Raw genomic sequence first — 56,228 nt, 5'->3', positions numbered from 1 at the left:
TCGTTCTTACGGTATACTAGCAAATAGTCGTTTAATTCAATCTGCAGAAGCGGCAACTTGCTTATCGGATGTACGACTTGGTATTGATCTAGGATATATAAAAGGTATATCGAGAAATATTTTGACTGAGCTAATGGTTCTTACGCAACCAGGTATTTTACAACAATACGCAGGAGGACCTTTAGGACCAGAAGAAAGAGATTATCGAAGAGCAACCTTAATCCGTGAGCGATTACGTATTGAAAAAAACTAAGCGCAAGTAGGAGGCGATTTCTATGATGTTTGGAAGATTTACAGAAAGAGCACAGAAAGTATTAGCTTTATCTCAAGAGGAAGCAATTCGCATTGGGCATAATAATATTGGAACAGAACATATTTTACTTGGGCTTGTACGCGAAGGTGAAGGAATTGCAGCAAAAGCGTTAATTGCTCTTGGATTGAGCCCGGAGAAAGTGCAAAAAGAGGTAGAAGCGTTAATTGGACGTGGAACAGAAGCTTCTCAAACTGTACATTATACACCTCGTGCTAAAAAAGTTATTGAATTGTCTATGGATGAAGCGCGTAAGCTAGGACATTCTTACGTTGGAACAGAACATATTTTACTTGGCTTAATCCGTGAAGGTGAAGGTGTAGCGGCACGTGTTTTAAATAATTTAGGCGTCAGCCTTAACAAAGCAAGACAACAAGTGTTACAACTTCTTGGAAGTAACGAAGCAAGTTCAGGTCACCAAGGTGGTTCATCGACAAATGCAAATACACCGACACTAGACAGTTTAGCGCGCGACTTAACAGTTGTTGCACGTGAGAATCGTTTGGATCCTGTTATTGGACGTAGTAAAGAAATTCAACGTGTAATTGAAGTGTTAAGCCGTAGAACAAAAAACAATCCAGTGTTAATTGGAGAGCCTGGTGTAGGTAAAACAGCAATTGCTGAAGGGTTAGCACAGCAAATCGTAAATAATGAAGTTCCTGAAACGTTAAGAGATAAGCGTGTTATGACACTAGATATGGGAACAGTGGTAGCTGGGACGAAATATCGTGGTGAGTTTGAAGATCGTTTAAAGAAAGTAATGGATGAAATACGTCAAGCAGGGAATATTATTCTATTTATTGATGAACTTCATACATTAATCGGTGCAGGTGGAGCAGAAGGTGCAATCGATGCATCAAATATTTTAAAACCATCTTTAGCACGCGGAGAATTACAATGTATTGGTGCGACAACTTTAGATGAGTATCGTAAATATATTGAAAAGGATGCAGCTTTAGAGAGACGTTTCCAGCCAATTCATGTTGATGAGCCGAGTCTAGAAGAATCAACTCAAATCTTGAAAGGTTTACGCGATCGTTATGAGGCCCATCACCGTGTGTCTATTACAGATGATGCAATTGATGCAGCTGTGAAACTTTCCGATCGTTATATTACGGATCGTTTCTTACCAGATAAAGCAATTGATTTAATTGATGAAGCTGCTTCAAAGGTTCGCTTACGTTCTTATACAACACCACCAAACTTAAAAGAGCTTGAAGTGAATCTTGAGGAAATTCGAAAAGAAAAAGATGCGGCTGTACAAAGTCAAGAGTTTGAAAAGGCTGCTTCCTTACGTGATATGGAACAACGCTTACGTGAGAAATTGGAAGATACAAAGCGTCAGTGGAAAGAACAACAAGGAAAAGAAAATTCAGAGGTTACGGTAGAAGATATTGCAAATGTCGTTTCTACATGGACACGTATCCCTGTTTCTAAACTTGCACAAACAGAGACTGATAAATTATTAAACTTAGAATCCATTCTTCATGATCGTGTCATCGGCCAGGATGAAGCGGTAGTGGCTGTAGCGAAAGCTGTTCGTCGTGCAAGAGCAGGACTGAAAGATCCGAAACGTCCAATTGGTTCATTTATTTTCTTAGGACCAACAGGTGTAGGTAAAACAGAATTAGCAAGAGCATTGGCAGAATCTATGTTCGGTGATGAGGATGCAATGATTCGCATTGATATGTCTGAGTATATGGAGAAACATTCAACTTCTCGCTTAGTTGGTTCTCCTCCAGGATATGTTGGGTATGAAGAAGGCGGACAATTAACAGAGAAGGTTCGTCGTAAGCCGTATTCAGTTGTCCTATTAGATGAAGTAGAGAAGGCGCATCCTGATGTATTTAATATTTTACTACAGGTATTGGAAGATGGTCGTTTAACTGATTCTAAAGGACGTACAGTTGACTTCCGTAATACGATTGTTATTATGACGTCTAACGTTGGTGCTGAGGCGTTAAAACGTAACAAACATCTTGGATTTAACGTACAAGATGAAAGCCGTGATTATTCGGATATGAAAGGTAAAGTAATGGATGAGCTGAAAAAGGCATTTCGTCCAGAATTCTTAAACCGTATTGATGAAATTATCGTATTCCATATGCTTGAGAAAAAACATATTCAAGAAATTGTGACTCTTATGGTAAATCAGTTAGTGAATCGCTTAAAAGAACAAGAAATTGAATTGCAATTAACAGAAGGGGCGATTGCAGCTATTGCTGATAAGGGGTTTGATCGTGAATATGGTGCTCGTCCACTACGTAGAGCAATTCAGAAGCATGTAGAAGATAGACTATCGGAAGAACTTTTAAAAGGTGCTATTGAGAAAGGACAAAAAGTTATCTTTGATGTAGAAGGGGAAACATTTGTCATTCATAGTGCTGAAAAGGTAAAATAAGTATAGACAAACTAAGAGGGCTACGAGATAGCCCTCTTTCTTGTACGAGAAGGTCAAATGTTTATAGATGAAAGCGAAGTGAAATATAAAAAGATATGGCTAAAAAGAAAACAAAATTCACATGTCAAGAGTGTGGTTATCAATCACCAAAATATATGGGTAAATGTCCAGGGTGTGGTCAATGGAATTCGCTTGTTGAAGAGATGGAACCCGTTGTATCATCCAGACGCCTAAATTATGCAAATGCAATTCAAACAGAAGTAACAAAACCAAGACGTCTTACAGAAGTAGAAACAAAGTCTGAGGCACGTATTGAAACAAAATTTCAGGAGTTTAACCGTGTACTAGGTGGCGGAATTGTAGATGGATCTTTAGTACTTATTGGTGGGGACCCTGGGATTGGAAAATCAACGTTATTATTACAGATTTCCTCGCAATTAGCAGATGCTTCATATGATGTATTGTATATATCAGGTGAGGAGTCAGCAAAGCAGATTAAACTTCGTGCAGATCGTTTACATGTAAATGGTAGTAATCTATTTGTTGTATCAGAGACAGATTTACAGCGTATTGCAGCACATATTGAAGAGATGAATCCTGCTTTTGTTGTTATTGATTCTATTCAAACGATACATTTACCTGAGGTGACATCAGCTCCTGGTAGCGTGGCGCAAGTACGTGAATGTACAGCAGAATTAATGAAACTTGCAAAAACAAAGGGAATCCCAATTTTCATCGTAGGACATGTGACAAAAGAAGGTGCAATTGCGGGGCCGCGTATGTTAGAACATATGGTCGATGCAGTTCTTTACTTTGAAGGAGATCGACACCATACATATCGTATTTTACGAGCTGTAAAGAATCGTTTTGGTTCTACGAATGAAATGGGTATCTTTGAAATGAAAGAACTTGGCCTTGCAGAAGTCTTAAATCCTTCTGAAATTTTCCTTGAGGAAAGACCAGTTGGAGTTGCAGGTTCAACAGTAGTTGCCTCAATGGAAGGAACAAGACCAGTTTTAGTAGAAATACAGGCATTAATTTCCCCTACTAGTTTTGGAAATCCTCGAAGAATGGCGACAGGAATTGATCATAATCGTGTCTCGCTTATTATGGCGGTACTAGAGAAAAGAACAGGTTTACTATTACAAAATCAAGATGCGTATTTAAAAGTAGCTGGTGGTTTGAAATTAGATGAACCGGCAATTGATTTAGCTGTTGCCTTAAGTATAGCTTCAAGTTTTAGAGATAAATCTACGGCACCAACTGATGCGGTAATAGGAGAAGTTGGATTAACTGGAGAAATAAGAAGAGTATCAAGAATCGAACAACGTGTACAAGAAGCAGCTAAATTAGGATTTCAACGTGCTATCATTCCTAGAAAAAATTTAGGGGGGTGGACAATTCCAGAGGGGATTGAGGTTGTAGGTGTTTCTAATTTAGGAGAAGCGCTTCGTTTGACATTAGGAGGCTAGGCTATGGAAGAAAATAAGCAACGTGTCAAAAGTATAATTAATATTTTACAGCTCGTGGCCCCGGGAACACCACTGCGCGAAGGGATAGATAATGTACTTCGTGCACAAACAGGGGGACTAATTGTTCTTGGGTATAATGAGCAGATTAAAAGCATTGTTGATGGTGGTTTTCATATTAATTGCGCATTCTCTCCTGCTAGTTTATATGAATTAGCAAAAATGGATGGAGCACTTATTTTAAATGAAACTGGAAGTAAAATTTTAATTGCAAACGCACAGTTAGTTCCGGATTCATCTATTGATTCTATTGAAACAGGTATGCGTCACCGAACAGCAGAGCGTGTAGCAAAGCAGACGGGCAGCCTTGTTGTGGCCATTTCACAAAGACGTAATGTAATTACGCTATATCAAGGGAACTTACGTTATACACTAAAAGATATAGGTGTCATTTTAACGAAGGCAAATCAAGCAATTCAAACGCTAGAAAAATATAAGGCTGTATGGAATGACGGCATTACGAATTTGGGTATTCTAGAATTTGAAGAGGTCGTTACAATGTCCGAGGTGGTTCACGTTTTACATAGTGTTGAAATGGTGCTGCGTATAAAAAATGAAATATTGAGCTATATTCATGAGCTAGGAACAGAAGGTAGGTTAATTCGTTTACAGCTTACAGAATTACTAGCTGATTTAGAGGCAGAGGCAGCATTGTTAATTAAAGATTATCACCAGGAGAAAACACAAGACCATCATCAAATCTTGAAAAAGTTACAAGATCTTGCAAATACACAACTTTTAGAGGATAGTGATTTAGTTAAATTACTTGGGTATCCAGGACAAACAAGTTTAGAAGAAAGTGTGACACCTAGAGGGTACCGAATCACAAGCAAGATTTCTCGTGTTCCGCCACTTATTATCGAGAATTTAATTAATCGATTTAAAACATTGCAAGGTGTTTGCCGAGCAACTATTAATGAATTGGATGATGTGGAAGGAATTGGAGAAGTGAGAGCGAAGAAAATACGAGAAGGTCTAAAAAGAATTCAAGAGCATCTCTATATGAGTAGACACAATTAAGAATATTACATTGATTCTATAATATAACGACACTAGAACATTTTTGGTATATGATATGATATATTGGTAAATAAAACTATTTACAAAAAAACACGTCCGCTTTTGCATTCGGCGTTTTGATTAGCGAAACAATGGTTAATAATGAGTAGGAGGTGGTTGGATGTTAAAACGGATTGTACAGCTCTTCTTTTTAGTGATCGGGGGAGCGTTAGGGATTTACTTAATCCCAAAAATTATTAATGTATTAGATATCGGTGCGGTTCCTTTGTTGGAAGGATCGTATGTTCGTGCAATTATTGGTGCAATTATTTTATTTTTAACAACATTTTGGCTTGTAGATTATATTGTTCAACTTATTAAGCATATTGAAGAGGCTCTTGTAAAGGCGCCTGTAGCAGATGTTTTATTTGGTACATTAGGATTAATCTCTGGTCTTATTGTTGCATATTTAATTTTGATACCAATTCGTGAATTTACAATTCCAGTTATTAGTACGGTGTTGCAAGTGTTCTTCACCCTTTTACTTGGATATTTAGGATTCCAAGTAGGGTTTAAAAAGAGGAATGAATTGCTAGGATTATTTACATTACCCCAACGCGGAGGTAAGAAGAAAAACAATAGTGAGAATGAAGAGGTAGAGGTCGAAGCAGAAAAATCTACGACTCATTGGAAAATTCTTGATACGAGTGTAATTATTGACGGACGTATTGCAGATATTTGCCAAACAAAGTTTTTAGAAGGAACAATTGTCATTCCGCAATTCGTATTAGAAGAGCTTCAGCATATTGCCGATTCTTCAGATGCTTTAAAGCGTAATCGTGGCCGCAGAGGGCTAGACATTTTAAATCGTATTCAAAAGGAGATGCCAATTCCGGTAGAAATTTATGAAGGCGATTTCGATGATATCCAAGAAGTAGATAGCAAGCTTGTAAAGTTGGCAAAAATCACTGGTGGAACTGTAGTAACAAACGATTTCAATTTAAACAAAGTTTCTGAATTACAAGGGGTTACGGTGTTAAACATTAATGATTTAGCTAATGCGATTAAACCAGTCGTACTCCCTGGTGAAGAATTAAGTGTTTATGTTGTGAAAGATGGTAAAGAACAGAATCAAGGTGTTGCATACTTAGATGATGGTACGATGATTGTAGTAGAAGATGGTAGAGAGTATGTGGGTTCACAACTTGATGTACTTGTTACTAGCGTATTACAAACATCGGCTGGTCGTATGATTTTCGCAAAACGTAAATTGCTAGAAAAAGCATTATAAGTAGAGGATTATTAATATGTATACATTAATTATTCCGGCAGCGGGCCAAGGGAAACGAATGGGTGCTGGTAAAAATAAGTTATTTTTACTTATAGATGAAGTACCAATTATTGTGCACACATTGCGTGCTTTTGAAAAAGATAAAGCGTGCAAAAGTATTATTATGGCAATTAACGAAGAAGAACGCCCGTATTTTGAAGAGTTGATGCAGAAGTACCAGATTGAAAAGCACGTACAATTTATTCAGGGTGGAGCCGAAAGACAAGATAGCGTATATAACGCACTTCAGTATGCGAGTGGTGTCGAATATGTTCTTGTTCATGACGGGGCGCGCCCGTTCGTAACGAATAAAGTGATTCGCGATGTATTAACTGCAGCAGAAAAATATGGAGCTTCCATTTGTGCAGTGCCAGTAAAAGATACTGTTAAGAAAGTAGAGCAGGGTGTTGTTGTAGAAACGGTAGAGCGATCTCAACTTAACGCTGTACAAACACCACAAGGATTCTCTGTTTCTCTTTTGCTAGAAGCTCATAGAAGCGCAAAGCAAAGTTGTTTTCTTGGCACAGATGATGCAAGTCTCGTAGAACGCGTTGGGAAGCAAGTTGGTGTAGTGGAGGGGAGTTACTATAATATTAAAGTGACGACTCCGGAAGATCTACTAATTGCTGAAAGTTTCCTACGTGTTCAGAAGAAATAACGTTGATGATGTGTTAATAAAGAAAAGCTCGGCAACAGCCGGGCTTTTCTTTATAAGGATAGCGATATAATATAGAGTCATAAAGCTCAGTAGTTTAGCTTAAGGAGGAAGTAAGGATGTTTCGAATTGGACAAGGTTTTGATGTACATGAATTTGCGGAAGGGCGTCCGTTGATTATCGGTGGAATTACAATTCCACACGAGAAAGGATTAATTGGTCATTCAGATGCAGATGTATTGTTACATACGATTGCTGATGCATGTTTAGGTGCGATTGCAGCAGGAGATATCGGAAAGCATTTTCCTGATACAGACCCAGCTTTTAAAGATGCAGATTCAGCTGTATTGTTACAAAAAGTTTGGGAATTTGTGCGTGAACAAGGTTACGAGTTAGGAAATTTAGATTGTACAATTATTGCTCAAAAACCAAAAATGGCACCACATATTGAGAGCATGCGTAAGCGCATTAGTGAACTGTTAGAAACGTCTATCAATAACATTAATGTAAAGGCAACAACAACAGAAAAATTAGGATTTACAGGTAGAGAAGAAGGGATTGCTTCTCAAGCGGTTGTTTTATTACAGAAAAAATAATGGTTTTTAATTCGTAAGATGGATAATCACATTTTTTTGGTGTACAATTATAGAATGTGTTGACATTAAGAATGGAAGGTGTACCAATTATGGAAAAGCAAGTGAGAGTGCGCTACGCGCCAAGTCCAACAGGACACTTACATATCGGAAATGCGCGTACGGCATTATTTAATTATTTATTTGCTCGTCATTTAGATGGCAAATTTATTATTCGTATTGAAGATACTGATGTAAAACGTAACGTGGCTGGTGGAGAAGAAAGCCAATTAAAATACTTGAAATGGCTCGGTATGGACTGGGATGAAGGTGTTGATGTTGGTGGTGAATTTGGACCATATCGCCAAACAGAGCGTTTAGATATTTATAAAAAATTATATGAAGATTTATTAGAGCGTGGTCTAGCTTATAAATGTTATATGACAGAAGAAGAGCTAGAAGCAGAGCGTGAAGGACAAATCGCTCGCGGTGAAACACCTCGTTACGCAGGTAACCACCGTGAATTAACTGAAGAACAAGTGAAAGAATTTGAAGCTGAGGGACGTATTCCAAGTATTCGTTTCCGTGTACCAGCTGATCGTGACTACACATTCAAAGATATTGTAAAAGATGAAGTTGCGTTCCATTCAAATGATTTCGGTGATTTTGTTATTGTGAAAAAAGATGGAATTCCAACTTATAACTTTGCAGTAGCAGTAGATGATCATCTAATGGAAATTACACATGTACTTCGTGGTGATGATCATATTTCAAATACACCGAAACAAATGATGATTTATGAAGCTTTCGGCTGGGATATTCCACAATTCGGTCATATGACTCTAATTGTTAATGAAAGTCGTAAAAAGTTAAGTAAGCGTGATGAATCTATTATTCAATTTATTGAGCAATATAAAGAGCTTGGGTATCTTCCAGAAGCAATCTTTAACTTTATTGCACTACTAGGTTGGTCTCCGGTAGGAGAAGAAGAAATCTTCTCTAAAGATGAGTTTATCAAAATGTTCGATGCAGCTCGTTTATCAAAATCACCTGCATTATTTGATTCTCAAAAACTAAAATGGATGAACAACCAGTATATGAAAAAGCAAGATTTAGATACGGTTGTAGAGTTAAGCTTACCGCATTTAGTGAAAGCTGGACGTGTGGGAGAAACTTTAAGCGAACAAGACCAAGCTTGGATTCGTGATGTAATTGCTTTATACCATGAACAAATGAGTTTTGGAGCTGAAATTGTAGAGCTTTCTGAAATGTTCTTTAAAGATCATGTTGATTATGAAGAAGAAGGACAAGAAGTATTAAATGGTGAACAAGTACCTGAAGTACTTCGTGCATTTGCTGGTCAAATAGAAGCTCTAGAAGCAATGGAGCCAGCAGCAATTAAGGCAGCGATTAAAGCAGTTCAAAAGGAAACAGGACATAAAGGTAAAAATTTATTTATGCCAATCCGTGTTGCAACTACAGGACAAACGCATGGTCCAGAGCTTCCGAATGCTATTGCACTTCTTGGAAAAGAAAAAGTTTTAAATCGTCTTCAAAAAGTAATTGGTTAACATTTTCTAGGTTTAGAAATATAATAAGTATACCTACAACCTAATAAGGAAAAGCGACGAGAAGGAGAAGTAGAAAATCAGGCTTTTTACAGAGAGAACCACCTTTAGGCTGGGAGTGGTTTATAAGCGGATTTTTGAAATGCCCCTTCGAGTCTTCTGCTGAACAGCGAATTGCTTCGTGGGATGTCTTAGGCCGCAAAGTAAGCAGAAGCGGTGTACACCGTTATCATGGATGAGTTTGAGGCTTTTTTAAGCCTAAACAGAGTGGAACCGCGCTTAAAAGGCGTCTCTGTCAATATGACAGAGACGCCTTTTTTTTTATACCGTGTAAATAGGTATGAATATAGAATTTATCTCCTTATATAAAGAATTAGGGGAGAAGTGATGAGTTAGGGGAGTTAGTTCGTTCGACAAAAAAGCAGCCCATAAAGGGGAGGGAACACCGATGTTTAAGAGGCTTCGGGAAGATATTGAAGTCGTTTTTGAACAGGATCCAGCGGCAAGAGGTTATTTCGAAGTCATTTTAACTTACTCTGGATTACATGCAGTTTGGGCCCATCGAATTGCACATGCTTTTTATAAAAGAAATTTTTTCTTTCTTGCACGTTTTGTTTCACAAGTGAGCCGCTTTTTTACTGGCATTGAGATCCATCCAGGAGCAACTATTGGTCGACGCTTTTTTATAGATCATGGAATGGGAGTTGTAATTGGAGAAACTTGTGAAATTGGTGATAATGTAACGATTTATCAAGGGGTTACATTAGGTGGTACAGGAAAAGAAAAAGGGAAGAGGCACCCAACAATTCAGGATAATGTATTAATTGCGACGGGTGCTAAAGTTCTTGGGTCTATTACTGTGGGAGAGAATTCTAAAATCGGAGCAGGGTCTGTCGTATTAAAAGAAGTTCCTGCACATTCTACAGTTGTAGGTATACCTGGCCGTGTCGTTATTCAAAATGGAGTAAAGATTGGTCAAGAATTAAATCACTCTGACCTTCCAGATCCGATTTTTGATAAATTAAAGGCTATGGAAGTAGAACTTGATAAATTGAAGAAACAATTGGAATTAAAGGTAGAAAGGAAGGATAAAAATGACTATTCACATTTATAATACGTTAACACGTCAAAAAGAAGAGTTTGTTCCATTAGAAGAAAATAAGGTAAAGATGTATGTATGCGGACCTACAGTTTATAACTACATTCATATTGGGAATGCAAGACCTCCTATGGTATTCGATACAGTGCGTCGTTATTTAGAATACAAAGGATACGATGTGCAATATGTATCTAACTTTACGGACGTAGATGATAAATTAATTAAAGCGGCAAATGAATTAGGTGAAGATGTACCAACGATTGCTGATCGTTTTGTTGAAGCGTACTTTGAAGATGTAACAGCACTAGGTTGCAAACACGCAACAGTTCATCCTCGTGTAACAGAAAATATGGATATCATTATTGAATTTATTCAAGAACTTGTGAATAAAGGGTATGCATATGAATCAGAGGGTGATGTGTACTTTAAGACGAAGGAATTCGAAGGTTACGGTAAATTATCACATCAACCAATCGCAGATTTACGTCACGGTGCTCGTATTGAGGTAGGGGAAAAGAAACAAGACCCTCTTGATTTTGCTTTATGGAAAGCTGCGAAAGAAGGAGAAATCTTCTGGGAAAGCCCTTGGGGGCAAGGACGTCCAGGATGGCATATTGAATGCTCAGCAATGGCGCGTAAGTACTTAGGGGATACAATTGACATTCATGCTGGTGGGCAAGACTTGGCGTTCCCGCATCATGAAAATGAAATTGCGCAGTCAGAGGCATTGACTGGAAAAACGTTTGCACGTTACTGGATGCATAATGGATATATTAATATTAACAATGAGAAGATGTCTAAATCGCTGGGTAACTTTATTTTAGTTCACGATATTATTAAGCAATACGACCCGCAGTTAATTAGATTCTTTATGTTATCAGTACACTATCGTCACCCGATTAACTTTAGTGAAGAGTTATTACAAAGTACGAATAATGGACTGGAAAGAATTAAAACAGCTTATGGAAACTTAAAGCATCGTATGGAGAGTAGTACGGATTTAACGGACCATAATGAGAAATGGTTAGCTGAAATAGAGAAATTCCAGACTGCATTTGAAGAGGCAATGAATGATGACTTTAACACTGCAAATGCAATTACCGAATTATACAACGTAGCAAATCATGCAAATCAATATTTACTTGAAGAGCATACATCTAAAGTTGTGATTGAAGCATACGTAAAACAACTGGAAACGTTATTTGATATTTTAGGATTAGAATTATCAAAAGAAGAATTACTGGATGAAGAAATTGAAGAGCTTATCCAAAAGCGCATTGAAGCTCGTAAAAATCGCGATTTCGCATTGTCTGATCAAATTCGTGACGATTTAAAAGAACGTAATATTATTTTAGAAGATACCGCTCAAGGTACAAGATGGAAAAGAGGATAAGGATGATTGATGCAAAGCAATTAAACAGCTTGGCGTTAGCGTATATGGGTGATGCGGTATATGAACAATATATCCGCTATCACCTCCTTCAAAAAGGAAAAGTTCGCCCTAATCAATTACATCGCTTAGGGACGAGCTTTGTTTCAGCAAAAGCACAGGCGAAAGTTGTTTATCATTTATTAGAGACGGCATTTTTGACAGAGGAAGAAGAGGTGGTATTAAGAAGAGGGCGTAATGCAAATTCAGGTACAGTTCCGAAAAATACGGATGTACAAACATATCGACATAGTACAGCCTTTGAAGCACTAATTGGTTATCATCATTTATTAAATAATCGTGAAAGATTAGACGAAATTGTATATAAGGCAATTGCAGTTTTAGAAGAAAAGGAAGGGGGCACATCATCATGACTAGTGAATATATTATCGGACGTAACCCTGTAATTGAAGCGTTAAGATCAGGGAGAGATATTAATAAAATTTGGATCGCAGAAGGTGCTGCCAAAGGACAAGTACAAATTGTACTAGCGTTAGCGAAAGAAAATAAGATTATTTTACAACATGCACCAAAGAAAAAGTTAGATCAATTAGTTGAGGGTAATCATCAAGGTGTAATTGCTCAAGTAGCTGCATATCAGTATGCAGAGTTAGAAGATTTATTCAAAGTGGCAGAAAAACGTAATGAAGATCCGTTCTTCTTGATTTTAGATGAGATTGAAGATCCGCATAACCTAGGTTCTATTATGCGTACTGCTGATGCAACAGGAGCTCATGGAATTATTATTCCGAAGAGAAGAGCTGTGGGACTTACCGCATCAGTTGCGAAAGCATCAACAGGAGCGATTGAATACATTCCTGTTGCGCGCGTAACAAACTTATCTCGTACAATTGATGAATTAAAAGAGCGTGGACTTTGGATTGCTGGTACAGATGCCAAAGGGAAAACGGATTACCGTAATTTAGATGGTACAATGCCGATTGGATTAGTAATTGGTAGTGAAGGAAAAGGTATGAGTCGTATTATTGGTGAAAAGTGTGATTTCTTAATCACTCTACCGATGGTTGGTAAAGTTACATCCTTAAATGCTTCAGTAGCCGCAAGTTTGTTAATGTATGAGGTATATCGTAAACGTCACGAAATTGGTAAATAAAAAATGAACGATATTTTAATCGTTGACGGCTACAACATTATCGGAGCTTGGGGAGATTTGAAGAAACTGCGGGATGTAGATTTACAATCATCAAGAGATGCGCTTATTGATAAGATGGCGGATTATCAAGGTTATACAGGCACAAAAGTGATGATAGTCTTTGATGCCTATACAGTCCATGGTATTGAAAAAAAGATGAAACAATCTCGTGTAGAAGTAATATTCACACGAAAGAATCAAACTGCAGACGAAAAGATAGAGCAACTTGCGATAGAGCTTAGAAATATAAATACACAAATATATGTTGCGACTTCTGATTATACAGAACAATGGGTTATATTTGCGCAAGGTGCCCTTCGAAAATCTGCGCGTGAATTAGAGTTGGAAGTACAAGCAATGGAACAACAAGTAAGAAGGCGTACAAAAGACGCGAAAGAACAGCAGCCCGCCATGCGAAAGATATTTAGTAAGGATATTACAGAAAAATTAGAAAAATTAAGAAGAGGAGAGCGTTGAAGCATTGACGCTCTTTATCTTTTTACTGTATAATATTGCTAAATAAATAGCGGTCGGAGGGATCAAGGTGGAAGCAGGCTTCGTAAGTATAGGCGACGTTACATTTCGTGATTTAGAGGATGAGGCAATCGTTGAGTTAGTTCGAAAAGGTAATACTGACGCTCTAGAATATTTAATTCACAAGTATAAGAACTTTGTTCGTGCGAAATCAAGATCTTACTTTTTAGTGGGTGCCGATCGAGAAGACATTGTTCAAGAAGGTATGATAGGGTTGTTTAAAGCAATTCGTGATTATAAAGAGGACAAGCTGTCTTCATTCAAAGCATTTGCTGAACTATGTATCACTCGACAAATTATTACCGCTATTAAAACGGCAACAAGACAAAAACATATTCCTTTAAATTCGTATGTGTCTTTAGATAAGCCGATTTACGATGAGGAATCTGATCGAACGTTATTGGATGTTATTTCTGAAGCGAAGGTGACTGATCCTGAAGAGATGATCATTAGCCAGGAAGAATATACAGACATAGAATCAAAAATATCTGAATTATTAAGCGATTTAGAAAGAAAAGTGCTTTCTTTATATTTAGATGGTCGTTCTTATCAAGAGATTTCAGAACAGTTAAACAGGCATGTGAAATCTATTGATAACGCTTTACAAAGAGTAAAGAGGAAATTGGAACGATATATGGAAATGAGAGAAAGTACAACTTTAAATTCATAAGAAGTAACAAGTGCTGCAGGTGTAAAATAAATCACCTGTTTTCTTTTGTAGAGAGTACAAAATGCATGTCATTGACATTGTCTTTTATTGTATGATACATTTTTAGGGACATAATGTTACAAGGTTGGTGTAACTAATGAGGAAAAAAGTTGTACTCTCATGTGAAGAGTGTAAAAATCGAAACTACTCTACTATGAAAGATACGAGCTCAATAGAGCGACTTGAAATAAAAAAGTTTTGTAAAACATGCAATCAGCATACAGTTCACAAGGAAACAAAATAAATAATTGAAATAATACACTGGAGGTCCCGCAGATGCGTTTAACGAACTTTTTCGGCGATGTAGGTCGCGAAATGAAAAAAGTAAGTTGGCCTAAAAAAGATGAATTACTCCGCTCAACAGCGACTGTTGTTGCTACAGTTGTGTTCTTTGCGATTTTCTTCGCAGTAGTTGATATGGGCATTTCTTCTTTAATTCGGTTAATTCTTGGTTAATTCTTGAATAAGAAGCACTTATCCATGATATAATGTTATTTATAAGAACTGTGTAAAAGCCCGGTGAACGGGTTTTTTCATTTGCGCAAAAAAATGTACGTCAGGGAGGGAAGGACGCTCGTCCTAAATGAATGGAAAAAAGTTGGTATGTTGTCCATACTTATTCTGGATATGAAAATAAAGTAAAAGCAAACCTAGAGAAACGTGTAGAATCAATGGGTATGCAAGATAAAATTTTCCGTGTTGTTGTCCCGGAAGAAGTAGAAGTAGAAATGAAAAACGGAAAAGAAAAATTAATGAAAAGAAAAGTGTTCCCAGGTTATGTATTAGTAGAATTAATCATGACTGATGACTCTTGGTATGTTGTACGTAACACGCCGGGTGTAACTGGGTTCGTTGGTTCTTCTGGTTCTGGATCTAAACCATCACCTCTATTAGAAGAGGAAGTTGTTACCATTATGAAACATATGGGAATGGACAACGAAGTGGTTGATTTCGACTTTGAACTTCATGAGACAGTACGTGTAAATGAGGGGCCATTCGCAGATTATACAGGTGCTATTGAAGAAATTGATGTGGAGAAGAAAAAGGTTAGCGTGCTTGTGGATATGTTTGGTCGCGAGACTCCAGTTGAACTTGACTTCCATCAAATTGAAAAATTATAAAATGAAACTTGAAATGAATTGTAAAAAGTGATAATATCTTTTAAGTCAGTACGTCTTCGTTATCGGAGACGTTTTTTGAAAGATTTTATCCTTACAGATAAAATATGACGTGGGAGGGCAAATCACTGTCCAATTGACCACATCACGGACTTAAGGAGGTGTGTCTCGTGGCTAAAAAGGTAATTAAAATGGTAAAGCTTCAAATTCCTGCAGGTAAAGCTAACCCAGCTCCACCAGTTGGTCCAGCATTAGGACAAGCAGGTGTTAACATCATGGGCTTCTGTAAAGAGTTTAACGCTCGTACAGCAGATCAAGCTGGTCTTATCATCCCTGTTGAAATTACGGTATTTGAGGACCGTTCATTCACTTTCATTACTAAAACTCCTCCTGCTGCTGTTCTTCTTAAGAAAGTAGCTGGTATTGAGTCTGGTTCTGGTGAACCAAACCGTAATAAAGTGGCAACTGTTAAGCGTGATAAAGTACGCGAAATCGCTGAAACTAAAATGCCTGACCTAAACGCTGCTAGCGTAGAAGCTGCAATGCGTATGGTTGAAGGTACTGCACGCAGTATGGGCATCGTTATCGAAGACTAATTCGATTTGTTTTTAAAAAAGGTTGCGGGTCTGGAATTCCAATTCGCAACCTTTATTATCGTAAATGATTATCGTTTTTAAATAAATGGATGGCGCTCATCCTCAGGTTATACCTGAAAACAGGCGTAAACGTGGGAGGTTATTCCGCTAAAACCACATTCGAGGAGGAAATAAAAATGGCTAAAAGAGGTAAAAAGTACGTAGAAGCTGCAAAGCTTGTTGATCGTGCAGCTGCTTACTCTGCAACAGAAGCAGTAGAATTAGTAAAGAAAACAAACACAGCTAAATTTGATGCAACTGTAGAAGCTGCATTCCGTTTAGGTGTTGACCCTAAGAAAGCTGACCAACAAATCCGTGGTGCAGTTGTTCTTCCACACGGTACTGGTAAAGTACAACGTGTATTAGTATTTGCTAAAGGTGAAAAAGCTAAAGAAGCTGAAGCTGCTGGAGCTGACTTCGTAGGCGATACTGATTACATCGGTAAAATCCAACAAGGTTGGTTCGATTTCGATGTAGTAGTAGCAACTCCTGACATGATGGGTGAAGTTGGTAAACTTGGTCGCGTATTAGGACCTAAAGGTTTAATGCCAAACCCTAAAACTGGAACAGTTACTTTCGATGTAACTAAAGCTGTTAACGAAATCAAAGCTGGTAAAGTTGAATACCGCGTTGATAAAGCTGGTAACATCCACGTTCCAATCGGTAAAGTATCTTTCGAAGATGCTAAATTAGTAGAAAACTTCAAAACAATTGCTGACACTTTACAAAAAGTTAAGCCAGCTGCTGCAAAAGGTACTTACATGAAGAACGTAACAGTTGCTTCTACAATGGGACCTGGCGTACGTGTAGACGTTTCTACATTAGCGTAAATTTTGGAAGTTGACTTCATAAAGAAGTTTTAATATAATCATTTATGTTGTGAATTTAATTAGTGTACCGTAGACAGTAGGTGTCAATAGACTTAATTTCCTACCTAGGTGTTAATATACGAAGCGGAATCTTTTTTCTGTGACTATATGCCTCCATGTCTACAAGTTGGGCATGGAGGTTTTTAGTGCACTTTCGGTACATCTTCTATATAATCTACAGGAGGTGTAATAACATGAGCAAAGTAATCGAAACTAAACAACAAGTTGTAACTGAAATCGCGGACAAACTTCGCGCTAGTAAATCTACAATCGTTGTTGACTACCGTGGTTTAACAGTTTCTGAAGCAACAGAATTACGTAAGCAATTACGTGAAGCTGGCGTTGAGTTCAAAGTTTACAAAAACTCTCTAACTCGTCGTGCTGCAGAATCTGCTGAAATGGCTGAGTTAAATGAATTCTTAACAGGACCAAACGCAATCGCGTTCAGTAACGAGGATGTAGTTGCTCCTGCGAAAGTATTAAACGACTTCGCTAAAGATCATGAAGCTTTAGAAATTAAAGCGGGCGTAATCGAAGGTAAACTTGTAACACTTGATGAGGTTAAAGCAATCGCTACTCTTCCATCACGTGAAGGCTTACTTTCTATGCTTCTTAGCGTTCTTCAAGCTCCAATCCGTAACCTTGCACTTGCTACTAAAGCAGTTGCAGACCAAAAGGAAGAGCAAGGCGCTTAATTTTTTAAAAGATAATTACGTATTATCGATAAAACAATACAAACCTATTTAAGGGAGGATATTTACAATGACTAAAGAACAAATCATTGAAGCAGTTAAATCTATGACTGTATTAGAACTTAACGACTTAGTAAAAGCTATCGAGGAAGAATTCGGCGTAACTGCTGCTGCTCCTGTAGCTGTTGCTGGTGGCGCTGGAGAAGCTGCTGCTGAGAAAACTGAATTTGATGTGGAACTAACTAGCGCTGGTGCACAAAAAATCAAAGTTATCAAAGTTGTTCGTGAAATCACTGGTCTTGGCTTAAAAGAAGCTAAAGAATTAGTTGACAACACTCCAAAAGTAATCAAAGAAGCTGCTGCTAAAGAAGAAGCTGAAGAAATCAAAGCTAAACTTGAAGAAGTTGGCGCTGCTGTAGAAGTTAAGTAATTAACTTTTGATGCTTTAAAAAAAGCTCGCTCTCATGCGAGCTTTTTTTTTAACTGTAAAGAAAAGAGGTGGCCATATGGCAGACCATTATTTTTCTAACGACCCTTCTAGTAAAAGTGATCGTAAGCGATGGGAGTTTGCCCTTCGTGGATCTCGATTCACTTTCTTATCTGACCATGGGGTGTTCTCGAAAAACGAAGTGGACTTTGGTTCCCGTCTTTTAATTGAAGCGTTTCAAATGCCAGATATTAAAGGTGATATATTAGACGTAGGTTGCGGATACGGTCCTATTGGTTTGTCGTTAGCGAAAGAGTTTCAAGGTCGTGAAGTTCACATGGTGGATGTGAACGAGAGGGCACTTGGGCTTGCGAAAGAAAACGCCGCTAATAACAAAATCGAGAATATACGTATTTTTCAAAGTAGCGTCTATGAAAATGTAGATGGTAAGTATGCTGCTATTCTATCTAACCCTCCAATTCGTGCGGGTAAAGATATCGTACATGAGATTTTAGAAAAAGCTGTGGAGTATTTAGTTCCAGATGGAGAGCTTTGGATTGTTATTCAAAAGAAACAAGGTGCACCGTCTGCGCTAAAAAAACTAGAAGAAGTATTTTCTGAAGTTGAGGTTGTAGAAAAGAAAAAAGGATATTATATCATAAAATCAAAAAAACGTTGACGGTTATTTTTGGCTATGTTAACATTATACAATGCCAATATATGATTTTCTGCGTTGAGAAAGATGTATATTTTTGTTTCTCTTGGAAAAGATAGTAAAATCAGCAGATTATGAAACAGAATGATGGTTTTCTTATAGAAGCCATTTTTCTTTTTTGAGCAGGTAGAAAGACTCAACGTATTTATCTTTAAGAGAAAGAGACTACGCTAATAGCAGTAGTTGTATTTATTTGTGATTTTGCACAAATTTTTTTGTGCATTTATAATACTCATGATTTGAGGGGTGAAGCAGTTGACAGGTCAACTAGTTCAATACGGACGCCACCGCCAACGAAGAAGTTATGCCCGTATTAGTGAAGTATTAGAGTTACCAAATCTTATCGAAATTCAAACCTCTTCTTATCAGTGGTTTCTTGATGAGGGTTTGCGAGAAATGTTCCAAGACATTTCTCCGATTGAAGACTTTACGGGAAATCTATCGCTTGAATTTATCGACTACAGCTTAGGTGAACCTAAATACTCTGTAGACGAATGCAAAGAGCGTGATGTGACGTATGCAGCACCACTTCGTGTAAAAGTGCGTCTAATCAACAAGGAAACTGGTGAAGTAAAAGAACAAGATGTGTTCATGGGAGATTTCCCACTCATGACAGAGACTGGAACATTCGTAATTAACGGTGCAGAACGTGTTATCGTTTCCCAGTTAGTTCGCTCTCCAAGCGTATACTATAGTGGCAAAGTGGATAAAAACGGAAAACGTGGTTTTACTGCTACTGTAATTCCAAACCGCGGAGCTTGGTTAGAGTATGAGACAGATGCTAAGGATGTTGTATATGTGCGTATTGACCGTACGCGTAAACTTCCTGTAACTGTTTTGTTACGCGCATTAGGGTTTGGCTCTGATCAAGAAATCACCGAGCTTTTAGGTGATAACGAATACTTAAGCAACACATTAGAAAAAGACAACACAGATAGCACAGAAAAAGCATTGCTTGAAATTTATGAGCGTCTACGTCCTGGTGAACCACCAACAGTAGAAAATGCTAAGAGCTTACTTGTGTCTCGTTTCTTCGATCCAAAGCGCTACGATTTAGCAAATGTAGGTCGCTATAAGATCAACAAGAAGTTACACATTAAAAACAGATTGTTTAATCAACGTTTAGCTGAAACATTAGTGGATCCAGAAACTGGTGAAATTTTAGCGGCAGAAGGAACAATCTTAGATCGTCGTACACTTGATCGCATTTTACCTTACTTAGAGAAAAACATTGGATTCAAAACAGCGAAACCAATGGGTGGAGTGGTAGAAGGCGATGTTGAGCTGCAATCTATTAAGATTTATGCTCCTGAGTCGGAAGGCGAACGCGTAATTAATGTAATTGGTAATGCAAACATTACTCGTGATGTGAAACACATCACACCAGGTGATATCCTTGCTTCTATCAGTTACTTCTTCAACCTACTATACAAAGTAGGGGATACAGATGATATTGACCATTTAGGAAACCGTCGTCTGCGTTCTGTTGGAGAACTATTACAAAATCAATTCCGTATCGGTCTTTCTCGTATGGAACGTGTTGTTCGTGAGAGAATGTCGATCCAAGATACAAATGCGATTACACCACAGGCACTAATTAATATTCGTCCTGTTATTGCATCTATTAAAGAGTTCTTCGGAAGTTCTCAGTTATCTCAGTTTATGGACCAAACAAACCCATTAGCAGAGTTAACTCACAAACGAAGACTATCTGCATTAGGACCTGGTGGTTTAACGCGTGAGCGCGCAGGCTTTGAAGTGCGTGACGTTCATTACTCTCACTACGGTCGTATGTGTCCGATTGAAACACCAGAGGGACCAAACATCGGTTTGATTAACTCATTATCTTCGTTCGCGAAAGTAAATGAGTTTGGTTTCATTGAAACACCATACCGTCGTGTTGACCCAGAAACTGGTCTTGTAACAGGGCATGTTGATTACTTAACAGCAGATGAAGAAGATAATTATGTTGTAGCCCAAGCGAATATGAAATTATCTGACGAAGGTGAATTCCTAAGTGAAGATATCGTAGCTCGTTTCCGTGGTGAAAACATTGTCACAAATAGAGAACGCATCGACTACATGGATGTATCTCCAAAACAAGTAGTGTCGGCAGCGACAGCTTGTATTCCGTTCTTAGAAAACGATGACTCTAACCGCGCACTTATGGGAGCGAACATGCAACGTCAGGCGGTTCCGTTAATGAATCCGGAATCTCCGATTGTAGGTACAGGTATGGAGTACGTATCAGCAAAAGACTCAGGTGCTGCAGTAATCTGTAAACATCCTGGTGTTGTTGAGCGCGTAGAAGCACGTGAAGTTTGGGTACGTCGCTATGTAGAAGTTGACGGTCAAACAGTAAAAGGCGACTTAGATCGCTACAAAATGCAAAAATTCATTCGTTCTAACCAAGGAACTTGTTACAACCAACGTCCAATCGTAAGTGTTGGAAATGAAGTTGTAAAAGGTGAAATCCTTGCGGATGGTCCTTCTATGGAATTAGGTGAACTAGCACTTGGACGTAACGTGCTTGTTGGCTTCATGACTTGGGACGGTTATAACTACGAGGATGCGATCATCATGAGTGAGCGCCTTGTAAAAGATGATGTGTACACTTCTATTCATATTGAAGAATATGAATCAGAAGCTCGTGATACGAAGCTTGGACCAGAAGAAATTACACGTGACATTCCAAACGTTGGGGAAGACGCATTACGTAACCTTGACGAGCGCGGTATCATTCGCGTTGGTGCTGAAGTAAAAGATGGAGATTTACTTGTTGGTAAAGTAACACCTAAAGGTGTAACAGAATTAACAGCTGAAGAACGTCTATTACATGCTATCTTTGGAGAAAAAGCGCGTGAAGTACGTGATACATCACTACGTGTACCACACGGTGGTGGCGGTATTATCTTAGACGTAAAAGTATTCAACCGTGAAGATGGCGATGAATTGCCACCAGGCGTGAATCAACTTGTACGTGCATATATCGTTCAAAAACGTAAAATTTCTGAAGGTGACAAGATGGCCGGACGTCACGGTAACAAAGGTGTTATTTCTCGTATTTTACCAGAAGAAGATATGCCTTACTTACCAGACGGTACGCCAATCGATATCATGTTAAACCCATTAGGGGTACCATCTCGTATGAATATCGGTCAGGTATTAGAGCTTCATCTTGGTATGGCAGCAAGATACCTTGGCATTCACATTGCAACACCAGTATTCGATGGTGCTCGTGAGGAAGATGTTTGGGGCACAATTGAAGAAGCTGGTATGGCAAATGACGCGAAAACAATCCTGTATGACGGACGTACTGGTGAACCATTCGATAACCGCGTATCTGTTGGTGTCATGTATATGATCAAACTTGCGCACATGGTTGACGATAAACTTCATGCTCGTTCTACTGGACCATACTCACTTGTAACGCAGCAACCTCTTGGAGGTAAAGCTCAGTTCGGTGGACAGCGTTTCGGTGAGATGGAGGTTTGGGCACTTGAAGCTTACGGTGCTGCTTATACTCTTCAAGAAATCTTAACAGTGAAGTCTGATGATGTTGTTGGACGTGTTAAGACTTATGAAGCAATTGTTAAAGGCGAAAATGTTCCAGAACCAGGCGTTCCTGAATCATTCAAAGTATTGATTAAAGAGCTGCAAAGTTTAGGTATGGACGTTAAAATGATGTCTAGCGACGATACAGAAATTGAAATGCGTGATACAGAAGATGACGATGATCATCAATCAGCAGATAAATTGAATGTCGAAGTTGAGACAACTAAGGAATAATTGGGATAACCTGTAGACTAAAAGGGAGGTAGGCCCCTTGATAGATGTAAATAACTTTGAATATATGAAGATTGGACTTGCTTCACCTGACAAGATTCGTTCTTGGTCATACGGTGAAGTTAAGAAACCAGAAACTATTAACTATCGTACGTTAAAGCCTGAAAAAGATGGCTTGTTCTGTGAGCGTATTTTCGGACCACAAAAGGACTGGGAATGTCATTGCGGAAAATACAAACGTGTACGTTATAAAGGTGTAGTTTGTGATCGATGTGGCGTTGAAGTAACGCGTGCAAAAGTACGTCGTGAACGTATGGGTCATATCGAATTAGCTGCTCCTGTATCTCATATTTGGTATTTCAAAGGTATCCCGAGCCGCATGGGACTTGTCTTAGACATGTCCCCTCGCGCGCTTGAAGAAGTAATTTATTTCGCTTCTTATGTTGTAACAGAAAGTGGAGATACACCACTTGATAAGAAGCAATTACTTTCTGAAAAAGAATACCGTGCATATCGTGATCGATATGGTAGCACATTCCAAGCTGCTATGGGTGCAGAAGCAATTAAAAAGCTACTACAAGACATCGATTTAGATAAAGAAGTAGACTTCTTAAAAGAAGAATTAAAAACAGCACAAGGACAACGCCGTACTCGTGCTATTAAACGTCTAGAAGTATTAGAAGCATTCCGTAACTCTGGAAATGAACCGTCTTGGATGATCTTAGATGTTCTACCAGTAATTCCACCAGAACTACGCCCAATGGTACAGTTAGACGGTGGACGTTTTGCTACTTCTGACTTAAACGACTTATACCGTCGTGTAATTAACCGTAACAATCGTTTAAAACGTCTATTGGACTTAGGTGCACCAAGCATCATCGTTCAAAACGAAAAACGTATGTTACAAGAAGCTGTAGACGCATTAATCGATAATGGTCGTCGTGGCCGTCCAGTTACTGGACCAGGTAACCGTCCATTAAAATCACTATCTCACATGCTTAAAGGTAAACAAGGACGTTTCCGTCAAAACTTATTAGGTAAACGTGTTGACTACTCTGGTCGTTCTGTAATCGTTGTAGGACCGAACTTAAAGATGTATCAATGTGGATTACCAAAAGAAATGGCGCTTGAACTGTTCAAACCTTTCGTAATGAAAGAGTTAGTTGAAAAAGGATTAGCACATAACATTAAGAGTGCGAAACGTAAAATCGAGCGTGTACAACCTGAAGTTTGGGACGTTTTAGAGTCTGTGATTAAAGAACATCCAGTACTTCTAAACCGCGCACCAACACTTCACCGTCTTGGTATCCAGGCGTTTGAACCTACATTAGTAGAAGGTCGCGCAATCCGTCTTCACCCACTTGTATGTACTGCATACAACGCGGACTTTGACGGTGACCAAATGGCCGTTCACGTACCTTTATCATCAGAAGCTCAAGCTGAAGCTCGTCTTCTTATGTTAGCGGCACAAAACATCTTGAACCCGAAAGACGGTAAACCAGTTGTTACTCCATCTCAGGATATGGTATTAGGTAACTATTACTTAACACTTGAGCGTGAAGGTGCAATCGGTGAAGGTATGGTCTTCAAAGATGCAAACGAAGCATTGCTTGCATATCAAAATGGATATGTTCATCTTCATACACGTGTTGCAGTAGCTGCAAGTGCAGTAAACAACGCAACATTTACTGAAGAGCAAAAGAGTATGCTTCTATTAACAACAGTTGGTAAATTAATATTTAACGAAATCTTACCAGAGTCGTTCCCTTATATTAATGAACCAACAAATTCAAACCTTGAAAAAGAAACACCAGCGAAATATTTCGTTGAAAAAGGTGCGAACATTAAAGAAATTATTGCTAGTCGCGAAGAAGTGGCGCCATTTAGCAAGAAAATCCTTGGTAACATCATTGCGGAAGTATTCAAACGTTTCCAAATTACAGAAACGTCTCGCATGCTTGACCGTATGAAAAACTTAGGATTCAAGTACTCTACAAAAGCTGGTATTACAGTTGGGGTATCTGACATTCTTGTATTAGGCGAAAAAGATGAAATTCTCCACGAAGCACAAGCAAAAGTAGATAATGTAATTAAACAATTCCGTCGCGGTTTAATCACGGAAGAAGAACGTTACGATCGCGTTATCTCTATTTGGAGTAATGCAAAAGATGTTATCCAAGGAAAACTGATGAAATCCTTGAATAAACGCAACCCAATCTTCATGATGAGTGACTCAGGTGCCCGTGGTAACGCATCTAACTTTACTCAGCTTGCTGGTATGCGTGGTCTTATGGCCAATCCATCTGGTCGTATCATCGAACTTCCAATCAAATCGAGTTTCCGTGAAGGTTTAACAGTACTTGAGTACTTCATCTCTACGCACGGTGCGCGTAAAGGTCTTGCTGATACAGCACTTAAAACTGCCGATTCTGGTTACTTAACACGTCGTCTTGTTGACGTTGCACAAGATGTAATCGTTCGTGAAGATGATTGTGGAACAGATCGCGGTTTATTAATCGGTGCGATTAAAGAGGGTAATGAAGTTATCGAGTCATTATATGATCGTCTTGTTGGACGTTTTGCAAGAAAAACTGTAAAACATCCTGAAACAGGTGAAGTATTAGTTGCTGAAAATCAATTAATTACTGAAGATATCGCTCATATCGTTGAAAATTCGGGTGTTGAAACTGTAAACATTCGTTCAGCGTTTACGTGTAACACTCGCCACGGTGTATGTAAGAAGTGTTACGGTCGTAACTTAGCAACTGGAACAGACGTAGAAGTAGGAGAAGCGGTAGGTATTATCGCAGCTCAATCTATCGGTGAGCCAGGTACACAGTTAACGATGCGTACATTCCATACAGGTGGGGTTGCCGGAGATGATATCACTCAAGGTTTACCTCGTATCCAAGAGATCTTCGAAGCTCGTAATCCGAAAGGTCAGGCAGTTATCAGTGAAATCGACGGTGTTATCGCAGCGATCAACGACGTTAAAGATCGCCAAGAAGTAGTTGTACAGGGTGAAGTTGAAGCTCGTACGTATGCTATTCCTTACGGTGCTCGTCTGAAAGTAACTCCAGGACAGCCAATTAGCCACGGTAAAGAGTTAACAGAAGGTTCTATTGATCCGAAAGAATTACTAAAAGTAACGGACATTACGGCGGTTCAAGAATACTTATTACGTGAAGTTCAAAAAGTATACCGTATGCAAGGGGTAGAAATTGGTGACAAACACGTAGAAGTAATGGTACGTCAAATGTTACGTAAAGTTCGTGTAAGTGATGCAGGTGAAACAGATGTATTACCAGGAACATTACTAGATATCCATCAGTTCACTGATGCGAATGCTAAGGTCTTACTGCAAGGTAAGCAACCAGCAACAGCTAGACCTGTTCTACTTGGTATTACAAAAGCTTCACTTGAAACAGATTCATTCTTATCTGCAGCATCGTTCCAAGAAACAACTCGTGTCTTAACTGATGCAGCAATTAAGGGTAAACGCGATGAACTTCTAGGATTAAAAGAAAATGTTATTATCGGTAAACTTGTTCCTGCTGGAACAGGTATGAATCGTTATCGCAAAGTGGATCTTGTAAAAACAACACAAGATGACATGAATGTAGAAAACGATGAGGTTTATGTGGAACAGTAAAATTTTCCGGCATAAATTTTGTATAAAAACAATTAATCTTAGTTGACATTGTATGAGTCAAAATGTTACTATAATCAAGGTTGCTCCTGAACGATGCTTTGGAGGATATTTATATGTCTTATCAAAAAGTATCAACTGCTGAAAATGTAGTCGTTGGTCATAAACGCACATTGGAGGCAATCAAAAATGGTACAGTTAAAGAAGTTGTCATCGCAGAGGATGCTGACATGCGGTTAACCCATGCTATCATTCGTGTTGCAATGCAATATAACGTGCCCATAACAAAAGTTGAATCAGTTCGTAAGCTTGGTAAAGCTTCGGGGATTCAAGTGGGAGCTTCAGCAATAGGAATAATAAGTTAAAACTGTTTTTGTGAGGAGAGAGCATTTGCTCTTCCTTGCAAAAACTTTGTTTTCAACTAATAATGAACCACCTGGATATGTGGTCATACAAACATGCGAAGGGAGGATAATCAAATGCCTACTATTAACCAATTAGTGAGAAATGGTCGTACTGATAAAGTATGGAAATCTAAATCACCTGCGTTAAACAAAGGTTTTAACTCTTTAAAGAAAAAATCAACTGATATCTCTGCACCTCAAAAACGTGGTGTATGTACTCGTGTTGGTACAATGACTCCAAAGAAACCTAACTCAGCGTTACGTAAATACGCTCGTGTACGTTTAACAAACGGTATCGAGGTTACAGCTTACATCCCAGGTATCGGTCATAACCTACAAGAGCATAGCGTAGTATTAATTCGCGGTGGTCGTGTAAAGGATTTACCGGGGGTACGTTACCACATCGTTCGTGGTGCGCTTGACACAGCTGGTGTTGACAAACGTATGCAAGGACGTTCTAAATATGGTACTAAGAGACCAAAACCTGCTAAAAAATAATAACTTTAAAATGAAAGGAGGAACTCAATATGCCTCGTAAAGGACCTGTTGCGAAACGTGACGTGTTACCAGATCCAATGTACAATTCGAAGCTAGTAACACGCCTTATCAACAAAATGATGGTTGACGGTAAAAAAGGTAAATCTCAAACAATTCTTTATAATGCGTTCGATATCGTAAACGAACGTACTGGTAAAGAGCCAATGGAAGTATTCGAGCAAGCTCTTAAGAACATCATGCCTGTTCTTGAAGTACGCGCTCGTCGTGTTGGTGGTGCTAACTACCAAGTTCCAGTTGAGGTTCGTCCAGAACGCCGTACAACTTTAGGTCTTCGTTGGTTAGTAAACTACGCTCGTCTTCGTGGTGAAAAAACTATGGAAGAGCGTCTTGCTAACGAAATCTTAGATGCAGCTAACAACGCTGGTGCATCTGTTAAGAAACGTGAAGACACTCATAAAATGGCAGAAGCTAACAAAGCATTTGCTCATTACCGTTGGTAGGATTCAACGTAAAATAAATGTAAGCATAAACCGCTTTATTTGTCGCTTATGGAAGTGTGGAGAGGGAGAATGCCTCTCCCTTTCATCGGGCGCTCGTTTTACATAATGAGAGTACTGGACATACTGACATGTGTAACAATATAAAGTGGCTTTTTTGCTACTTAAAATAAAAAAATCCAATCCATATATGGAAGGAGCAAGACACCAAATGGCAAGAGAGTTCTCTTTAGAAAACACTCGTAATATTGGTATCATGGCTCACATCGATGCTGGTAAAACAACAGCAACTGAGCGTATTCTGTACTACACAGGACGTATTCATAAAATCGGTGAAACTCACGAAGGTGCATCTCAGATGGACTGGATGGAGCAAGAGCAAGAGCGTGGTATCACAATTACTTCTGCTGCAACTACAGCACAATGGAAAGGTCATCGTGTAAACATCATTGATACTCCAGGACACGTAGATTTCACAGTAGAAGTAGAACGTTCTTTACGCGTACTTGATGGCGCTGTAGCAGTACTTGATGCGCAATCTGGTGTAGAACCACAAACAGAAACTGTTTGGCGTCAGGCTACTACTTACGGCGTACCTCGTATCGTATTCGTTAACAAAATGGATAAGATCGGTGCAGATTTCTTATACTCTGTAGGAACAATCCACGATCGTTTACAAGCAAACGCACATCCAATTCAGTTACCAATCGGTGCTGAAGATGAGTTCAATGGTATCATTGACCTTGTTGAAGAGTGTGCTTACATGTACGGTAACGATTTAGGAACAGACATTCAACGTGTTGAAATTCCTGAAGAGCACAAAGAATTAGCTGAAGAATACCGTGGAAAACTTATTGAAGCGGTAGCTGAGCTTGATGAAGAAATGATGATGAAGTACCTAGAAGGTGAAGAAATCACTGTAGAAGAGCTTAAAGCTGGTATCCGTAAGGCTACAACTTCTGTAGAATTCTTCCCAGTAATCTGTGGTTCTGCATTCAAAAACAAAGGTGTTCAAATTCTGTTAGACGCAGTTATCGACTACCTTCCATCTCCACTAGATGTACCTGCTATTAAAGGTACTCTACCGGATACAGATGAAGAAGTAGAACGTAAGTCTAGCGATGAAGAACCATTCGCAGCTTTAGCATTCAAAATCATGACTGACCCTTATGTTGGTAAGTTAACGTTCTTCCGTGTGTACTCTGGTGTGTTAAACTCTGGATCATACGTGAAAAACTCAACTAAAGGTAAGCGTGAGCGTGTAGGTCGTATCCTACAAATGCACGCTAACAGCCGTGAAGAGATTTCAACAGTTTACGCTGGTGATATCGCTGCTGCTGTAGGTTTAAAAGATACTACTACTGGTGATACTCTTTGTGACGAGAAGAGCCTTGTTATCCTTGAGTCTATGGAATTCCCAGAGCCAGTTATCTCTGTAGCTATCGAACCAAAATCTAAAGCTGACCAAGATAAAATGGGTACAGCATTATCTAAGCTTTCTGAAGAAGATCCAACATTCCGTGCTCACACTGACCAAGAAACTGGCCAAACTATCATCGCTGGTATGGGTGAACTTCACCTTGATATCATCGTTGACCGTATGCGTCGTGAATTCAAAGTGGAAGCAAACGTTGGTGCTCCTCAGGTAGCATACCGTGAGACTTTCCGCGCTGCTGCGAAAGTTGAAGGTAAGTTCGCTCGTCAATCTGGTGGTCGTGGACAATTCGGTCACGTTTGGATTGAGTTTGAACCTAACGAAGAAGGTAAAGGATTCGAATTCGAAAACAAGATCGTCGGTGGTGTAGTTCCTCGTGAATACATCCCAGCTGTTGGAGCAGGTCTTGAAGATGCACTTAAAAATGGTGTACTAGCTGGTTATCCACTAGTTGACATTAAAGCTGCATTAGTTGACGGATCTTACCATGATGTCGATTCATCTGAGATGGCGTTCAAAATCGCTGCATCTATGGCACTTAAAGCTGCGGTTTCTAAATGTAGCCCAGTAATTCTTGAGCCAATGATGAAAGTTGAAGTTGTAATTCCTGAAGAGTACATGGGTGACATTATGGGTGACGTAACATCTCGTCGTGGACGTGTAGAAGGTATGGAAGCTCGCGGTAACGCACAAGTTGTTCGCGCTATGGTTCCACTTTCTGAAATGTTCGGTTATGCAACGTCATTACGTTCTAACACTCAAGGACGCGGAACATTCTCTATGGTGTTTGACCACTATGAAGAAGTACCAAAGTCTGTTTCTGAAGAAATTATCAAAAAAAATAAAGGTGAATAATTGATTTTTATCGATTGTTCAAGTATAACTACTTATGTAAGCTTAGAAAGTGGGACGTAAGTTTCACTTTCTAGTCTAAATATAAAATAACCTATATAAACTAAGGAGGAATTTAGAATGGCTAAAGCTAAATTCGAACGTTCTAAACCCCATGTTAACATCGGTACAATCGGCCACGTTGACCATGGTAAAACTACATTAACTGCTGCGATCACTACAGTTCTTGCAAAAGCTGGTGGTGCTGAAGCACGCGGATACGATCAAATCGATGCTGCTCCAGAAGAAAGAGAGCGCGGTATCACAATCTCAACTGCACACGTTGAGTACGAAACTGAAACTCGTCACTATGCACACGTTGACTGCCCAGGTCACGCTGACTATGTTAAAAACATGATCACTGGTGCTGCTCAAATGGACGGCGGTATCTTAGTAGTATCTGCTGCTGATGGCCCAATGCCTCAAACACGTGAGCACATCCTTCTTTCTCGTCAAGTAGGTGTTCCTTACATCGTTGTATTCTTAAACAAATGCGACATGGTAGATGACGAAGAATTATTAGAATTAGTAGAAATGGAAGTTCGCGACCTATTATCTGAATACGGATTCCCAGGCGACGACATTCCTGTAATCAAAGGTTCTGCTCTTAAAGCTCTTCAAGGAGAAGCTGATTGGGAAGCAAAAATCATTGAATTAATGGCTGAAGTTGATGCTTACATCCCAACTCCAGAACGTGAAACTGACAAACCATTCTTAATGCCTGTAGAGGACGTATTCTCTATCACAGGTCGTGGTACAGTTGCTACTGGTCGTGTTGAGCGCGGTATCGTTAAAGTTGGTGACGTAGTAGAAATCATCGGTCTTGCTGAAGAAAATGCTTCTACAACTGTAACTGGTGTAGAGATGTTCCGTAAACTTCTTGACCAAGCTCAAGCTGGAGACAACATCGGTGCTTTACTTCGTGGGGTTGCTCGTGAAGACATCCAACGTGGACAAGTACTTGCAAAAAGCGGTTCTGTAAAAGCTCACGCTAAATTCAAAGCTGAAGTTTTCGTATTATCTAAAGAAGAAGGTGGACGTCACACTCCATTCTTCGCTAACTACCGTCCTCAGTTCTACTTCCGTACAACTGACGTAACTGGTATCATCCAATTACCAGAAGGTACTGAAATGGTAATGCCTGGTGACAACATCGAAATGACTATCGAACTTATCGCTCCAATCGCTATCGAAGAGGGAACTAAATTCTCTATTCGTGAAGGTGGACGTACAGTAGGTTACGGTGTAGTTGCTACTATCGTTGAGTAATCTTAACTGATATAAAAAAACCTAAGGGATTTTCCCTTAGGTTTTTTGTTTGCGTTTATATAAGGGAGAAGAGAGTGTTTTTTTGTTTTGACGAGTTTCTTCTATAGTAATATAAAAACAACAAAAGATAATCCAGAAACTGTAAAATGAATTCTGTTAGATGAAAACTTGAAATTCTTTAAAGTGCCATGTATAATAGCAAAAGTAGAGAAAAGCAGATGCAAACAAAAAGATGCTTGCATCTAGACGAATAACATTGTATAATAGACAATGTTGGTCTTTGACTGCGATGAAGTGGAAGGTTGCTGACACACCCGGCCGCTTTGCCATGGCATGGTGTGGGGAAATTTCCATGGAGAAGGTCTATTTTAGAAATAGGCGAACGAAGGAGGGAAAATAATGGCAAAAGAAAAAATTCGTATCCGTTTAAAAGCTTACGATCACCGTATTCTTGATCAGTCAGCTGAGAAAATTGTAGAAACAGCTAAGCGTTCTGGGGCAACAGTTTCTGGTCCGATCCCATTACCAACTGAAAAAACTGTTTACACAATTCTTCGTGCTGTTCATAAGTACAAAGATTCTCGTGAGCAATTCGAAATGCGCACGCACAAACGTCTAATCGACATCGTGAGTCCTACTCCACAAACAGTAGATTCATTAATGCGTTTAGATTTACCATCTGGTGTAGATATCGAAATCAAACTATAATTTATATAACTTAAAAATGTAGGAGGTGTAACTCATGACCAAAGGAATCTTAGGAAGAAAGATCGGTATGACTCAAGTATTTGCTGAGAACGGTGAGTTAATCCCAGTAACAGTTATCGCTGCTAATCCAAACGTTGTTCTTCAAAAGAAAACAACTGAAACTGATGGCTACAATGCAATCCAGTTAGGATTTGAAGATAAACGTGAAAAGTTAACTAACAAACCTGAACAAGGCCACACTGCTAAAGCATCTACAACTCCTAAGCGCTTCATTCGCGAAATCCGCGATGCAGACGTGGACGGATTAGAGGTTGGTCAAGAGGTAAAAGTTGACGTATTCGCTACAGGTGAAATCGTTGATGTAACAGGAATTTCTAAAGGTAAAGGTTTCCAAGGTGTTATCAAACGCCACGGACAATCTCGCGGACCTATGTCTCATGGTTCTCGCTATCACCGTCGTCCAGGTTCAATGGGCCCAGTTGCTCCGAACCGTGTATTCAAAGGCAAAAAACTTGCTGGACGTATGGGTGGAGACCAAGTTACTATCCAAAACTTAGAAATCGTTCAAGTTGACACTGAGCGCAACTTATTACTAGTAAAAGGTAACGTTCCAGGTGCTAAGAAATCTCTTGTAGTTGTTCAAGGCGCTGTGAAGGTTAGCAAATAATTCACAATAGGAAGGAGGAATTCCAATGCCAAAAGTTACTGTATATAACCAAACTGGTTCACAGGTTGGTGAAATCGAATTAGCTGAAGCTATTTTCGGTATCGAACCAAATGAAGCTGTACTTTTCGAAGCTGTAATGATGCAACGTGCATCTTTACGTCAAGGTACACACAAAGTAAAAACTCGCTCTGAAGTTCGCGGTGGTGGTCGTAAACCATGGCGTCAAAAAGGAACTGGACGTGCTCGTCAAGGGTCTATCCGCTCTCCTCAATGGCGTGGTGGTGGTACGGTATTCGGACCTACACCAAGAAGCTATGCGTACAAACTTCCTAAGAAAGTTCGTCGTTTAGCAATCAAATCTGCATTAGCTACTAAAGTAGTTGAGAACAACATTGTAGTTCTTGAAGACCTAGTGTTAAATGCACCAAAAACAAAAGATATGCTAGCAGTACTTAAAGGATTAACTGTTGAGAAGAAAGCTCTTATCGTAACTGCTGATGCAAACGAATCTGTAGAGTTATCTGCTCGCAATATCCCTGGAGTAACAGTAATCACTGCTGATGGCGTAAACGTTTTAGACGTGCTTCATCATGATAAGCTAATCATGACAAAAGCGGCAGTGGAAAAAGTAGAGGAGGTGCTTGCATAATGAGAGATCCTCGTGATATCATTAAGCGCCCAGTTATCACTGAACGTTCTATGGAAATGATGGCTGAAAAAAAATACACGTTCGATGTGGACGTTAAATCTAATAAAACAGAAGTTAAAGATGCTCTTGAAGCGATCTTTGGTGTTAAAGTAGAAAAAGTGAACATCATGAACTACAAGCCGAAAGCAAAACGCGTTGGTCGTCACGCTGGTTTTACTAGCCGTCGTCGTAAAGCAATCGTTAAGCTAACTGCTGACAGCAAAGAAATCGAAATCTTCCAAGGCGTTTAATTCTTACTAAAGAAGGAGGGAAATTGAGATGGGAATCAAAAAGTATAATCCAACTACTAACGGTCGTCGTAATATGACTACGAATGATTTCGCTGAAATCACGACTGATAGACCCGAAAAGTCATTACTTGCTCCTTTAAGCAAGAAGGCTGGTCGTAATAACCAAGGTAAAATAACTGTACGTCATCAAGGTGGCGGACATAAGCGTCAATACCGTATCATCGACTTTAAGCGTAACAAAGATGGAATTCCAGGACGCGTTGCTACGATCGAATACGATCCAAACCGCTCTGCGAATATCGCATTAATTAACTACGTTGACGGTGAAAAACGTTACATTCTTGCTCCTAAATCTTTAGAAGTAGGTATGGAAGTTATGTCTGGCCCAGAAGCTGACATTAAAATCGGTAACGCATTACCATTAATCAACATTCCAGTAGGTACTGTTGTTCATAACATCGAGCTTAAGCCTGGTCGTGGCGGACAATTAGTTCGTTCTGCTGGTACATCTGCTCAAGTACTTGGTAAAGAAGGTAAATACGTACTTGTACGTTTAACTTCTGGTGAAGTACGTCTTGTATTATCTGCTTGTCGCGCTTCAATCGGTCAAGTAGGTAACGAACAACACGAACTTATCAAAATCGGTAAAGCAGGTCGCTCTCGCTGGTTAGGTAAACGCCCAACAGTTCGTGGTTCTGTAATGAACCCGGTTGATCACCCACACGGTGGTGGTGAAGGACGTTCTCCAATCGGACGTAAGTCTCCAATGTCTCCATGGGGTAAACCAACTCTTGGATTCAAGACTCGTAAGAAAAACAAAGCGTCTGACAAATTCATCGTTCGTCGTCGTAAAAAATAATGGGATTGTAGTACGGTTCATTTCTAGAACCGTACGCCAATCACGAAGGGAGGCACCAAAATGGCTCGTAGCTTAAAAAAAGGACCATTTGTCGATGATCACTTAATGAGCAAAATGGAAAAATTAGTTGCATCTGAGCAAAAACAAGTTGTTAAAACTTGGTCTCGCCGTTCAACAATCTTCCCTCAGTTCATCGGACACACAATCGCTGTATATGATGGTCGTAAACACGTACCTGTGTACATCACTGAGGATATGGTTGGCCATAAGTTAGGTGAATTCGCACCAACTCGTACGTACAAAGGTCACCTTGCTGACGATAAGAAAACTAGAAGATAATGAGAGGAGGCACTTCAATGCAAGCTAAAGCAGTAGCGAGAACAGTTCGTATTGCTCCTCGTAAAGTTCGTTTAGTAGTAGACTTAATCCGAGGTAAGCAAGTGGGTGAAGCGATTGCTATCCTTAACCACACACCAAAAACTGCTTCTCCAGTTGTAGAAAAAGTTTTAAAATCTGCAATCGCAAATGCAGAGCACAATTATGAGATGGACATTAACAACCTAGTTGTTGAAAAAGTTTTCGTTGACGAAGGTCCAACGTTAAAACGTTTCCGTCCACGTGCAATGGGTCGTGCAAGCCAAATTAACAAACGCACAAGCCACATCACAGTTGTGGTATCAGAAAAGAAGGAGGGATAATCGATGGGTCAAAAGGTTAATCCAATTGGTCTTCGTGTCGGCGTTATCCGTGACTGGGAATCTCGTTGGTTCGCTGAGAAAGATTACGCTACATTATTACATGAAGACATCAAAATCCGTGAGTACATTAATGTACGCTTAAAAGATTCTGCTGTTGCTAAAGTAGAAATCGAACGTGCAGCAAATCGTGTAAATGTTACAATTCACACTGCAAAACCTGGTATGGTAATTGGTAAAGGTGGTACTGAAGTTGAAGCACTTCGTAAAGCTCTTAACCAATTAACAGGCAAGCGTGTACACATCAACATTTTAGAAGTTAAGAGAGCTGATCTTAACGCTAAATTAGTAGGCGAAAACATCGCTCGTCAATTAGAAAACCGTGTATCATTCCGTCGTGCACAAAAGCAAGTTATTCAACGTGCTATGCGTGCAGGTGCTAAAGGTATTAAAACACAGGTTTCTGGTCGTCTTGGCGGAGCTGATATCGCTCGTGCAGAATCTTACAGTGAAGGAACTGTTCCACTTCATACACTTCGCGCTGATATTGACTATGCAGCAGTTGAAGCTGATACAACATACGGTAAATTAGGCGTAAAAGTATGGATCTACCGTGGAGAAGTCCTTCCTACAAAAAAGAAAGCTTCTGAGGAAGGAGGAAAATAATATGTTAATGCCAAAACGCGTAAAATATCGTAGAGAGCATCGTGGTAAAATGCGTGGTCGTGCTAAAGGTGGAACTGAAATTGCTTTCGGTGAATTCGGTTTACAAGCACAAGCTGCTTCATGGATTACAAACCGTCAAATCGAAGCTGCTCGTCGTGCAATGACTCGTTACATGAAACGTGGCGGTAAAGTATGGATTAAAATTTTCCCTTCTAAACCTTACACTGCAAAACCTCTAGAAGTACGTATGGGTTCCGGTAAAGGGGCACCAGAAGGCTGGGTAGCAGTAGTAAAACCTGGGAAAATTATGTTCGAAATCGCGGGTGTATCTGAAGAGGTAGCACGCGAAGCATTACGTCTTGCAGCTCACAAGTTACCTGTGAAATGTAAATTCGTAAAACGTGAAGAAAATGGTGGTGAATCTAATGAAAACTAATGATATTCGTGAATTAACCACTGCCGAAATCGAAACAAAAGTTAAAGCTTTAAAGGAAGAGTTGTTTAATCTTCGCTTCCAACTTGCTACAGGACAATTAGAGAATCCAACTCGCATTCGTGAAGTGCGTAAAGCAATTGCTCGTATGAAAACTGTAGTTCGTGAAAGAGAGATCGGAATTAATCGATAAATTGAGGGGAGGTTTGCATAGTGAGCGAACGTAACCAACGCAAAGTTTATACTGGTCGTGTAGTGTCTGACAAAATGGACAAAACGATTACAGTTTTAGTTGAAACTTACAAAACTCATTCCTTGTACGGAAAACGTGTTAAGTATTCTAAGAAGTACAAAGCCCATGATGAGCAAAACCAAGCGAAACTTGGCGATATCGTTAAAATCATGGAAACTCGCCCGCTTTCTGCTACTAAGCGTTTCCGTTTAGTTGAAATCGTTGAAGAAGCGGTTATTATCTAAATAGACGAATCGGAATTTTTAGTCCGAAGGGAGGTTTCATAACATGATCCAACAAGAATCTCGTTTGAAAGTTGCTGACAACTCTGGTGCACGTGAACTTTTAACAATTAAAGTATTAGGCGGCTCTGGTCGTAAATATGCTAACATTGGTGACATTATCGTTGCTACGGTAAAACAAGCAACACCAGGTGGCGTTGTTAAAAAAGGTGACGTTGTTAAAGCAGTAGTGGTACGTACGAAGAGCGGAGCTCGTCGTCCGGACGGTTCTTACATCAAATTTGATGAAAACGCAGCGGTTATCATTAAAGACGATAAGAGCCCACGTGGTACTCGTATCTTCGGACCAGTAGCTCGTGAATTACGTGATAGCAACTTCATGAAGATCGTTTCTTTAGCTCCAGAAGTTCTATAATTTAAGGTATTGCCTTGCTAAGGAGGTGCAGAATTAAGATGCATGTAAAAAAAGGTGATAAAGTACAGGTAATCACTGGTAAAGACAAAGGAAAACAAGGCGTTATCCTTGTGGCTTTCCCAAAGCAAAACCGTGTTATCGTTGAGGGTGTCAATATCGTTAAGAAGCACTCTAAGCCATCTCAATTAAATCCACAAGGTGGAATTATTACTAAAGAAGCACCTATTCACGTTTCTAACGTTATGATTTTAGATCCGAAAACAGGTGAACCTACTCGTGTAGGCTTCAAAGTAGAAGATGGTAAAAAAGTTCGTATTGCAAAAAAATCTGGTGAATTATTAGATAAATAATTTTCTTAAGAAAGGAGGTCACTTCATTGAATCGCCTTAAAGAGAAGTTCCAAAAGGAAATTACTCCTGCTCTAGTGAGCAAGTTTAACTATAAATCTGTAATGCAGGTACCAAAAATCGAAAAGATCGTAATCAACACTGGTGTTGGTGACGCGGTATCTAACTCAAAAGCGTTAGACAACGCAGTAGAAGAATTAACACAAATCACAGGTCAAAAACCTGTTGTAACTCGTGCTAAAAAATCAATCGCTGGTTTCCGTCTTCGTGAAGGTATGCCAATCGGTGCGAAAGTAACTTTACGCGGCGAGCAAATGTATGAGTTCTTCGACAAATTAGTATCAGTTTCTTTACCACGTGTACGTGATTTCCGTGGTGTTTCTAAGAAATCATTCGATGGTCGTGGAAACTATACATTAGGTGTTAAAGAGCAACTTATTTTCCCTGAGATTGATTATGATAAAGTAAGCAAAGTCCGCGGTATGGACATCGTAATCGTTACTACAGCGAAAACTGATGAAGAAGCTCGTGAACTTTTAACACAATTCGGTATGCCATTCCAAAAATAATGGAAGCCAACGCTAAGTAGAGGAGGCGAAAACGTGGCTAAAAAATCTATGATAGCGAAACAAAAGCGTACTCCTAAGTTTAAAGTACAAGAGTATACACGTTGCGAACGCTGCGGTCGTCCGCATTCTGTATACCGCAAATTTAAACTTTGCCGTATTTGTTTCCGTGAACTTGCATATAAAGGTCAAATTCCTGGTGTTAAAAAAGCTAGTTGGTAAAACCCACAAATGGGAAGGAGGTAAAACACATGGTGATGACAGATCCAATTGCAGACATGCTTACTCGCATCCGTAATGCGAACATGGTACGTCATGAGAAATTAGAGGTTCCTGCTTCTAAAATCAAAAAAGAGATCGCTGAACTTTTAAAACGTGAAGGTTTCATTCGTGATGTAGAATACATCGAGGATAACAAACAAGGTATCCTTCGTATTTTCCTGAAATATGGTGCAAACAATGAACGTGTAATCACTGGATTAAAACGTATCAGTAAACCTGGCTTACGCGTTTACGCTAAAGCTGACGAAGTACCACGTGTACTTAACGGATTAGGTATCGCTCTTGTTTCTACATCTAAGGGAGTAATGACAGACAAAGACGCTCGTCAATTACAAACTGGTGGAGAAGTAGTAGCATACGTTTGGTAATATATATTTAAAACGAACGGAGGTGTGACCACATGTCTCGTATTGGTAAAAAGATTCTTGAAATCCCTGCAGGTGTTACTATTACAGTTGCAGAAGACAATACTGTAACAGTAAAAGGCCCTAAAGGTGAATTAACTCGTACTTTCAATGCTGATATGCTTATCAAAATTGAAGAGAATACATTAACAGTTGAGCGTCCATCTGAACAGAAGGAACACCGTGCATTACACGGTACAACTCGTGCTTTAATCGGAAACATGGTTGAAGGTGTAACTGAAGGTTTCGCACGCGGACTTGAATTAGTCGGTGTTGGTTACCGTGCTCAAAAACAAGGTGATAAACTTGTATTAAGCGTAGGTTATTCTCATCCAGTAGAAATGACTCCGGAAGCAGGTCTTGAAGTTGAAGTACCTGCACCAACTAAGATCGTAATTAAAGGTATCGACAAGCAACGTGTTGGCGAATTCGCTGCTAACATCCGTGCTGTACGTGCTCCTGAGCCTTACAAAGGTAAAGGTATTCGTTACGAAGGCGAAGTTGTTCGTCGTAAAGAAGGTAAAACTGCTAAGTAAACCCGTTAGGTGAGAGAAAGGAGTGACAAGAATGATCACTAAAGCTGATAAAAATGCGACTCGTAAGAAAAGACATGCACGTGTACGTGCTAAACTTACTGGTACTGCAGAGCGTCCACGTTTAAACGTGTTCCGTTCTAACCAACATATTTACGCTCAAGTTATTGATGATGTGAATGGTGTAACGTTAGTAAGTGCATCTACTCTTGATAAAGACCTTGCTCTTAACGGTACTAGCAATATTGAAGCTGCTACGAAAGTTGGAGAATCAGTTGCTAAGCGTGCTGTAGAGAAAGGCGTTAAAGAAGTAGTATTTGATCGCGGTGGTTACTTATACCATGGCCGTGTTAAAGCTCTAGCTGAAGCTGCTCGTGAGGCTGGATTACAATTTTAATGGTCAAAGGAGGGAAAATTGATGCATCGCATTGACCCAAGTAAATTAGAACTTGAAGAACGTGTAGTTACGATAAATCGTGTCGCGAAAGTTGTTAAGGGTGGTCGTCGTTTCCGCTTTGCTGCACTAGTTGTAGTTGGCGATAAAAACGGTCATGTTGGATTCGGTACTGGTAAAGCACAAGAGGTACCAGACGCAATCCGTAAAGCTATCGAAGACGCTAAGAAAAACTTAATCGCTGTACCATTAGTTGGTACAACAATTCCACACACAATCAACGGTCATTTTGGCGCTGGTGAAGTATTCTTAAAACCTGCTGCTGAGGGTACTGGTGTTATTGCTGGTGGACCTGTTCGTGCGGTCCTTGAATTAGCTGGTGTACAAGATATTCTTTCGAAATCTCTTGGTTCTAACACACCAATCAACATGATTCGCGCTACTGTGAACGGATTAAGCGAACTTAAGCGCGCTGAAGATGTTGCAAAATTACGCGGTAAATCTGTAGAAGAGCTACTAGGTTAAGGAGGGAAAACAAATGGCGAAAAAGTTAGAAATTACCCTCACTCGTAGTGTAATTGGTCGTCCACAAGATCAACGTGCGACGGTAGAAGCTTTAGGTCTTAAAAAGTTGAATTCAACTGTAGTTAAGGAAGAAACTCCTGCTATTCTTGGTATGATCAACAAAGTTTCTCACCTTGTAACTGTAAAAGAAGCTTAAGGATAACTCATTAATATAAGGAGGTGCCTGGGAATGAAACTTCATGAATTAAAACCTGCAGAAGGTTCTCGTAAAGTACGTAACCGTGTCGGTCGTGGTATCGGTTCTGGTAACGGTAAAACTGCTGGTAAAGGTCATAAAGGACAAAACGCACGTTCTGGCGGCGGTGTTCGTCTTGGCTTCGAAGGTGGTCAAACTCCATTATTCCGTCGTTTACCAAAACGCGGCTTCACAAACATTAACCGTAAAGAGTTTGCTATTGTAAACTTATCAACGTTAAATCGTTTTGAAGATGGTACAGAAGTAACACCTGAATTATTGCTGGAAACTGGCGTTATCAGCAAGTTAAACGACGGTGTTAAAGTTCTTGCAAGCGGAGCAGTAGAGAAAAAACTAACTGTTAAAGCGCACAAGTTCTCTTCAAGTGCTAAAGAAGCAATTGAAGCAGCTGGCGGATCAGTTGAGGTGATCTAATGTTTCGTACAATCTCCAACTTTATGCGCGTTGCTGAGATAAGACGTAAAATATTATTCACTTTAGCGATGTTAATCGTATTCAGGATTGGCACGTTTATCCCCGTGCCATTTACAAATGGAGACGTACTGAAGGCACAAGATCAATTAAATGCTTTAGGTATTCTAAATACATTTGGCGGTGGAGCCTTGAAAAACTTCTCCATCTTTGCGATGGGAATCATGCCGTATATTACAGCATCCATCATCGTGCAATTATTGCAGATGGATGTTGTTCCTAAATTTTCGGAATGGTCGAAGCAAGGTGAAATGGGCCGTCGTAAATTAACGCAATTCACGCGTTACTTTACAATTGTTCTTGCGTTTATTCAGGGGTTTGGTATGTCAATCGGTTTTAACGGTATGGTAGGTGGACAATTAATTTTGAATCCAGGTTGGAGCACTTATTTATACATTGCTACGGTACTGACTGCTGGTACTGCATTTTTAATGTGGTTAGGTGAACAGATTACAGCTAAAGGTGTAGGTAATGGTATTTCCATCCTTATCTTTGGCGGTATTGCCGCAGCGATCCCAAGTGTTATATCTCAAGTGTATCAGCAACAGTTTCAAAATATCGGAGATCAATTGTTCATGAGTATCGTTAAAGTTGCATTGATTTTACTAGCTGTGCTAGCAGTTATTGTGGGTGTTATTTTCATTCAACAGGCTGTTAGAAAGATTCCAATTCAATATGCGAAGCGTGTAACAGGAGGAAATGGTGGTTATGCTGGAGCACAAAACACACATTTACCGCTTAAGGTAAATAGTGCTGGTGTTATTCCAGTAATTTTTGCTGTTTCATTCTTAATTACGCCTCCGACTATTGCACAGTTCTTCCCGAAACATGATGTATCGCAGTGGATTATTGCAAACTTTAACTATTCTCACCCAGTGGGAATGATCATATATGTTGCGCTCATTGTAGCCTTCACATATTTCTATGCATTTGTTCAGGTTAATCCAGAGCAAATGTCAGAGAATCTAAACAAGCAAGGTGGATATGTTCCAGGTATTCGTCCGGGTAAGAATACGGAACAATATCTAACAAAAATCTTGTATCGTTTGACCTTTGTAGGATCAATTTTCCTAGCAGCGATTGCAATCTTACCAGTTATCTTTACGAAATTGGGAAATCTTCCTCCATCTGCACAGATCGGTGGAACGAGTATGTTAATCGTTGTCGGCGTTGCTTTAGAAACAATGAAGCAGCTAGAAAGCCAACTGGTAAAACGCCATTACAAAGGGTTTATCAAGCAGTGAGTAAGTGGGAAGAATTGTCTTCCCTACATGCTCATGTACTCTGAGGGGGAACAAGGATGAACTTAATTTTAATGGGGCTTCCTGGTGCTGGTAAAGGTACACAAGCCGAACAGATTGTTGCCAAGTATAACATCCCTCACATTTCAACAGGAGACATGTTCCGTGCAGCTATGAAGGCTGAAACTGAAATGGGTCTACAAGCAAAATCTTTTATTGATAAAGGTGCACTTGTTCCAGATGAAGTTACGATCGGAATCGTTCGTGAACGTTTAAGTCAAGACGACTGCGTAAGAGGTTTCTTACTAGACGGTTTCCCACGAACTGTTGCACAAGCATCAGCTCTTGAAGAAATTATGAAAGATCTTGGCAAAAAAATCGACTATGTTTTAAACATTAATGTGGATTCAGGGTTGTTATTAAAACGCCTTACAGGCCGTCGCATTTGTAAAGAGTGCGGTGCGACTTACCACTTAGAATTCAATCCACCAGCAAAAGCTGATGTGTGCGATAAATGTGGTGGCGAATTATATCAACGCTCTGATGACAATGAAGAAACTGTAGCAAATCGTTTAGATGTAAATATTAAGCAAACAAAACCTTTGCTTGATTTCTACGAAGAGCTTGGTTACTTACAAAGCATTAATGGTGAGCAAGATATCAATAAAGTATTTGCTGATATCGATGTTCTCATCGGAGGCTTAGCGTAATGATAATCTGCAAAACTCCTCGCGAGATAGAAATCATGCGAGAAGCTGGCAGGATCGTTGCTTTGACTCATCAAGAGTTGAAACAGCACATTACTCCAGGAATTACAACGAAAGAGCTCGATCAAATAGCGGAAAAGACGATTCAAAAATATGGTGCTACGCCATCTTTTAAAGGATACAACGGATTTCCGGGGAGCATATGTGCTTCTGTAAATGAAGAGCTTGTACACGGAATTCCAGGGAAGCGCAAGCTCAAAGAGGGCGATATCATCAGTATCGATATTGGTGCGAAATACAATGGGTACCATGGAGATTCTGCATGGACGTATCCAGTTGGAAACATTTCTGAATCTGTTCAAAAGCTACTTGATGTCACAGAAAAATCGTTGTATCTTGGTCTAGAACAAGTAAAACCAGGCGAGAGATTATCAAATATCTCACATGCGGTTCAAACCCATGCTGAAGAGAATGGATTCTCGATCGTTAGGGAGTATGTTGGTCACGGAATCGGGCAAGACTTACATGAGGACCCTCAAATCCCGCACTATGGTCCACCAAATAGAGGCCCTAGATTAAAGCCGGGAATGGTCATCTGTGTTGAGCCGATGGTGAATCAAGGAAGACGATATGTAAAAACACTATCTGATGACTGGACAGTGGTAACGGTAGATGGTAAATGGTGTGCCCATTTTGAGCACACGATTGCTCTTACAGAAGCAGGATACGAAATCCTTACCACTTTATAAGTAGCTGGCTCTCCGGGATTTCAGAGCAGTGTAAAATGTTACTGATTTGAAGAAGGGAGAACTATTGAATGGCTAAAGATGATGTAATTGAAGTCGAAGGTACCGTTCTTGAAACGTTGCCAAATGCTATGTTCAAAGTAGAATTAGAGAATGGGCATGTCGTATTGGCTCACGTTTCTGGTAAAATCCGTATGAACTTCATTCGTATTTTACCAGGAGACAAAGTTACGGTAGAATTATCTCCGTACGATTTAAATCGTGGTCGTATTACGTACCGTTTTAAATAATATAGCACTCCGTAATCTTTAAGGAGGTTCGAGACATGAAAGTAAGACCGTCAGTTAAACCAATCTGCGAAAAATGTAAAGTTATTCGTAGACGTGGAAAAGTAATGGTTATTTGTGAAAACCCTAAACATAAACAAAAACAAGGTTAATCAGAAGGAGGTGCATTCGTAATGGCACGTATCGCAGGTGTAGATATTCCTCGAGACAAACGCGTTGTTATTTCTTTAACTTACGTATTCGGCATTGGTCGCACAACTGCTGAAAAAATTCTTGCTGAAGCAGGTATTTCTGAAGAAACACGAGTTCGTGATTTAACGGAAGACGAATTAGGACGTATCCGTGATATCATCGATCGTATTAAAGTTGAGGGAGACCTTCGTCGTGAAGTATCTCTTAACATCAAACGTCTAATGGAGATCGGTTCTTACCGTGGTCTTCGTCACCGTCGTGGTTTACCAGTTCGTGGTCAAAACTCTAAAAACAATGCTCGTACACGTAAAGGTCCACGTCGTACAGTAGCAAATAAAAAGAAATAATAAGTAAAGGAGGTTGAACTAACAATGGCACGTAAAACAAACACTCGTAAAAAACGTGTGAAAAAGAATATTGAAGCTGGTATAGCTCATATTCGTTCTACTTTCAACAACACAATCGTAACACTTACAGATACTCACGGTAACGCACTTTCTTGGTCTAGTGCTGGTGCACTTGGTTTCCGTGGATCTCGTAAATCTACTCCATTCGCTGCGCAAATGGCTGCTGAAACTGCTGCTAAAGCTGCAATGGAACACGGTTTAAAAACTTTAGAGGTTACTGTTAAAGGTCCTGGTGCTGGTCGTGAAGCTGCAATTCGTGCTCTTCAAGCTGCAGGTCTAGAAGTAACAGCAATTAGAGATGTTACTCCAGTTCCTCATAATGGATGTCGTCCACCAAAACGTCGTCGTGTGTAATTTTTCTGTATAGAATTTTCCCTTTTGTCTATAATGGATATGATGCATTATCGAGAAATTTCGTACAGAAACATCGCTTGTTGTGCACAATCGGGAACTGCCTAAGGGGGACTTTCGGTTAGACAGGGGTTATACCTTTGTTTAACCGGGGTTTCGACGTTTTGAAGGAGGGTTTAGTTAATGATTGAAATCGAAAAGCCGAAAATCGAAACGGTTGAACTTAACGAAGATGCTAAATATGGTAAATTCGTAATTGAACCGCTTGAGCGTGGATATGGTACTACTTTGGGTAACTCCTTACGTCGTATTCTTTTATCCTCACTCCCTGGTGCCGCTGTTACTGCTATCCAAATCGATGGCGTATTACATGAATTTTCAACAGTTGAGGGCGTAGTAGAAGACGTTACGACGATCATCTTAAACTTGAAAAAGTTAGCTCTTAAAATCTACTCTGAAGAAGAGAAGACGTTGGAAATTGATGTACAGGGCGAAGGTATTGTCACAGCTGCTGATATTACTCACGATAGTGATGTAGAAATCTTAAATCCAGATTTACACATTGCAACGTTAGCAAAAGATGCGCATTTCCGCGTGCGTTTAACTGCAAAGCGTGGCCGTGGGTATACGCCAGCTGATGCAAATAAAAGCGAAGATCAACCAATAGGAGTAATTCCTATTGATTCTATTTATACTCCAGTATCACGTGTGACTTACCAAGTGGAAAAGACACGTGTCGGACAAGTGGCTAATTATGATAAGCTTACGCTTGATGTATGGACGGATGGAAGCATCGGGCCAAAAGAAGCTATCTCTTTAGGTGCCAAAATCTTAACTGAGCATTTAAATATCTTTGTTGGTTTAACTGATGAAGCACAAAATGCTGAGATTATGGTCGAGAAGGAAGAAGATCAAAAAGAGAAAGTTCTTGAGATGACTATCGAAGAACTAGACCTTTCTGTTCGTTCTTATAATTGCCTAAAACGTGCAGGAATTAATACTGTACAAGAGCTTGCGAACAAAACAGAAGAAGATATGATGAAAGTTCGTAACTTAGGACGTAAATCCTTAGAAGAAGTTAAACATAAACTTGAGGAATTAGGTTTAGGTTTACGTAAAGACGACTGAGGATTTAAACCCATCAACAAAGGAGGGAACTACGAATGGCATACAGAAAATTAGGCCGTACAAGTGCGCAACGTAAAGCTATGTTACGTGATTTAGCTACTGATTTAATTATCAACGAGCGCATCCAAACGACAGAAACTCGTGCAAAAGAACTTCGTTCTGTAGTGGAAAAAATGATCACTTTAGGTAAACGCGGAGATCTTCATGCTCGTCGTCAAGCAGCAGCTTTCATTCGCAATGAAGTAGCTAACGCTGAGACTGGTCAAGATGCACTTCAAAAACTATTCGCTGATGTAGCTCCACGCTATGCTGAGCGCCAAGGCGGATACACTCGTATTGCAAAAATTGGTCCACGTCGCGGAGACGCAGCACCAATGGTAATTATCGAGTTAGTATAATGATAATTAAAAGGGCAGGACAGTTCTTTTCAAGAAACTGGTCATGGCCCTTTTTTTTAAATATAAAAATAGGCTAACTGTGCGAAGGAAAGGGTGCCTTCTATTGAAAAAAGAGAAACTTCGGATAGAAAATATATCATTTCAATATCCTGGGGCAGCCACTTATGCATTAAAAGATGTTTCATTTTCCTTATATGAGGGAGAATGGGTATCTATTATTGGACAAAACGGTTCAGGAAAGTCTACACTTGCAAAATTATTGAATGGTTTGTTTTTGCCAGAAGCAGGGACTATTACAGTAAATGATACAATGGTTTTATCAGAGGAAACGGTATGGGATGTTCGAAAACAAATTGGAATGGTATTTCAAAATCCAGATAATCAATTTGTTGGAACAACAGTGCAAGATGATGTTGTATTTGGCTTAGAGAATATCGGAATGCCAAGAGAACAAATGATTGAAAGATTAGAACAGGCCTTGCGACTTGTCCGTATGGAAGATTTTCTTAATGATGAGCCTCATTCCTTATCTGGTGGGCAAAAGCAGCGAGTGGCAATAGCAGGCGTTTTAGCACTTCAACCATCTATTTTAATATTAGATGAAGCAACGTCAATGTTAGACCCTCAAGGGAGACGTGAAGTAGTAGAAACGGTTAGACAACTTGTTACTCAAAAAGGTATTACCGTGTTATCGATTACGCACGATTTAGAAGAAGCGGCACAGTCAGATCGTGTCATTATTTTAAATAAGGGAGAAATATTAGAGGAAGGGACTCCAGAAAAAATTTTCAAATCCTCTCATATGCTCCAAGAAATTGGCTTAGATGTACCGTTTTCAGTGAAAATAGCAGAATTATTAAAAAGAAATGAAATTCTCTTGCAAAATACGCATCTTACAATGGAAAGCTTGGTGAACGAACTTTGGAGATTACATTCCAAAAAGTAGAGCATCGTTATCAATATAAAACTCCATTTGAAAGACGCGCACTTTATGATGTAGATGTGTCGTTTCCAAGTGGGGGCTATTATGCCATTATTGGTCATACTGGTTCAGGTAAGTCAACGATGATTCAACATTTAAATGGTTTATTGCAGCCGACAAATGGTACAGTTCAAATTGGTGAACATTTGATTTCGGCAGGAAAGAAAGAAAAAAAGTTAAAGCCACTACGTAAAAAAGTAGGGGTTGTCTTTCAATTCCCAGAACATCAGTTGTTTGAAGAGACTGTGGAGAAAGATATTTGTTTCGGCCCTACTAATTTTGGAGTATCTGTAGACGAAGCAAGGCAAAAGGCTAGAAAGGCAATTGAACTTGTAGGGCTAGAACCGGAACTGTTAACACGTTCTCCGTTCGAATTAAGTGGTGGACAAATGAGACGTGTTGCTATAGCGGGTGTACTGGCGATGGAACCTGAAGTGCTTGTATTAGATGAACCTACAGCAGGACTAGATCCAAAAGGGCAGAACGAACTTATGGAGATGTTTTATAAGCTGCACAAGGAAAAGGGGCTTACAGTTATCCTTGTAACGCATAATATGGAGGATGCTGCTCAGTATGCGGAGCAGATTGTAGTTATGCATAAAGGAACGGTCTTTTTGCAAGGAAGTGCAGAGGAAGTATTTTCACATGCCGATGAACTAGAGAAAATTGGTGTGGATCTTCCTATGTCATTAAAGTATAAACGTGCAATTGAAGAGAAGTTTGGTATTTCAATTCCAAAGGCTACCTTATCTTTAGAGGATCTTACTCATGAAGTTGTGCAGGTGTTACGAAAAGGTGGTCATGAATCATGCAGCAGTTGATTATTGGGAGATATATCCCGGGGAATTCACTTATTCATCAACTTGATCCACGTACGAAGCTGCTGATTGTCTTTTTATATGTATTTGTTGTTTTCTTAGCAAATAATGCGATTTCATATGGATTTTTATTTTTATATGCACTCATTGCTTTATTTTTTGCAAAAGTGCCGATTCGTTATGTACTTTCGGGCTTAAAACCAATTTTATGGATTTTTCTTTTTACATTTTTCCTGCATATTTTTACAAATAAGGAGGGGGATGTACTATTCCAGCTTGGTTGGTTTTCAATATATGAAAAAGGATTAGAGCAAGGGATATACATTTCTGTACGATTCTTCGTTATTATTTTAATGACGACATTATTAACGTTAACGACGACACCTATTGAAATTACAGATGGTTTGGAGACGTTATTAAAGCCGTTGAAGCGTATAAAGGTTCCTGTTCATGAAATCGCATTAATGATGTCAATTTCTCTTCGTTTTATCCCGACATTAATGGATGAAACGAGTAAAATAATGAAAGCACAAGCGTCACGTGGTATTGATTTTGCCGGGGGACCGATAAAAGATAGAATGAAAGCTATTATTTCACTGCTCGTTCCTCTGTTTATCAGTGCTTTTAAGCGTGCAGAGGACTTAGCCATTGCGATGGAAGCTCGTGGATATCAAAGTGGTGAAGGACGTACTAAATTTAGGCAACTACGCTGGAAAACAAGCGATACAGTAACGATTGTCAGCTTATTTTGTTTAGCTTGTATTTTGGCATGGGTGCGATCGTAATGGAGAATAGAGAAATGGATAGAATAAAATGTACGGTTGCATATGATGGCATGCATTTTTGTGGTTATCAAATTCAGCCGAACCATCGTACTGTTCAACAGGAGATAGAAAAAGCATTGCAGAAATTGCATAAGGGAGAACTTGTTCGTGTTCAGGCATCTGGTAGAACAGATTCTACAGTTCATGCAAAAGGACAAGTAATACACTTTGATACTCCTTTGTCTCTTGAAGAGTGGCAATGGATTAATGCTTTAAACACAATGTTGCCAGATGATATTGTTATTAGGCAAGTAGAGAAAAAAACAGAAGAATTTCATGCACGTTACGGTGTTGAGAAAAAAGAATATCGTTATCGTGTATTATTATCAAAGACTGCGGATGTATTCCGTAGAAATTACGTATATCAATATCCATACCCGCTCGAAATCAACTCTATAAGAAAAGCAATTCCTTATTTTATTGGAACACATGATTTCACTTCTTTTTGTTCGGCAAAAACTGACAAAAAAGATAAAGTGCGAACAATTTATGAAATCGAGTTAATTGAACAAAATGATGAAATAATTTTTCGTTTTGTAGGTAATGGATTTTTATATAATATGGTCAGAATTATTGTTGGTACGTTACTTAGCGTAGGGCAAGGAAAGCTTGATCCTGATAGCATTCCAGAGATTTTAGCGAAACAAAATCGTCAGTTTGCTGGAAAGATGGCTCCAGGTCATGGGCTTTACTTATGGGAGGTAAACTATAACAACTAATCCTGGTGTAACATTTGCTTGACATTAGAAACTCAAAAGTATATCATAACATATGGTATTGTTTCTAAAACCACGATTAGCCCCGGAAGGAAATCGTGTTTAAGATAAACAATAGATTTTTTCTATGGAAAAGATAACGAGGAGGGAAACACATGCGTACGACTTTTATGGCAAAAGCTAACGAAGTTGAGCGTAAATGGTATGTGGTTGATGCTGAAGGTCAAACTTTAGGTCGCCTTGCTAGTGAAGTAGCATCCATTTTACGTGGTAAAAACAAACCTACATTTACACCACACGTTGACACGGGTGATCATGTAATTATTATTAACGCTGAGAAAATTCATTTAACAGGTAATAAATTAAACGATAAAATTTACTACCGTCACACTAACCACCCAGGTGGACTTAAGCAAAGAACAGCTCTTGAAATGCGTACAAACTACCCTGTACAAATGTTAGAGCTTGCAATTAAAGGCATGCTTCCAAAAGGACGCTTAGGCCGTCAAGTTTCTAAGAAACTTAACGTGTATGCTGGAGCAGAGCATCCACACCAAGCACAAAAACCAGAAGTTTACGAACTTCGCGGATAATTAATTAAAGGAGGGCTTACTTTGGCACAGGTTCAATACTATGGCACTGGACGTCGTAAGAGTTCAGTAGCGCGCGTACGCCTAGTTCCAGGCGAAGGACGCGTTATCATTAACGGTCGTGATTTTGAAAACTATATCCCATTTGCTGCATTACGTGAAGTAGTGAAACAACCTCTAGTTGCAACAGAAACTTTAGGTAACTACGATGTACTTGTAAACGTAAATGGTGGTGGATACACTGGTCAAGCTGGTGCTATTCGTCACGGTATTTCTCGCGCTTTATTAAAAGCTGATCCAGAATACCGTCTAACACTAAAACGTGCAGGTCTATTAACTCGTGACGCACGTATGAAAGAGCGTAAAAAATACGGTCTTAAAGGCGCACGTCGTGCACCTCAGTTCTCAAAACGTTAATTTTTGCGAACTACAAACCCCAACCATTTTGGTTGGGGTTTTTTTATGTTTCATTCCTCTTTTGCAATTTTTATAGCTTGGAATATTTTAGTGCTACCGCCATGCGTATGCTTCTTCTTTAGAAGTTTAGACTAATACGTATTAGGGAGGTTTATAAGTACTATGAATGTCATTGTCAGCTTACAAGAAAAACAAAAAGAAAAGCAGTTAAAATACGAGCGGAAGATGTTGCGGGAATTATCATTAAAAACATTGCGTTCAAATATTCGTGATGCCTTTCAAATGCAAGAGCTTCATCGTCAGTATGAAGATTACTGTATTGAATTAGGGATAGAATCTTATTTATTAGGAGCGAGATACAGTAAATTTGGTTATTATGGTGAATCGTTTTTTGATGTGAAATATAGAGCTTTAGAAGAAGAACAACAATTAACTGAAACGCTATTTCAATTTTTAACGAGTATGACTATGCGAGAAATAAAGTTGAAAGATGAGGAATTACTTTTTGAATCTTGTCAGCAGTTTATAGGATTGTGGTGGCAAGAAGGGTATGAAAAAGGTGAAAGAAGATATCGATTAAAGCTTCATTAAGACAAGCATAAACTTTCCTCTTGTCCCATATAAGTAATTAGAGGGACTAGCTGGAGGAGGAAAGGTATGAAGAGAATTCGAATTATCTCTTTTGCACTCGCTGCGGTTGTATTGTTTTTTTTAGTTAAACAAGAATTTCAAATTACAAAATCGTGGCGAGCTTGGAATTTACCCTTATCAGGGAAAGTAATTGTATTAGATGCTGGGCATGGTGGACCAGATGGAGGGGCTGTTGGTGGAAAGGATATTATAGAAAAGGATATTACGCTTGAAATTACAAAAAAGGTACAAGACTATTTACAAGAACAAGGTGCACTAGTTATTTTAACGCGTGAGGGAGATTATGATTTAGCTAACAAAGATACAAAGTCATATAGTAGACGTAAAGCAGAGGATTTAAAAAAACGTGTAGAAATCATCAATAAACCTGATGTAGACTTTTTTGCAAGTATTCATTTAAATGCTTTAACTAGTAGTGGATCGAAAGGCGCACAAACGTTCTATTACCGCTCTTCGATTGAAAATGAACGTGCTGCAAAATTTATACAGGCTGAATTGAGAACAAGTTTAGAAAACACGAATCGTTCTGCTAAGACAATTTCGCATGTATATTTATTAAAGTATTCTAAAACACCAGGTGCTTTAATTGAAGCTGGCTTTTTATCGAATGTGAACGAAAGGTATATGTTAAATTCGGAGAAATATCAGCAAAAGGTAGCAGCTGCAATATACCGTGGTATATTACGTTATTTCACGGAAAAAGGAAATCCTCCAGAATAAGGAGGATTTTTTTGAGCTTCTCTCGTTAACGAAGTTTTCGGAAAATATGTTATACTGGAAATGTAAACGCATTTATTTCAAGGATAAGCAGAGATAAATTCAATTAACATTACGTTATTTTTCATACAGGGGGCTGGGCTAATTATGATAACGAAAGAGCAAGTGGTTGAAGCGTTAGAAGGGATTGTAGATCCGTTTTTACATAAAACATTAAAAGAAACAAGTGCAATTAAAGAGGTAACAGTCAAGCCAGAGAAGGAACATGTGAGTGTCAAAATTGCAATCGTAAAAACCGGTACAGCGGAACAAATGCAGTTGCAGTCTGGAATTGTAAAGTTAGTAAAAGAACTTGGGGCAGCAACAGTTGGACTTCGTTTTGCAGAATTTACAGAAGAGGAATTAGCTCAGTTTGCACCGGAACAAGAAGAAGAGCAAAGTGAATCTTTATTGTCACCTAATTCAAAAACAACATTCTTAGCAGTAGCGAGTGGAAAAGGTGGCGTGGGAAAATCAACTGTTTCCGTTAACCTTGCAGTTGCTTTAGCTCGTTTAGGAAAAAAAGTTGGTATTATTGATGCGGACATTTACGGTTTTAGTGTGCCAGACATGATGGGGATAGAAAAACGTCCTATCGTAAGAGGTGACAAGATAATTCCGGTGGAACGTTTAGGTGTAAAGGTAATCTCAATGGGCTTCTTTGTAGAGGATAATGCACCAGTTATTTGGAGAGGACCTATGCTTGGGAAAATGTTAAACCACTTCTTCACAGAAGTAGAATGGGGCGATTTAGATTATTTAGTACTAGATTTGCCACCAGGCACAGGTGATGTTGCGTTAGATGTGCACTCAATGTTGCCATCTTGCAAAGAGATTATTGTAACGACGCCTCATCCAACAGCTGCGTTTGTAGCAGCGCGTGCTGGAGCGATGGCATTGCGCACTGAACATAGTATTCTTGGTGTTGTTGAGAATATGGCATATTTTGAAAGTAAGGTAACTGGTGAGAAAGAATATGTATTTGGAAAAGGCGGGGGAGATAAGTTAGCTACCGAATTACAAACGAATGTTCTTGGTCGCATTCCGCTACAACAACCCGATTGGAACAAAGAAGACTTTGCTCCTTCAGTATATGAAGATACACATACAACGGGCATTATTTATAGTAAAATAGCTGAAACAGTAATTGATAGAACAGCTGTTACACAAAAATAAAGTGAAACTTTAATCAGTGGGGTTCACCTGTTACTGACAACAATAAGGCTTTTGTTGCTAGTAAACCTTTCGCTTAACTAGAGGGGGCCATTTCGTCTGTTAATAGCAAGATAAAGTAATAACGAGTGAACAATGTATAAATTGTCCACTCGTTATTATAGTTATTATTTTTTACTATTCTTCCTTCTTCCCGCCTTGAGAACCACCGTCACCGCCTGCTTCTTTCTTACCAGATCCGCCTTTTTCAGCTTTTTGCACACCTTTACTAATGATATCAATCATCTTGGCTTGGAAGAGTGGACTTTCAGCAGTTTCTGTTAGTACTTGTTGTAGATATTGACGGTATTCTTTACTCTTCATTGTTTGTAACATCATTTTTTCTACTTCAGGATTTTTCATAATTTCTATAACGCCTGCTTGGTATTCAGGGTCTTTTAATAAGGTTTTCATTAATTGGGTTTGTTCTTTCCCCATACTTTTAGCGAACTTCGATGAGAACTCAGGATCTTTAAAGAGCTTTTCCCAGAATTGTTGCCCTTTATCGGATACCATGGCATCTTCAATCGTTTTCTTTACTACTGTTTCATCTAGTATGAGTGCTTGTTTCATTTTTTCATCAGTTAATACATCTTGAATAGCTTTCTTACCTTGATCTGTTTTTAAAATATCAACAATCATTTTCTTTGTTTGATCGTAATCTAGTTCGGATTTCGTTTCTTTTCCTTGTGCGCATGCTGCAAGTGCGATAAGTAGAAAAGAAGAAACGAAAATGAATAGCATCCGTTTCATAAGTTGGAACTCCTTTCAGCACAGTTCTCTCTTTTTAATATAAATATCTTTAAGGAATTTATACATGAACATGGCTAGCTTTTTGAAATTGTCATTGATACAATTTAATTAGAAATATAAGGATAATGGGGGATGTGTTGTGAATAGCCGCAAGTGGGTACGACTATTTTTAACGACGTTGTTTCTTGGTGGAATTAGCACAGTTATTATTGGTTTTGTTTTGGAGTGGGACAAGTACAATAAATTTTTTCAAAATTTCGACGGTAAGGAGATTTTAGCAGTATCTTTCTGGCTGATGGGTGTAGGATTTATTTTTAGTGTTATAAGTCAAATGGGATTCTTTGCATATTTAACAATCCACCGTTTTGGACTAGGGATGTTCCGCTCATCTTCTTTATGGAATGCAGTCCAGCTCTTCTTTATTGCATTCGTATTATTTGATTTTGTGTATTTAAGATCTGTACTTATTGCAAATGGGGAAGTCTCGTTAGGGAATAACATACTTGTTGCTGGAATATTATTTGTGTTTGGAGCAATTGTTGCTTATGTAAAAAGCAAAGAAACAAATAAAAAAGCATTTGTGCCAGCTCTGTTCTTTATGGTTGTTGTAACGATCCTTGAATGGGTACCGGCGCTTCGGATTAATGATACAGATTGGTTATATTTAATGGTTATACCGCTATTGTTATGTAACGCATATCAATTACTTGTATTACATCGTTTAATCGGAAAAACAAGTAAATCAGCTTAATAGAGAGATTTTATACACCAGCAGTTATAATGCTGGAAATGGTATGATTAAAAAAGCTCTACCACCTTCTTGAAAGGTAGTAGAGCTTTTTATGCGTGAAGAGTGGTAGGGAAGAAGCTACTTCACATCTTCACTTTTCGTACTTGTGTTGGAAATAAGTTGTGATACGGATATTTGCTCATATCCATCACTTTTTATTTTTTGCAGGAGCAGCGGTAAAGCTCTATTTGTTTGAAGGGCAGAATCGGATGCGTGTAATAAGACGATATCTCCACCTTTCAAATTATTAGAGACAGTGGAAACGATGTTATTTACACCTGGGTTTTTCCAATCGTTTGAATTATTACTCCAATGCACGACGGTGTATCCAAGTGATTCTGCGATTTTAAGGGTTGCTTTGTTAAATTCGCCACTAGGTGGACGTAACAGCTTGACTTGTTTTACACCAAGTTTCGTAAAAACATCTTGTGCTCGTAAAAGGTCTCGTCTTATTTCATTTGTCTCTAGAGAAGTGTAGGATGTGTAATTGTACCCCATACTACCGATTTCGTGTCCGTCTTTCATGATTCGCTCTACAATATCGGGGTGTCTTTCGGCCCATGCAGCAGAAAGGAAGAATGTTGCATTCTTAATTTCTCTTTCTTTAAGAGTATCTAGGATTGGAATTGCTTTTTTGTCTCCCCAACTAATATCAAACGTAAATGCAACTTGCTTTTTAGCGGTGTCTCCTTTGTAAATTACTTTAGGGCCTGTAGCAGTTGAAAAAGCAGATTCATGTGAATATGTTTTTAAAAAGAGTAGCCATGCTGTAAATAAGGACAGTATCACTATTAAGCTAATGTGTTTAAAATTTCTCTTACTCGTAATAAAAAAGAAAAACATAATATTACGCCCCTTTGTCCAATCCTTTTCAGTTACATATATGCTGTAAATATAAAAAAGAGAACAAAGGATTAATATCGTAAGTAGTGGATATAATGGATGATAGGATTGTGATAATTGAAAATGAGCGGAACGTTTATTGTTGCGTAAGGAATTATTGAGGTGATTGTTTGCTTGGGCTGATGTTGACAAAAGAAGAGAGAAAAGAAATGGAATACATATTGAAGAGAGAATTAGAGGAACTTTTATTTGATTTTGAAGATGAGCGTATTCATGAAGTTGTAAAAAAAGCCATGGAAGAAAGATATAAAATCATTTTCTGTTTATTCCGGAGAGTAGCTAACACAGAAGAATGTATTCGTTATGTAAGAAAAAGAATTTTTTATTAAAAAGTGTTGACGTTAATAGTTTGTATATGTTAAATTAATAACCGTCGCTGATGCGGAAACGCAGAAAACGACAAAAAGAAATTGAAAAACTTAGTTGACATCGAAAAACGAAAATGTTAACATAAGGAAGTCGCAAATGAGCGACCAAGTAGTTCTTTGAAAACTGAACGAAACAAACAACGTGAAACGTCAATTTTTATTTTAGATGCTAGACAAACTAACT

The 56,228-nt window shown here is 39.0% G+C and carries 72 protein-coding genes and 2 other annotated features (1 of these 74 running past the window's edge); of the genes, 70 read left to right on the top strand and 2 right to left on the bottom strand.

Annotated features, from left to right (window positions below; all coding sequences use genetic code 11):
* From mcsB to AB6801_RS29125, 68 genes are all read left to right on the top strand, one after another.
* On the top strand, nt 1–253 hold the 3' end of the coding sequence (gene mcsB, locus AB6801_RS29460) for a protein-arginine kinase McsB (protein WP_000050842.1). 812 nt of this gene lie to the left of the window's left edge; 253 of the gene's 1,065 nt are visible here — the last part of the coding sequence; its start codon lies beyond the left edge, outside the window; it ends in the stop codon at nt 251–253.
* A gap of 22 nt (nt 254–275) precedes the next feature.
* The gene (clpC, locus tag AB6801_RS29455) at nt 276–2,711 is read left to right on the top strand and encodes an ATP-dependent protease ATP-binding subunit ClpC (RefSeq protein WP_000971187.1); all 2,436 of its coding nucleotides are present in this window, start codon (nt 276–278) and stop codon (nt 2,709–2,711) included.
* Nucleotides 2,712–2,806: 95 nt separating this feature from the next.
* The gene (gene radA / locus AB6801_RS29450) at nt 2,807–4,183 is read left to right on the top strand and encodes a DNA repair protein RadA (protein ID WP_001085202.1); all 1,377 of its coding nucleotides are present in this window, start codon (nt 2,807–2,809) and stop codon (nt 4,181–4,183) included.
* 3 nt (nt 4,184–4,186) lie between these two features.
* Nucleotides 4,187–5,260, top strand: a complete 1,074-nt coding sequence (disA, locus tag AB6801_RS29445; RefSeq protein ID WP_000392158.1) for a DNA integrity scanning diadenylate cyclase DisA — start codon at nt 4,187–4,189, stop codon at nt 5,258–5,260.
* A 160-nt stretch (nt 5,261–5,420) separates the two neighbouring features.
* Nucleotides 5,421–6,530: a PIN/TRAM domain-containing protein gene (locus tag AB6801_RS29440; RefSeq protein WP_000919677.1), complete on the top strand. Its 1,110-nt coding sequence runs from the start codon at nt 5,421–5,423 to the stop codon at nt 6,528–6,530.
* A gap of 16 nt (nt 6,531–6,546) precedes the next feature.
* Complete coding sequence (gene ispD, locus AB6801_RS29435; RefSeq protein ID WP_000288284.1) at nt 6,547–7,227, top strand: 2-C-methyl-D-erythritol 4-phosphate cytidylyltransferase; 681 nt, start codon at nt 6,547–6,549, stop codon at nt 7,225–7,227.
* A gap of 116 nt (nt 7,228–7,343) precedes the next feature.
* Nucleotides 7,344–7,820: a 2-C-methyl-D-erythritol 2,4-cyclodiphosphate synthase gene (gene ispF / locus AB6801_RS29430; RefSeq protein WP_000488388.1), complete on the top strand. Its 477-nt coding sequence runs from the start codon at nt 7,344–7,346 to the stop codon at nt 7,818–7,820.
* An 89-nt stretch (nt 7,821–7,909) separates the two neighbouring features.
* Nucleotides 7,910–9,367: a glutamate--tRNA ligase gene (gene gltX, locus AB6801_RS29425; RefSeq protein WP_000415143.1), complete on the top strand. Its 1,458-nt coding sequence runs from the start codon at nt 7,910–7,912 to the stop codon at nt 9,365–9,367.
* 47 nt (nt 9,368–9,414) lie between these two features.
* Nucleotides 9,415–9,661, top strand: a binding site (T-box leader).
* A 151-nt stretch (nt 9,662–9,812) separates the two neighbouring features.
* Entirely contained in the window at nt 9,813–10,478 is a 666-nt protein-coding gene (gene cysE, locus AB6801_RS29420; protein ID WP_000476497.1) for a serine O-acetyltransferase, read from the top strand.
* Nucleotides 10,459–11,856, top strand: coding sequence for a cysteine--tRNA ligase (gene cysS / locus AB6801_RS29415; protein ID WP_000152276.1), 1,398 nt, complete (start codon nt 10,459–10,461; stop codon nt 11,854–11,856). The genes cysE and cysS overlap by 20 nt, the downstream gene beginning before the upstream one ends.
* A gap of 2 nt (nt 11,857–11,858) precedes the next feature.
* Nucleotides 11,859–12,266, top strand: coding sequence for a Mini-ribonuclease 3 (locus tag AB6801_RS29410; RefSeq protein WP_074541886.1), 408 nt, complete (start codon nt 11,859–11,861; stop codon nt 12,264–12,266).
* Nucleotides 12,263–13,006 (top strand): 23S rRNA (guanosine(2251)-2'-O)-methyltransferase RlmB, encoded by a 744-nt coding sequence (rlmB, locus tag AB6801_RS29405; RefSeq protein ID WP_000200237.1) that lies wholly within the window; start codon nt 12,263–12,265, stop codon nt 13,004–13,006. Before AB6801_RS29410 ends, rlmB begins: the two co-directional genes overlap by 4 nt.
* A gap of 3 nt (nt 13,007–13,009) precedes the next feature.
* Nucleotides 13,010–13,522, top strand: coding sequence for an NYN domain-containing protein (locus AB6801_RS29400; protein ID WP_000997880.1), 513 nt, complete (start codon nt 13,010–13,012; stop codon nt 13,520–13,522).
* Between the two features lie 67 nt (nt 13,523–13,589).
* Nucleotides 13,590–14,249: an RNA polymerase factor sigma-70 gene (locus AB6801_RS29395; protein ID WP_000387193.1), complete on the top strand. Its 660-nt coding sequence runs from the start codon at nt 13,590–13,592 to the stop codon at nt 14,247–14,249.
* 136 nt (nt 14,250–14,385) lie between these two features.
* Nucleotides 14,386–14,532, top strand: a complete 147-nt coding sequence (rpmG, locus tag AB6801_RS29390; protein WP_014481927.1) for a 50S ribosomal protein L33 — start codon at nt 14,386–14,388, stop codon at nt 14,530–14,532.
* A gap of 32 nt (nt 14,533–14,564) precedes the next feature.
* Complete coding sequence (gene secE, locus AB6801_RS29385; RefSeq protein WP_001241323.1) at nt 14,565–14,744, top strand: preprotein translocase subunit SecE; 180 nt, start codon at nt 14,565–14,567, stop codon at nt 14,742–14,744.
* Nucleotides 14,745–14,875: 131 nt separating this feature from the next.
* On the top strand, nt 14,876–15,409 hold the full coding sequence (gene nusG, locus AB6801_RS29380; RefSeq protein WP_000415794.1) for a transcription termination/antitermination protein NusG: 534 nt from the start codon (nt 14,876–14,878) through the stop codon (nt 15,407–15,409).
* A 167-nt stretch (nt 15,410–15,576) separates the two neighbouring features.
* Nucleotides 15,577–16,002, top strand: a complete 426-nt coding sequence (gene rplK / locus AB6801_RS29375) for a 50S ribosomal protein L11 (protein ID WP_001085872.1) — start codon at nt 15,577–15,579, stop codon at nt 16,000–16,002.
* Nucleotides 16,003–16,178: 176 nt separating this feature from the next.
* Complete coding sequence (gene rplA, locus AB6801_RS29370; RefSeq protein WP_001987630.1) at nt 16,179–16,871, top strand: 50S ribosomal protein L1; 693 nt, start codon at nt 16,179–16,181, stop codon at nt 16,869–16,871.
* A gap of 49 nt (nt 16,872–16,920) precedes the next feature.
* Nucleotides 16,921–17,065, top strand: a sequence feature (ribosomal protein L10 leader region).
* A gap of 39 nt (nt 17,066–17,104) precedes the next feature.
* Nucleotides 17,105–17,605, top strand: coding sequence for a 50S ribosomal protein L10 (gene rplJ, locus AB6801_RS29365; RefSeq protein WP_000048716.1), 501 nt, complete (start codon nt 17,105–17,107; stop codon nt 17,603–17,605).
* 67 nt (nt 17,606–17,672) lie between these two features.
* The gene (gene rplL / locus AB6801_RS29360) at nt 17,673–18,032 is read left to right on the top strand and encodes a 50S ribosomal protein L7/L12 (RefSeq protein ID WP_000159736.1); all 360 of its coding nucleotides are present in this window, start codon (nt 17,673–17,675) and stop codon (nt 18,030–18,032) included.
* A 76-nt stretch (nt 18,033–18,108) separates the two neighbouring features.
* A complete protein-coding gene (locus tag AB6801_RS29355; protein WP_000763262.1) occupies nt 18,109–18,708 on the top strand; it encodes a class I SAM-dependent methyltransferase in 600 nt (199 codons plus the stop codon).
* Nucleotides 18,709–18,999: 291 nt separating this feature from the next.
* The gene (rpoB, locus tag AB6801_RS29350) at nt 19,000–22,533 is read left to right on the top strand and encodes a DNA-directed RNA polymerase subunit beta (RefSeq protein ID WP_000147553.1); all 3,534 of its coding nucleotides are present in this window, start codon (nt 19,000–19,002) and stop codon (nt 22,531–22,533) included.
* Nucleotides 22,534–22,570: 37 nt separating this feature from the next.
* Nucleotides 22,571–26,182 (top strand): DNA-directed RNA polymerase subunit beta', encoded by a 3,612-nt coding sequence (gene rpoC, locus AB6801_RS29345; RefSeq protein ID WP_000567939.1) that lies wholly within the window; start codon nt 22,571–22,573, stop codon nt 26,180–26,182.
* 113 nt (nt 26,183–26,295) lie between these two features.
* Nucleotides 26,296–26,544, top strand: coding sequence for a 50S ribosomal protein L7ae-like protein (locus AB6801_RS29340; RefSeq protein WP_000121837.1), 249 nt, complete (start codon nt 26,296–26,298; stop codon nt 26,542–26,544).
* 114 nt (nt 26,545–26,658) lie between these two features.
* Nucleotides 26,659–27,081 (top strand): 30S ribosomal protein S12, encoded by a 423-nt coding sequence (rpsL, locus tag AB6801_RS29335; protein WP_001142341.1) that lies wholly within the window; start codon nt 26,659–26,661, stop codon nt 27,079–27,081.
* Between the two features lie 29 nt (nt 27,082–27,110).
* Nucleotides 27,111–27,581 (top strand): 30S ribosomal protein S7, encoded by a 471-nt coding sequence (gene rpsG / locus AB6801_RS29330; protein WP_001137491.1) that lies wholly within the window; start codon nt 27,111–27,113, stop codon nt 27,579–27,581.
* A gap of 208 nt (nt 27,582–27,789) precedes the next feature.
* Nucleotides 27,790–29,868 carry an elongation factor G gene (gene fusA, locus AB6801_RS29325; protein WP_000090370.1) on the top strand — a complete coding sequence of 693 codons (2,079 nt, stop codon included), beginning with the start codon at nt 27,790–27,792 and terminating at the stop codon, nt 29,866–29,868.
* Nucleotides 29,869–29,985: 117 nt separating this feature from the next.
* Nucleotides 29,986–31,173 carry an elongation factor Tu gene (tuf, locus tag AB6801_RS29320; RefSeq protein WP_001029614.1) on the top strand — a complete coding sequence of 396 codons (1,188 nt, stop codon included), beginning with the start codon at nt 29,986–29,988 and terminating at the stop codon, nt 31,171–31,173.
* Between the two features lie 399 nt (nt 31,174–31,572).
* On the top strand, nt 31,573–31,881 hold the full coding sequence (gene rpsJ, locus AB6801_RS29315) for a 30S ribosomal protein S10 (protein ID WP_001040596.1): 309 nt from the start codon (nt 31,573–31,575) through the stop codon (nt 31,879–31,881).
* Nucleotides 31,882–31,915: 34 nt separating this feature from the next.
* The gene (gene rplC, locus AB6801_RS29310) at nt 31,916–32,548 is read left to right on the top strand and encodes a 50S ribosomal protein L3 (RefSeq protein ID WP_000160207.1); all 633 of its coding nucleotides are present in this window, start codon (nt 31,916–31,918) and stop codon (nt 32,546–32,548) included.
* A 25-nt stretch (nt 32,549–32,573) separates the two neighbouring features.
* Nucleotides 32,574–33,197: a 50S ribosomal protein L4 gene (gene rplD, locus AB6801_RS29305; RefSeq protein ID WP_001127258.1), complete on the top strand. Its 624-nt coding sequence runs from the start codon at nt 32,574–32,576 to the stop codon at nt 33,195–33,197.
* The gene (gene rplW, locus AB6801_RS29300; protein ID WP_001205558.1) at nt 33,197–33,487 is read left to right on the top strand and encodes a 50S ribosomal protein L23; all 291 of its coding nucleotides are present in this window, start codon (nt 33,197–33,199) and stop codon (nt 33,485–33,487) included. The genes rplD and rplW overlap by 1 nt, the downstream gene beginning before the upstream one ends.
* A gap of 28 nt (nt 33,488–33,515) precedes the next feature.
* The gene (gene rplB, locus AB6801_RS29295; protein WP_000511583.1) at nt 33,516–34,346 is read left to right on the top strand and encodes a 50S ribosomal protein L2; all 831 of its coding nucleotides are present in this window, start codon (nt 33,516–33,518) and stop codon (nt 34,344–34,346) included.
* Nucleotides 34,347–34,406: 60 nt separating this feature from the next.
* Nucleotides 34,407–34,685: a 30S ribosomal protein S19 gene (gene rpsS / locus AB6801_RS29290; RefSeq protein ID WP_000124454.1), complete on the top strand. Its 279-nt coding sequence runs from the start codon at nt 34,407–34,409 to the stop codon at nt 34,683–34,685.
* Between the two features lie 17 nt (nt 34,686–34,702).
* A complete protein-coding gene (rplV, locus tag AB6801_RS29285) occupies nt 34,703–35,044 on the top strand; it encodes a 50S ribosomal protein L22 (protein ID WP_001148024.1) in 342 nt (113 codons plus the stop codon).
* Nucleotides 35,045–35,047: 3 nt separating this feature from the next.
* Nucleotides 35,048–35,707, top strand: a complete 660-nt coding sequence (gene rpsC, locus AB6801_RS29280; protein ID WP_000529956.1) for a 30S ribosomal protein S3 — start codon at nt 35,048–35,050, stop codon at nt 35,705–35,707.
* Between the two features lies 1 nt (nt 35,708).
* Nucleotides 35,709–36,143, top strand: coding sequence for a 50S ribosomal protein L16 (gene rplP, locus AB6801_RS29275; protein WP_000928969.1), 435 nt, complete (start codon nt 35,709–35,711; stop codon nt 36,141–36,143).
* Complete coding sequence (rpmC, locus tag AB6801_RS29270; RefSeq protein WP_000855718.1) at nt 36,133–36,333, top strand: 50S ribosomal protein L29; 201 nt, start codon at nt 36,133–36,135, stop codon at nt 36,331–36,333. Before rplP ends, rpmC begins: the two co-directional genes overlap by 11 nt.
* Nucleotides 36,334–36,353: 20 nt before the next feature.
* Nucleotides 36,354–36,617, top strand: coding sequence for a 30S ribosomal protein S17 (gene rpsQ, locus AB6801_RS29265; RefSeq protein WP_000004106.1), 264 nt, complete (start codon nt 36,354–36,356; stop codon nt 36,615–36,617).
* 43 nt (nt 36,618–36,660) lie between these two features.
* Nucleotides 36,661–37,029: a 50S ribosomal protein L14 gene (gene rplN / locus AB6801_RS29260; RefSeq protein WP_000615912.1), complete on the top strand. Its 369-nt coding sequence runs from the start codon at nt 36,661–36,663 to the stop codon at nt 37,027–37,029.
* A 38-nt stretch (nt 37,030–37,067) separates the two neighbouring features.
* Nucleotides 37,068–37,379: a 50S ribosomal protein L24 gene (rplX, locus tag AB6801_RS29255; protein WP_000558200.1), complete on the top strand. Its 312-nt coding sequence runs from the start codon at nt 37,068–37,070 to the stop codon at nt 37,377–37,379.
* Between the two features lie 26 nt (nt 37,380–37,405).
* Entirely contained in the window at nt 37,406–37,945 is a 540-nt protein-coding gene (rplE, locus tag AB6801_RS29250; protein WP_001080831.1) for a 50S ribosomal protein L5, read from the top strand.
* A 33-nt stretch (nt 37,946–37,978) separates the two neighbouring features.
* Complete coding sequence (rpsN, locus tag AB6801_RS29245) at nt 37,979–38,164, top strand: 30S ribosomal protein S14 (protein WP_001085700.1); 186 nt, start codon at nt 37,979–37,981, stop codon at nt 38,162–38,164.
* Between the two features lie 29 nt (nt 38,165–38,193).
* Nucleotides 38,194–38,592, top strand: coding sequence for a 30S ribosomal protein S8 (gene rpsH / locus AB6801_RS29240; protein ID WP_000245511.1), 399 nt, complete (start codon nt 38,194–38,196; stop codon nt 38,590–38,592).
* Between the two features lie 32 nt (nt 38,593–38,624).
* Nucleotides 38,625–39,164: a 50S ribosomal protein L6 gene (gene rplF / locus AB6801_RS29235; RefSeq protein WP_000086558.1), complete on the top strand. Its 540-nt coding sequence runs from the start codon at nt 38,625–38,627 to the stop codon at nt 39,162–39,164.
* Between the two features lie 31 nt (nt 39,165–39,195).
* Entirely contained in the window at nt 39,196–39,558 is a 363-nt protein-coding gene (gene rplR, locus AB6801_RS29230) for a 50S ribosomal protein L18 (RefSeq protein WP_000628816.1), read from the top strand.
* A 21-nt stretch (nt 39,559–39,579) separates the two neighbouring features.
* Nucleotides 39,580–40,080 (top strand): 30S ribosomal protein S5, encoded by a 501-nt coding sequence (rpsE, locus tag AB6801_RS29225; RefSeq protein WP_000554646.1) that lies wholly within the window; start codon nt 39,580–39,582, stop codon nt 40,078–40,080.
* 13 nt (nt 40,081–40,093) lie between these two features.
* Nucleotides 40,094–40,276 (top strand): 50S ribosomal protein L30, encoded by a 183-nt coding sequence (gene rpmD, locus AB6801_RS29220; RefSeq protein ID WP_001085234.1) that lies wholly within the window; start codon nt 40,094–40,096, stop codon nt 40,274–40,276.
* Between the two features lie 33 nt (nt 40,277–40,309).
* Nucleotides 40,310–40,750, top strand: coding sequence for a 50S ribosomal protein L15 (gene rplO, locus AB6801_RS29215; protein ID WP_000766081.1), 441 nt, complete (start codon nt 40,310–40,312; stop codon nt 40,748–40,750).
* Nucleotides 40,750–42,051, top strand: coding sequence for a preprotein translocase subunit SecY (secY, locus tag AB6801_RS29210; protein ID WP_000490117.1), 1,302 nt, complete (start codon nt 40,750–40,752; stop codon nt 42,049–42,051). The genes rplO and secY overlap by 1 nt, the downstream gene beginning before the upstream one ends.
* Before the next feature lie 56 nt (nt 42,052–42,107).
* Nucleotides 42,108–42,758, top strand: a complete 651-nt coding sequence (locus tag AB6801_RS29205; protein WP_001048989.1) for an adenylate kinase — start codon at nt 42,108–42,110, stop codon at nt 42,756–42,758.
* Complete coding sequence (gene map / locus AB6801_RS29200) at nt 42,758–43,504, top strand: type I methionyl aminopeptidase (protein WP_000582539.1); 747 nt, start codon at nt 42,758–42,760, stop codon at nt 43,502–43,504. The genes AB6801_RS29205 and map overlap by 1 nt, the downstream gene beginning before the upstream one ends.
* A 68-nt stretch (nt 43,505–43,572) precedes the next feature.
* Complete coding sequence (infA, locus tag AB6801_RS29195) at nt 43,573–43,791, top strand: translation initiation factor IF-1 (RefSeq protein WP_001029884.1); 219 nt, start codon at nt 43,573–43,575, stop codon at nt 43,789–43,791.
* A gap of 35 nt (nt 43,792–43,826) precedes the next feature.
* Complete coding sequence (gene rpmJ / locus AB6801_RS29190; protein ID WP_000868344.1) at nt 43,827–43,940, top strand: 50S ribosomal protein L36; 114 nt, start codon at nt 43,827–43,829, stop codon at nt 43,938–43,940.
* A 21-nt stretch (nt 43,941–43,961) separates the two neighbouring features.
* Nucleotides 43,962–44,327 (top strand): 30S ribosomal protein S13, encoded by a 366-nt coding sequence (gene rpsM, locus AB6801_RS29185; RefSeq protein ID WP_000090788.1) that lies wholly within the window; start codon nt 43,962–43,964, stop codon nt 44,325–44,327.
* A 24-nt stretch (nt 44,328–44,351) separates the two neighbouring features.
* Nucleotides 44,352–44,741 (top strand): 30S ribosomal protein S11, encoded by a 390-nt coding sequence (gene rpsK, locus AB6801_RS29180; protein WP_000101798.1) that lies wholly within the window; start codon nt 44,352–44,354, stop codon nt 44,739–44,741.
* A gap of 180 nt (nt 44,742–44,921) precedes the next feature.
* Nucleotides 44,922–45,866: a DNA-directed RNA polymerase subunit alpha gene (locus AB6801_RS29175; protein ID WP_000569643.1), complete on the top strand. Its 945-nt coding sequence runs from the start codon at nt 44,922–44,924 to the stop codon at nt 45,864–45,866.
* A 35-nt stretch (nt 45,867–45,901) separates the two neighbouring features.
* On the top strand, nt 45,902–46,264 hold the full coding sequence (gene rplQ / locus AB6801_RS29170; RefSeq protein WP_000331490.1) for a 50S ribosomal protein L17: 363 nt from the start codon (nt 45,902–45,904) through the stop codon (nt 46,262–46,264).
* Between the two features lie 103 nt (nt 46,265–46,367).
* Complete coding sequence (locus AB6801_RS29165) at nt 46,368–47,210, top strand: energy-coupling factor ABC transporter ATP-binding protein (RefSeq protein WP_000711759.1); 843 nt, start codon at nt 46,368–46,370, stop codon at nt 47,208–47,210.
* Nucleotides 47,186–48,067, top strand: a complete 882-nt coding sequence (locus tag AB6801_RS29160; protein WP_000406535.1) for an energy-coupling factor ABC transporter ATP-binding protein — start codon at nt 47,186–47,188, stop codon at nt 48,065–48,067. Before AB6801_RS29165 ends, AB6801_RS29160 begins: the two co-directional genes overlap by 25 nt.
* On the top strand, nt 48,055–48,849 hold the full coding sequence (locus AB6801_RS29155; RefSeq protein ID WP_001186526.1) for an energy-coupling factor transporter transmembrane component T family protein: 795 nt from the start codon (nt 48,055–48,057) through the stop codon (nt 48,847–48,849). The genes AB6801_RS29160 and AB6801_RS29155 overlap by 13 nt, the downstream gene beginning before the upstream one ends.
* 14 nt (nt 48,850–48,863) lie before the next feature.
* Entirely contained in the window at nt 48,864–49,607 is a 744-nt protein-coding gene (gene truA / locus AB6801_RS29150; protein WP_002098927.1) for a tRNA pseudouridine(38-40) synthase TruA, read from the top strand.
* Between the two features lie 152 nt (nt 49,608–49,759).
* Entirely contained in the window at nt 49,760–50,197 is a 438-nt protein-coding gene (rplM, locus tag AB6801_RS29145; protein ID WP_001260793.1) for a 50S ribosomal protein L13, read from the top strand.
* 21 nt (nt 50,198–50,218) lie between these two features.
* Complete coding sequence (gene rpsI, locus AB6801_RS29140) at nt 50,219–50,611, top strand: 30S ribosomal protein S9 (RefSeq protein ID WP_000079986.1); 393 nt, start codon at nt 50,219–50,221, stop codon at nt 50,609–50,611.
* Between the two features lie 162 nt (nt 50,612–50,773).
* Nucleotides 50,774–51,202, top strand: a complete 429-nt coding sequence (locus tag AB6801_RS29135) for a DUF2521 family protein (RefSeq protein ID WP_001101005.1) — start codon at nt 50,774–50,776, stop codon at nt 51,200–51,202.
* A gap of 66 nt (nt 51,203–51,268) precedes the next feature.
* A complete protein-coding gene (cwlD, locus tag AB6801_RS29130) occupies nt 51,269–51,982 on the top strand; it encodes an N-acetylmuramoyl-L-alanine amidase CwlD (RefSeq protein ID WP_000822439.1) in 714 nt (237 codons plus the stop codon).
* 144 nt (nt 51,983–52,126) lie between these two features.
* Nucleotides 52,127–53,194, top strand: a complete 1,068-nt coding sequence (locus AB6801_RS29125) for an Mrp/NBP35 family ATP-binding protein (RefSeq protein WP_000628846.1) — start codon at nt 52,127–52,129, stop codon at nt 53,192–53,194.
* Nucleotides 53,195–53,368: 174 nt separating this feature from the next.
* On the opposite strand, the gene gerD is transcribed toward AB6801_RS29125, so the two are convergent.
* Nucleotides 53,369–53,983 carry a spore germination lipoprotein GerD gene (gene gerD, locus AB6801_RS29120; protein WP_000827296.1) on the bottom strand — a complete coding sequence of 205 codons (615 nt, stop codon included), beginning with the start codon at nt 53,981–53,983 and terminating at the stop codon, nt 53,369–53,371.
* Nucleotides 53,984–54,122: 139 nt separating this feature from the next.
* Here gerD and kbaA point away from each other — a divergent pair, with 139 nt between their 5' ends.
* A complete protein-coding gene (gene kbaA, locus AB6801_RS29115) occupies nt 54,123–54,734 on the top strand; it encodes a KinB signaling pathway activation protein KbaA (RefSeq protein WP_001088526.1) in 612 nt (203 codons plus the stop codon).
* 117 nt (nt 54,735–54,851) lie between these two features.
* On the opposite strand, the gene pdaB is transcribed toward kbaA, so the two are convergent.
* On the bottom strand, nt 54,852–55,616 hold the full coding sequence (gene pdaB, locus AB6801_RS29110; RefSeq protein WP_000464705.1) for a polysaccharide deacetylase family sporulation protein PdaB: 765 nt from the start codon (nt 55,614–55,616) through the stop codon (nt 54,852–54,854).
* Nucleotides 55,617–55,786: 170 nt separating this feature from the next.
* Here pdaB and AB6801_RS29105 point away from each other — a divergent pair, with 170 nt between their 5' ends.
* Nucleotides 55,787–56,005: a hypothetical protein gene (locus AB6801_RS29105; RefSeq protein ID WP_000901147.1), complete on the top strand. Its 219-nt coding sequence runs from the start codon at nt 55,787–55,789 to the stop codon at nt 56,003–56,005.
* Nucleotides 56,006–56,228: the final 223 nt, after the last annotated feature.

Origin of the sequence: Bacillus sp. RCC_6_1 (assembly GCF_041360755.1) — a bacterium.
GTDB lineage: Bacteria > Bacillota > Bacilli > Bacillales > Bacillaceae_G > Bacillus_A > Bacillus_A cereus.
Note: the sequence above shows the minus strand (reverse complement) of the source record. Positions and strands in the feature narration are given on the sequence as shown.

Bases quoted from the DNA above. Each gene is read 5' to 3' on its own strand.
- rpsE (WP_000554646.1), top strand. From the start codon at position 39,580: ATGCATCGCATTGACCCAAGTAAATTAGAACTTGAAGAACGTGTAGTT.
- rplN (WP_000615912.1), top strand. From the start codon at position 36,661: ATGATCCAACAAGAATCTCGTTTGAAAGTTGCTGACAACTCTGGTGCA.
- clpC (WP_000971187.1), top strand. From the start codon at position 276: ATGATGTTTGGAAGATTTACAGAAAGAGCACAGAAAGTATTAGCTTTA.
- rplJ (WP_000048716.1), top strand. From the start codon at position 17,105: ATGAGCAAAGTAATCGAAACTAAACAACAAGTTGTAACTGAAATCGCG.
- rplM (WP_001260793.1), top strand. From the start codon at position 49,760: ATGCGTACGACTTTTATGGCAAAAGCTAACGAAGTTGAGCGTAAATGG.
- rlmB (WP_000200237.1), top strand. From the start codon at position 12,263: ATGACTAGTGAATATATTATCGGACGTAACCCTGTAATTGAAGCGTTA.
- rpsM (WP_000090788.1), top strand. From the start codon at position 43,962: ATGGCACGTATCGCAGGTGTAGATATTCCTCGAGACAAACGCGTTGTT.
- AB6801_RS29125 (WP_000628846.1), top strand. From the start codon at position 52,127: ATGATAACGAAAGAGCAAGTGGTTGAAGCGTTAGAAGGGATTGTAGAT.
- rplP (WP_000928969.1), top strand. From the start codon at position 35,709: ATGTTAATGCCAAAACGCGTAAAATATCGTAGAGAGCATCGTGGTAAA.
- gltX (WP_000415143.1), top strand. From the start codon at position 7,910: ATGGAAAAGCAAGTGAGAGTGCGCTACGCGCCAAGTCCAACAGGACAC.
- AB6801_RS29410 (WP_074541886.1), top strand. From the start codon at position 11,859: ATGATTGATGCAAAGCAATTAAACAGCTTGGCGTTAGCGTATATGGGT.
- rplV (WP_001148024.1), top strand. From the start codon at position 34,703: ATGCAAGCTAAAGCAGTAGCGAGAACAGTTCGTATTGCTCCTCGTAAA.
- tuf (WP_001029614.1), top strand. From the start codon at position 29,986: ATGGCTAAAGCTAAATTCGAACGTTCTAAACCCCATGTTAACATCGGT.
- nusG (WP_000415794.1), top strand. From the start codon at position 14,876: ATGGAAAAAAGTTGGTATGTTGTCCATACTTATTCTGGATATGAAAAT.
- secY (WP_000490117.1), top strand. From the start codon at position 40,750: ATGTTTCGTACAATCTCCAACTTTATGCGCGTTGCTGAGATAAGACGT.
- AB6801_RS29355 (WP_000763262.1), top strand. From the start codon at position 18,109: ATGGCAGACCATTATTTTTCTAACGACCCTTCTAGTAAAAGTGATCGT.
- AB6801_RS29155 (WP_001186526.1), top strand. From the start codon at position 48,055: ATGCAGCAGTTGATTATTGGGAGATATATCCCGGGGAATTCACTTATT.
- cysE (WP_000476497.1), top strand. From the start codon at position 9,813: ATGTTTAAGAGGCTTCGGGAAGATATTGAAGTCGTTTTTGAACAGGAT.
- secE (WP_001241323.1), top strand. From the start codon at position 14,565: ATGCGTTTAACGAACTTTTTCGGCGATGTAGGTCGCGAAATGAAAAAA.
- rplL (WP_000159736.1), top strand. From the start codon at position 17,673: ATGACTAAAGAACAAATCATTGAAGCAGTTAAATCTATGACTGTATTA.
- truA (WP_002098927.1), top strand. From the start codon at position 48,864: ATGGATAGAATAAAATGTACGGTTGCATATGATGGCATGCATTTTTGT.
- rpsL (WP_001142341.1), top strand. From the start codon at position 26,659: ATGCCTACTATTAACCAATTAGTGAGAAATGGTCGTACTGATAAAGTA.
- fusA (WP_000090370.1), top strand. From the start codon at position 27,790: ATGGCAAGAGAGTTCTCTTTAGAAAACACTCGTAATATTGGTATCATG.
- map (WP_000582539.1), top strand. From the start codon at position 42,758: ATGATAATCTGCAAAACTCCTCGCGAGATAGAAATCATGCGAGAAGCT.
- rplF (WP_000086558.1), top strand. From the start codon at position 38,625: ATGTCTCGTATTGGTAAAAAGATTCTTGAAATCCCTGCAGGTGTTACT.
- rpsS (WP_000124454.1), top strand. From the start codon at position 34,407: ATGGCTCGTAGCTTAAAAAAAGGACCATTTGTCGATGATCACTTAATG.
- rplR (WP_000628816.1), top strand. From the start codon at position 39,196: ATGATCACTAAAGCTGATAAAAATGCGACTCGTAAGAAAAGACATGCA.
- cysS (WP_000152276.1), top strand. From the start codon at position 10,459: ATGACTATTCACATTTATAATACGTTAACACGTCAAAAAGAAGAGTTT.
- ispD (WP_000288284.1), top strand. From the start codon at position 6,547: ATGTATACATTAATTATTCCGGCAGCGGGCCAAGGGAAACGAATGGGT.
- rpsK (WP_000101798.1), top strand. From the start codon at position 44,352: ATGGCACGTAAAACAAACACTCGTAAAAAACGTGTGAAAAAGAATATT.
- infA (WP_001029884.1), top strand. From the start codon at position 43,573: ATGGCTAAAGATGATGTAATTGAAGTCGAAGGTACCGTTCTTGAAACG.
- rpmD (WP_001085234.1), top strand. From the start codon at position 40,094: ATGGCGAAAAAGTTAGAAATTACCCTCACTCGTAGTGTAATTGGTCGT.
- rplC (WP_000160207.1), top strand. From the start codon at position 31,916: ATGACCAAAGGAATCTTAGGAAGAAAGATCGGTATGACTCAAGTATTT.
- rplB (WP_000511583.1), top strand. From the start codon at position 33,516: ATGGGAATCAAAAAGTATAATCCAACTACTAACGGTCGTCGTAATATG.
- disA (WP_000392158.1), top strand. From the start codon at position 4,187: ATGGAAGAAAATAAGCAACGTGTCAAAAGTATAATTAATATTTTACAG.
- rplO (WP_000766081.1), top strand. From the start codon at position 40,310: ATGAAACTTCATGAATTAAAACCTGCAGAAGGTTCTCGTAAAGTACGT.
- rplX (WP_000558200.1), top strand. From the start codon at position 37,068: ATGCATGTAAAAAAAGGTGATAAAGTACAGGTAATCACTGGTAAAGAC.
- rplD (WP_001127258.1), top strand. From the start codon at position 32,574: ATGCCAAAAGTTACTGTATATAACCAAACTGGTTCACAGGTTGGTGAA.
- AB6801_RS29135 (WP_001101005.1), top strand. From the start codon at position 50,774: ATGAATGTCATTGTCAGCTTACAAGAAAAACAAAAAGAAAAGCAGTTA.
- rplW (WP_001205558.1), top strand. From the start codon at position 33,197: ATGAGAGATCCTCGTGATATCATTAAGCGCCCAGTTATCACTGAACGT.
- AB6801_RS29400 (WP_000997880.1), top strand. From the start codon at position 13,010: ATGAACGATATTTTAATCGTTGACGGCTACAACATTATCGGAGCTTGG.
- rpsG (WP_001137491.1), top strand. From the start codon at position 27,111: ATGCCTCGTAAAGGACCTGTTGCGAAACGTGACGTGTTACCAGATCCA.
- gerD (WP_000827296.1), bottom strand. From the start codon at position 53,983: ATGAAACGGATGCTATTCATTTTCGTTTCTTCTTTTCTACTTATCGCA.
- rpmC (WP_000855718.1), top strand. From the start codon at position 36,133: ATGAAAACTAATGATATTCGTGAATTAACCACTGCCGAAATCGAAACA.
- AB6801_RS29340 (WP_000121837.1), top strand. From the start codon at position 26,296: ATGTCTTATCAAAAAGTATCAACTGCTGAAAATGTAGTCGTTGGTCAT.
- AB6801_RS29205 (WP_001048989.1), top strand. From the start codon at position 42,108: ATGAACTTAATTTTAATGGGGCTTCCTGGTGCTGGTAAAGGTACACAA.
- rpmJ (WP_000868344.1), top strand. From the start codon at position 43,827: ATGAAAGTAAGACCGTCAGTTAAACCAATCTGCGAAAAATGTAAAGTT.
- AB6801_RS29175 (WP_000569643.1), top strand. From the start codon at position 44,922: ATGATTGAAATCGAAAAGCCGAAAATCGAAACGGTTGAACTTAACGAA.
- AB6801_RS29440 (WP_000919677.1), top strand. From the start codon at position 5,421: ATGTTAAAACGGATTGTACAGCTCTTCTTTTTAGTGATCGGGGGAGCG.
- pdaB (WP_000464705.1), bottom strand. From the start codon at position 55,616: ATGTTTTTCTTTTTTATTACGAGTAAGAGAAATTTTAAACACATTAGC.
- rpsH (WP_000245511.1), top strand. From the start codon at position 38,194: ATGGTGATGACAGATCCAATTGCAGACATGCTTACTCGCATCCGTAAT.
- rpsJ (WP_001040596.1), top strand. From the start codon at position 31,573: ATGGCAAAAGAAAAAATTCGTATCCGTTTAAAAGCTTACGATCACCGT.
- cwlD (WP_000822439.1), top strand. From the start codon at position 51,269: ATGAAGAGAATTCGAATTATCTCTTTTGCACTCGCTGCGGTTGTATTG.
- ispF (WP_000488388.1), top strand. From the start codon at position 7,344: ATGTTTCGAATTGGACAAGGTTTTGATGTACATGAATTTGCGGAAGGG.
- rplA (WP_001987630.1), top strand. From the start codon at position 16,179: ATGGCTAAAAGAGGTAAAAAGTACGTAGAAGCTGCAAAGCTTGTTGAT.
- rpsC (WP_000529956.1), top strand. From the start codon at position 35,048: ATGGGTCAAAAGGTTAATCCAATTGGTCTTCGTGTCGGCGTTATCCGT.
- rplQ (WP_000331490.1), top strand. From the start codon at position 45,902: ATGGCATACAGAAAATTAGGCCGTACAAGTGCGCAACGTAAAGCTATG.
- rpmG (WP_014481927.1), top strand. From the start codon at position 14,386: ATGAGGAAAAAAGTTGTACTCTCATGTGAAGAGTGTAAAAATCGAAAC.
- radA (WP_001085202.1), top strand. From the start codon at position 2,807: ATGGCTAAAAAGAAAACAAAATTCACATGTCAAGAGTGTGGTTATCAA.